A 57,229-nucleotide genomic window follows, 5' to 3' on the forward strand; every position below is an offset into this window, starting at 1 on the left:
CCTCCGACACCAGCCCCCCTTACCGCAGGTCTTAAAGAAGGAGTCTTCTGCCGATAAATGATAAAAGAGAAGACATAAGAAGGAGGCATTCCAATGGATACAGGTACAATCGCTTTCATTTTAGTCATGGGATTTGCTCTCGTCATTACGGGAGGACTGACTTTCCTTGTAGTAAAGCGGAAAGAGTATGGTCTTATTTCTGGTTTTTCCAGTCGTCCAGAGGAAGAAAAGCGTATTTTGATGGAAAATGGGTATGTGAAAGCGGTCGAGCGGCTGTTATTCCTTATTTTCCTTCTGTTTGCAGGTGTCTTTATAATGGGATTGCTTCCGGTTCCATACGGATTGGAGATCAGCCTGGCTGTCTTCCTCCTCGTTGTGCTGGGAGGCGCGGTCCGTGTGCAGATGTATGAAGTGCCCGGGAAGAGGAAAAGAAATCTTTGGCTTACATCGATCCTCGGCCTCCTGGTCATAACAGGCCTGGGTGTTTTAACATATTTCAGTATGATGGAAAACGAGGTCACGGTGACAGAAACACACTTGGAGATTTCAGGGATGTACGGGTTGGAGTGGAAGCTTGGGGATATTGATCAGGTTACGGTTGAAGAAGAACTTCCGGAAGTCATCTTAAAATCCAACGGCTTTGCGGCAGCAGGACAATTGAAGGGGCGGTTCCGACTGGAGAAACCATATGGACCTGCACGTCTTTTCATCCATGACCAAAACGAAGGGCCGTTTCTTTATGTTCAGAAAGGGGAGGAGGACCTTTGGTTAAGTCGGGAAAGAAGAGAAGAGATTGCAGGCCTTTATGAGCAGTTGAATACGGGGAAATAAAAAAGCAGCGGAGACTCCGCTGCCTTTCTGTTTATTCTTTCGTATATACCTCGTCTTTCAATTCTTCTTCTTTCACTTCTGCCTGAGGCAGGAGGATTTTTTCGAAATCGAAGGCGTCCAATTCTCTGCCGTCCTTCACTTTGTTCGGGAGATCCGGATTCGCAAGCGCTCCTGTTCCAATGGAAACGAGGTGGGCCTGATCAGAGGAAAGGATGGTTTCAGCTTTCTCAGGGTCCTGCAGCTGACCATTAGCCACCACTGTAATTCCGCTGAACTCTTTAGCTGCTTCCGCAAGTGTTTTCGTTCCCTCCCCGAAGGACGAAGCAGAAGCATCGCCGTCAGTAACATGGATATAATCGAGACCGGTTTTACCGAGAGCTCCGAAGATTTCCTCCGCTTCTTTTTCGCCACCGGCCCATTTATGGGCTTGATCGGCTACTTTCCCTTGGGAAATCCGAATCCCAACGATAAAATCTTCTCCCACGGCTGCAAGAACTTCATCCACCACTTCAAGGACATAACGAAGTCGGTTTTCTACAGAACCACCATAGGCATCTTCGCGGTGGTTTAAGTAATCGGTTAAGAATTGATCCAGTAAATAGCCATTCGCGCCGTGGATTTCCACACCGTCAAATCCAGCAGCTTTCGCGCGTCTGGCACTGTCGACAAAGCTCATTTTCGTCTCAGTCAGGTCCGGTTCCTCCATCGCTCTAGGCGTTTGGAAAGGACCTGATCCTCCGTAAAAGCCGAGCTGCTCGCCTTTAGGGGCGATGGCAGAGGGCGCGATGGTCTCATCTGTATACGCATTCCCCTGACTTTGCCCGCCTGCGTGCATCAGTTGAGCAATCATGATGGATCCTTCCTCATGAACTGCCTCTACAACAGGTTTCCAGGCATCTGCCTGAATGTCTGTAGCAAGGCCGGGTTGATTGTTATAGCCCTGGCTGAAGCTCTGATCTGTATATATGCCTTCACTGATAATGGCTGCAAACCCGCCTTTAGCGAAGCGGCGGTAATATTTCTTCATCGTATCATTGGCACGGCCGTCTGCTTCGGCACTAATGCGGGTCATCGGTGCCACCACATACCGGTTCTTGAGTGTTCTACTGTCTAAATGGAATGTATTAAAAAGCATATCTTCTGCCACCTTTCCTTCTTTTCAGCACTTTCAGGGTACGTTCTTTTTGTCTCAAATTCAAAACAAATGCTTACACTGCTGTAAGTTAGCATACCCCTGCTTCTATTTTTCATAAGGAAGGAGGAACTTCATGTTCCGATAGTGGAGAGGGAGGTTTTTTCAAAGGTGATAAGAAATCAGCCTTGGTGTCTTAAGCCTTCCTCATGCTGACAGAACGGACAAGGAAAGGGGAGCAAAACATAAAAAAAGACGGGCATAGCGTCCGTCTTTTAGTGGGGAGCATCAGGCAAACTGTTTCAGTGCCTTGTACACTTCTTCTCCTTCATCATTTAATACGTGGCCGCTTCCGTGACAGCGGCTGCATTTGGTTTCATAACTGGTTTCCTCGACCGCAAGCTTCCAGGCTGTTTTCTCGCTGGCATGATTGACGCGGCTGTAATGATCCATAATCATATTGGCCTTGCTGTCATCATATTCCTTATAGGCTCCTGTTCCTTGACATAAGGGGCAGACATGATAGAGGTGACTCACCGTATGTTTATTCAAACCGACCACTTCCTTCGTATTTGATATAGTTAAAGTATGATTGATTTTATGAAATATTCTGACAAAAGGCAATACTTTTTCTTCCCATAAAAAAGAAAAAAAGTCATTTTAGACGAAAGACCTAACCAATAGAATAGAAAAAGCCACCGGAAATCCGATGGCTTTTCTATCGTCTGTTATTTACCGATGAACATTTGTGTCCAGTAGTTTCCTTCTTCTGCGTGACCTACACCGATGTGTGTGAAGTCAGGATTCATAATGTTTTCACGGTGTCCCTGACTGTTCATCCATCCTTCAACAACCTGCTCAGGAGATGTCTGCCCCATAGCAATGTTTTCACCGGCTGTACGGTAGTCAATGCCATATTGATCCATCATATCAAATGGAGATCCGTACGTCGGGCTGTTGTGAGAGAAATAGTCATTATTCTGCATATCAAGAGACTTGTCCTTGGCTGCTCCACTGAGCTCTGTATCCAGCTTCAGTGGTTCAAGCCCCTGTTTTTCACGTTCCTGGTTCGTTAGTTCTACCACTTCTTTTTCAAAAGCGGATACGTCAGAAGAGGTGTTCTCTTCCTGGGTGGATTCCTGCTGCTGTGCTTGTTCTTCGGATGTTGTTGTTTCTTCAGCTTCCGGCTGTGGTGCAGCTTCTTCGGCTGGCTCCTCCTGTGCAGGTTCTTGTTCCTGAACCGGCTGCTCTTCTACTGAGGCTTGTTCAGAGGATTGGGCGTTCCAATTGAATTGTTCAAGCAGAGACTGTACATCCATTTGATCATACTGACCATTTTTCAGTGCCTCTTCATTTTGTTTAATCCAGTCATTTACCTGGCTGGAATCTATTTGAATGGTTTTCGTTTGAACCTGGTAATCTTTCTGGACCTCACCGGTAGATGCAAGGGATGTGGCTGGTGATGCTAGTAGAGACAGCGCCAGTGCGCCTGTCAGAATAAGTGGCTTCTTCATAATCTTAACTTCCTCCTTGATGAGTTGTGTTGTTTGGAACAACTCTATCGTACCATCAAGATCTTGTAATATAGGAGGTTGGATCTGGAAAATGCTGTTCGTAGAGTGATAGAAAAAGAAGAAATCTCTTGAGGAAACCGAACAAACCCAACAGTGGCGTGGACAGAATAATCTCATAATTCATGAGAGTAGAAGTGGAAGGGGAGGAAGAGTTATCCAAAAGGATTATAAATTTCATGAAAGAGAGTCTTGACACCCTTGAAATCGCTGGGGATTTGTTACATATGTAACACAGGTGTTACAAGGTAAACCTTCCATAGTCCTCTCCGGCAAGGTAAGAAAGCGCAATGACCGCAGGCGGGTGATCGGAAAGCCCTTTATGGATTTTTTGGTTGGTGGGATTGGAAAAAGTTATGGTATAGTGGGGATAGAATTAAAGGAGGTTGATTGTATGACGATGATACACCTGTCGATTCCGAAACAGAAACAGCCTTTACGGATAAAAGCGGAACGGGCGGCTTTTTTTGAGCAGACGCAGCTGATTGAAGGATATGATGATGAAAACTGCTGGCTGCTGTTCTTTTTCAAACAAACCTTCCTTACTGCTGTGAAGACGAAAAAGATGAAGCGGACCTCCTACGCTTCCCGTGTATGGAAAGAAGGCCTGGTTTATGAACACCCTCATCCTTTCCTGACCGGTTTGATCGACGCGGAAAAACCTCTGAACAAAATCAACTATCCCCAGTTGAAGAAGAAAGCTGCCCGGCATTTCACAAGACAGGAGCAAAGCCGGATCCTCACTCTTTTCGAATCTTTTATTCCTAAAAAACAACTGCTTGCTGATATAAAAGCGATTTTTTATACGTGTAGACGGGAAGGTAAAATGTTTGAATCGTACACCATTGTAAGGGAAATGGAGCGCCTGGCACCGGAAAGCCGGTTCGTTAAGGAAATCAGCCACGATCTTGCTTTTGCTTCATTCTCAGAGGCGTATCACAAACGGGAGGCCTCCTTATATACACGCGATCGTTTATACGCGGAAGATCATGCTTCCGTGGAAGAGAAGTCACGACACCTGCTTAACGAAAACAGGAAAATGGAGCACCTCGCGCATAGGATCGGCGCTCTCCCTCCAACCTTGTCTGCTGAAGAAGCAGAAACGTTCCTTCATACCGTTAAGGACACATTTCATCCTGTAGACCAAATGTACCTTCTGGAACCCCTGATATCCAGCCGCCCTTCCTATGATCAACTTACGGATTTTCTGCTTAATCTCTATCTTGAACACCGCTGTGTTGAACCGTCCGCGGGAATCGTTCAACGTTTTAACGTCCTTCCACAATCCGACCAGATGGCAGCAGCAGCCGCTGTACTTGATGAAATAGACATGCGTCAATCTCTTGATGCGGCCCACATCCTTTTGGAAAAAATTCTCCCCGTTCTTCCGGAATCGACGGGACACCTCGTTGAAAAATATATTGAAGCTTTATTTTCGGAGATGGAAGTGGCGGAGTTGATCGAAAGAATCCGGCCTTTATCCGAAAAGTCCCCATCCTTTAAGAAAATCGTCCGGATGAAAGAAATTTCGGGAGATCTCGATCATCTTCTCGAGCTTGGGGAGGGATACTACCACTTCCATCAGCTGGATCAGGCTCTGGAATGCTTCCAAATGGAGATGGAACTCCAGCCCGACCGTCCGGAACCGCTTCAATGGCTGGCCAGGGTGTATCAGGATAAACAGATGATGGAAGAGTCTAAAGCGTACCAGAAACTCTGTGTTGACCTTCAAAAACGGAACTGACCTTCAAACCAGGCACGAAAAAGCTGATCCTTCTTGAGGTCAGCTTTTTTTGTGGATATTATTGTCAAACTGAGTGTGATGTAATATACTACATTACAACACTAATGCACCCATTCGGAGAGAAGGTGATCAAGGTGATCCTGGATACAAACGGCATGAAACCGATCTATATACAAATCGCGGAATGGATGGAAAGTGAAATCATGAATGGCGGATTGAACGTGGATGAGAAGGTTTATTCCCAGTATAAGCTGGCTGAAATGTACAACATTAATCCCGCTACAGCAGCAAAGGGTCTTACAAAATTGGCAGAGGAAGGGATTCTTTATGATAAGCGTGGAATCGGTAAATTTGTTGCCGAAGGGGCGAAACAGATGATTATCGAGAAACGGAAAAATCAGACGTTAAAGCAATTGATTGACGATGTCGTGACAGAAGCCGGCTATCTCCAACTGTCAGAAGATGAGGTTATTGAACTGATCCGGAATTCCTGGAAGGGGAGAGCAGAATGAAAGCTGTTCAAACTAAAGAATTAATTAAAAAATATGGCCGGAGAACAGCCCTTAACGGGGTTTCCTTCTCCATTGAGGAGAATACCATTACAGGTCTTGCCGGACGGAACGGGGCGGGGAAAACGACCCTGTTAAAGATTCTCACAGGCCTCTTGAAAGAAAGTGACGGGAAAGTTGAAGTCTATGGGAACCGTCCGTTCAACAATCTGCAGGTATCAGCCAACAGCATCTACATCGATGATCAGATGAATTTTCCAACGTCCTTAACGTTGAAGGAAATTTTAGAGGAGGGACGCCGCTTTTATCATAATTGGGATCATACGCTTGCGATGAACTTATTTGATTATTTCGGTTTTCACCCAAAAGGTCGTCACAACGAGCTGTCAAAAGGGAAAGAAAGCACCTTCAATATGATCATCGGTCTGGCATCCCGTTCGGCACTGACAATTTTTGATGAACCCACTACAGGGATGGATGCTGCCGTGCGGAAGGATTTCTACAGAGCTTTATTGAAAGATTACCTGGCCTATCCGCGGACGATTTTACTATCCACTCATCATCTCGAGGAGGTGGAGGATATTCTGGAGGATATCCTCCTTATGGATAAAGGAAATCTTCTGATGCATACCTCAATGGAAGATATGAAATCCTATGCGGTCGCGGTGTCTGGACGGAAAGAATGGATGCCGGAGTGGATGGAGGATAAACATCTTCTATACAAGGAGGAATCAGGTCCGTACGAGCAAACGGTGATTCTTCAGAATAACTTTACTTCAGAAGAAAAAGAAGAATTGAAGCGGAAGGGCGTCCAGCTTTCACCCGTTTCAGCGAGCGATGCCTTCGTTTATATGACAGGAGAAGCAAATGGGAAAGGGGGCGTGGATGATGTATTCAGCGGACGTATCGACAGCGGGAGTGATTAAAAAACAAATCAGCTATAAATGGCGTGCCTATATCAGTGTGTTTACTTCGTTAGTGGTCATTCAGCTTCTGGGTGTCCTATTCTCCCTGAATGGAACGGGGATGAGCAGCTCAGGAGGAAGGAGCTACAACATTCAGGTGGAATATTACAATGCAGATATCATTATGATATTCACGATTTTCTGGGGATTTATAACCGCCTTGCTTCTGACGACAAAAGCGTACAGAGAAGATGACTTTGCCTTTGTTACGAACCGTATGAGCGGTACACTGTCCACGATTCTGTATTTATGGATCATCTCTTCGATTGCGGGGTTCACGGCTTCACTCTCTGGATACCTCTTGAAAGTGGTGGTCTTCCTGTTCACCTCGCAGGAGATCCTGAACAGCACCGGGGCAGGAGGCGCAGGGGTCTACCTCATGGGCCTTGTATCGCTCATTCTGACTATTTTCATGTTCGCAGGCTTTGGTTATGCGGTTGGTATGATTGTCCAGTGGAATAAGATGTTCGTCATTCTGCTTCCCGTCCTGGTAATTGGCCTCTTGTTTTCACTGGAAAAGGCAGGCTATTCGCTGGATCAATTCTTTTTCCAATTCCTCTTTTCTGAACAGAGCTTCTGGCTGTTTCTCATCAAGAGCACTGCGGTCAGTGCGGCTGCGTATCTCAGTGCCTTTCTCATTTCAAACCGATTGGAAGTGAAACAATGATGGTCCTTCTCCCAATACTTGTCCTTGCTTTTGTCGTCGCCGTCACAGCGTCTGCTTCAGTAGGAACAATGAAGATGCGCCTGGGGCAGGGGAAAACAGGATTATGGATGCTTAAAGGGTATCTCATTCTACTGGGGGTATCGATGATGGTCTCTGTTTTCCTTCCTTCTGAAACCACAGCTTCCATGGATGAGGAAAGAACAAATTCAAAACAACCATCGGAAGCATCCATCCCAATGCTGATTGCAGAGGGGGAGGTGGATGAAGTAAATGGAAATCATCTGGTTAAAGAGTGGTCTTTTGAACTCCCGGATCATGAATTGAGGCTCGAATCCTCTATGGAAATTGGAACGGGTCCCGATATTTTCATAGAAAAAACACCTCAGGTGAAAGGGAAGATTCATGCCTCTTATTACCGCTCGCCGATTTACGTAGACGGTTTAAAAGTACAGGAAGAATTTAAACCGACATTGAACATGAATCAGGATACATTGACGGTGCGTGTACAAAACCCGGTGAATGTCGACTATCAAATGTTCACGTCTGAATTTCCTTTTACCCAGTTTTCCGGGAAACGCGGGGACCGGGGCAGAGGAACTCATATCGATTGGGGCGAGGAGGCTGTCTCGGCTGTCTATATTCAGGTTCCTGCAGGCACGGAGATTAACGGAGAAAATGGGAATTACCACCTTATTGATCCGGCTTCATAAAGAACATACAAAACGTCTAGGTGTCAGACTCCTAGACGTTTTTTTATTCAGCGGCGTTTCCCGCAGCAGCCACCTTTACGCGGCTTTCGGCGTGGAGGTCTCTGTAAAGGCGCAGCGTCCGTTTTCTTAGGTTGATCGTTGTGACTCATCCTTTCCCCTCCCTTCTTTACTATCATAAGCACATGTGTGGAAAGCGAAACGGCGCTTTGGCCCAAACAGGGAAGATCTCATTCGTGCGTAGGAGTGATATTCAGACGGGAAGGTTCATAGGATAGAAAAAAGGATAGATGGACAACTTTTACCTGTGCACGAAACGTATGGATGGAGGAGGCGGAAGAAATGAAAAAAGACGCTGTACAGCTGCAGCAGAAATTGATTTATTACCGCTCAGAGCTGGATAAATATAAGAAAAAAGTACAGGATTATCAGGAAAACTATCACTACTCCATGCTGGAGAGTTTAAAAAATGAAAATGAAAAGTTGAAACAGGAAAGCGGGCGATGGTCGGAGGAAGAAGCGGTTTTGAAAGGGGAACTGGCCAAAAGAAACCAGACATACCAGCTCCAGCTGGAAAAAGCACAGACGCAGGAAGAGCAGTATAAAGCAGAAATCAAAAAGTGGCAGACCCAGGTGGTTGACCTGAGAGAAGCGGAGAAGCAGGAGAAAGCTGAGCGGAAGCAGGTGGAGGCAGAGCTTGGGGAATACCAGCAGCGCTTTTTTCAAGCTCAGCGGGATACGTCCATGCTTCAGAAAAGTTATGCGGAGCTGAAAGTAGAGATCCAGAGAGAGCAGGATAAACAACGGGAGCTGCAGAAGAGAGCAGATGACATAGAAAAGCTGTTCATGGAGGAGGGGGAAAGGACCCGGCGGATGCTGCAGGACCACGCCTTTTTAATGAATAGTTACTTGGACGCCCAGCGCCTGCTTCAAAAAGAAAGGCAGAAGAACGCAGCTTTTGAACAGGAAGCATCCAAACGGAAATCAGAGCTGGAAGAGGTTCAAAAGCAGTTCAAGAATGAACAGGAGCAGGTCCGGCAGTTAAAAGGTGAACTCCAGAAATGGCAGACAGCTGCCGATCAAAGGAAGAAGGAAGAGGAGAAACTTCTTCACCAAATGGAAGATCAGATGGCTTCCTTTTTCGGGGAAGCCATCCGGCCTAAACATATGGCGGGGAATAAAAGTGCATTTATGAAAGTGCTGGAAACGAAAATTGAAGAGCTTACTTCAGAAATCGAGGCCAGCGAGCAGCAGAAAGATAAATAACGTCCTCAACCATAAAAAAGTCCGGCGTTCTGTAAAAGAGAAGGCTGGACTTTTTTTGGTCCCGTTTTTCAGCGATGTCACGAGGAGGAGTCGGTAGTGACGCCAGCGTGAACAGCTGAGGCCGTGCCCGCGGCAGGCATCCACCTATAAGTGGAACGTGGCCGTCCACGAGAAACCTTGGTATGCCCCTGGATGCCAGGGTCTTTTGGATGCCGTCCGGATTCCAGGGCTTTTTTTACTGCTCGGAGGATGGGATGGTTATGTTCAGCTGTCTTCGGTCTGTCCCATCTGTATCGACTGTCCAGTATTCCCGTTGGGGCTCGCGTCCTGCGAAATTCCGATCGATCGTGTACATAATCTGATCAGAAGAACGGAAAAACAGGGGATGACCTGCCTGGACAGAGCTTTTGGTCACCTGCTTGATATGGCCTCCCTCTGGATCCATGGTAAAGATTTCATATTCATATGTCCCGCTGTCATTGGTGGAGGCGACATCGGAAAAGGCGACGGTGTTTCCATCCGGAGATAAGCGCGGGGCGCCCACAACCGGATCCTGAGCTTTTGAATAGGACGGGGATTCCGGCCATATCGTCGTTGTTTCTCCGGTTGTTAAGTGAAGACGCTCAATCGCATGTTTTTCATAATCCAGTTTATAAAGCAGTTCCTCTTCACTGATGACCTGGAGGGAATTGATGGAGACCGAATTCAAGTTCGTGACCTCTTCTATTTCTCCGGATTCGATGGTCAGCTTGTATACATCAAACTCCGACGGCTGGGTGCGTCCATCATCATAAATGTCCTTATATTCCTCATTTTTCAACAGGTATAACTGGGTACCGTCCGGAGAAAAATCCATATCGGAAATGTATTCTTCCTCATCAAGCAGCGGGGTGGTCTTTCCGTCCTCCCATAACATCAGCTGTTGATGTTGATGGACTTCACCTTTCCATTCACGGAGGAAGGCGATTTTACCATCTGAGGAATAAACCGGGCGCGTATCGTTTTTTTCGTTTACCGGTTCCGTCAACCGCTCCGCTTCGCCACCCTCTGAAGAAACGGTATATAAACTTCCCTGTCCGTCCTGATAGTGGGTGAAAACAATGGATTCATCATCATCAGAAAGGTCGGGGGTATGCCCAAGTCCGGTTGGACCGCCGGGAGAATCAGCCAATGTACCCGTCCAGTACAATAAGCCGAACAGGATGGCCATACTGGAAATGAACAGGATGTTCTTCTTTAGTAAAGACATTGTTTTAACTTCCTTTCGCATAATCTTTGGACAGAACATGGGAAACGGCTCCGGAAAGAAGGAAAATCGCTCCGTAGATGCCTATGATTAAATGAAAGAGTAGACCGATCAAAAGGACGACAGCTCCGTATCCGGTCAATGCTTGAGTAGTGAGAAGCAGGGCCTTTCTTTTTTTCAGCCATACCAATGATCCTGCGATGATAAGAAACATGAAGAAAACGGGCCAGGCCAGTGTGATAAGTAGATCAATCATAAAACCCCTCCTTTATATCCATTTCAAAATCGTAACAGGCACGGTCACGATGAGGCCTGAAAACAACAGCCCGGTGAAAATGGCTGTGACGGGTTTTTTTCCAATCAGCCTCATTTGGTATTTGTAGAAAGCCAGCCAGGCCGCTACGGCCGTTAAAGGGAGGAAGACCCTGGCATTCATACCGCCGAAAATCAACGCTCCCCATGTGAAGAACAGACCGGCCCCGGAAATCATCAATCCATAAATAATGTTGACGATGTGGCTGATTTTCGTCACTACCCGCCCTCTTCTATCAGCAGAAGGATGCGTAGTGGCGTAATACGAATTCCGTACGATAAAAACAAGGCAAAGGAGGATCAGGATGGTTATGAAAAGGCTCATTAAAATGACCTGAAGTTGATAAAACCGGGGCACGACCATATAGTTGAACGCATTCCACAAAATTGTCAGGAATACGAGGACATTGACAGACCAGTAGTGCCGTCCTGTCCAGGATATATTAATGGCTGTCAAAACGATGAGCGTCCCCAGCGACATTTGAATGGCGAGCCACTCCGGCCAAGGGTCGCCGAATGAGAAAGCCGCTGTGAGGTGAATGAAGATACCGAGCAGGATGGTCCCGGCGCCTATGATGTAAAGCAGTCCACGTTGAAAGGGATACAGACTTTCCTGTATACCGCCGCCGATCATGCCGGCATCGCCGAAATCCCTGATGGCCAGTTTTTCCGCTTTTTTCTCATTGACTCCCTCATTGAGATACTCTTGTTTGGCACTCGTAAGGTGGGTGGTCAATTCTTCCCGGATTTCCTCCCGTTCTTCCTCCGTGCTCTGCATTTCCTTCAATATGCTGGTGACATGTTTATCAATTTTCTTCATGCCAGGTCCTCCGACGTCTTGGAGATCAGGTCGCTGACGCTTTTCCATTCTTGGAGCTTCTGCTGCAGAATCGTCCGCCCTTCGTCGGTGATGCGGTAGTATTTTCTGCGTCCGCCTGTCGTTTCGGACCAATAAGACGTCAGCCACTGCTTACGCTCCAGCCGCTTCAATGCGGGATAGAGCGTGCCTTCGCTCATGCTGTACAGCTGATCACTCTGCTCTTTCAGATGTTTCACAATCTCATAGCCGTACATATCTCGGTGGTTGACTAAGTTCAGCATAAGGATGTCGATACTGCCTTTCATAATTTCCCGATCCATAGATTCACACCTTTTCCAAATTATTCTAAAACCATTGTATAACGAGGTCCATCGTTTAACAAGGGTGTAAGTGGATACTCACACATCTGGGCATTTGCACATAAAGTATCCATTGAGGTGGTGTAAGATGATACATCGCGCTAAGGAGATCCGCGATGATCCGGTTCAAATGGAACGGCAGGAGTGGAAGGATAGAAGGCGCCGGCAGCGCTTAAAGCAGCTATTAACGGTGTCATCGCCGGTCTTCCTGCTTCTACTCTGGGAATGCTTTTCGCGGATGGGGTGGATGGATGCCCGCTTCTTTCCACCTCCCAGTGCTATTCTCTACACGTTTTGGGAGCTTGGAAAAAGCGGTGAGCTGTTTCATCATATTGGGATTTCGCTGTTCCGCATTGGTGCAGGATTCTTAATGGGAGTCATCCCAGCTGTGGCTGTCGGGTTATTTATGGGGTTGTATTCACCGGCACGTCATGTCCTGTCTCCGTTGATTATGGCGGTTATGCCGATTCCCACCCTGGCGCTGCTGCCGATTATCATTATTTTGTTCGGTGTCGGGGAAGTTTCGAAAATCGTAACGATTGCCGGCAGTGTGTTCTTTCCAGTCGTCATCAATACCGTCGCTGGAGTAACGAATATTGACCGCATTTATTTGGACGTTGCGAAAAATTACGGAGCGGGGTCGAAGCAGTTTTTCTTTAAAATCGCACTGCCGGGCTCTCTGCCTGTTATGCTCGAAGGCATCCAGATGGGGCAGGCGATTGCCCTGTTGACGATTGTCGCCGCTGAAATGATGGGGGCAAATTCAGGAATCGGTTACCTGATCTGGACTTCCTATAAAGCGTTCCTGCTCAAGGAAATGTATGTCGGACTGATCGTTATCTCGTTCTTCGGTTATCTATTCTCGGTTCTGCTGCGTGGGCTGCAGGTGAAACTTCTGCCTTGGAGGTGATGAAATGAGTACAAAGATTCTCATGAAGGATTTAACAAAAGTGTTCTACAAAAAAGAAGCGAAGGTCACAGCACTGGAAAATATCTCGATGACGATCGAGGATGGGGAGTTCGTCTGCCTCCTTGGTCCCAGCGGGTGTGGAAAAACGACACTGCTCCGAATAGTAGCGGAGCTGGAGAAACCGAGTGCGGGGTCCTTTGCTATTATGAGGGAAAAAGCCGGACGCCCGCTTCAGTCCATGGTTTTTCAGGAGCGTGGGGTGATTCCATGGCTGACTGTGGAAGGGAATGTGAGCTTCGGACTGAAAATGAGGCGTACGCCTGAAGCAGTAACGAAGGAGCGGACAGCGTATTACCTCAAAAAGACGGGCTTGGAAAAGTTCGCAGGCTTGTATCCCCGTGAACTGTCAGGAGGGATGAAACAGCGCGTCAGTATCGCACGGGCGTTCGCCAACGATCCGGAAATCCTTCTGATGGATGAACCATTCGCTGCCTTGGATGAGCAGAACAAATTCATCCTGCAGGAAGAACTGCTGACCATCTGGGCTGAAACCAAAAAGACGGTCTTATTTATTACCCACAGCATTGACGAAGCCCTCCTTCTCAGCGATCGGATCCTGCTAATGAGTGCTCAGCCGGGAAGGATTGTGAAGGAAATCCACATCCAGTCCCCAAGACCCCGGACGATGGAGCAGATCCGCTCTGATCCGGAAATGGCCGCTCATTTTGTCAGCGTCTGGAATCATCTGCAGAATGAGGTGCAGCAGTCGCGTTCACATAATTGAAAGGGGTCGGAGCATGATGGTGAAAAAAGTCTGTCATCTGCTTTCGTTTTTATTATTCATTTTTCTCCTGTTCGGCTGTGGGGCTGTTCAGGAAGAGAAACCGACAGAAGGGAACCCTCCATCGGGGGATATGGAGCCGCTTGAAAAGAAAACGACAGTCGTTATCGCTGAGGATGGCGCTGCCTCCGGAGCCGGCTTTTACATTGCCAAGGAAAAGGGGTACTTCGATGACTACAATATCGATATCCGATTCACCAGCTTTGCCAATAGTGATGATATGCTCCCGGCTCTCGCTGCGGGAGAAGTGGATATCGCCGGTGGTGTATCAACAGCTTCCTTCTTCAATGCCATCGCCCAGGGCATTGATGTGAAAATCATCGCCGACAAAGGGCATTATTTTGAAGGGAATTCCTATTTCAGCTTCGTTATCCGCGAAGACCTGCAGGAAGACATCCAGGATTATGCCGACTTGAAAGGAAAGCGGATTGCGGTATCCTCGAGAAATGCCGTTGATGATTACATTTTTCAAAGAATGCTTGAGCACGCCGGTCTGACAGAAGAAGACGTAGAGTTTGTCCTGATGTCTGACTTTGGGAATATGCTTGCAGCTATGGGCAGCAAGTCCATTGACGCCGCGCTGCAGATCGAACCGCTGATTACCCAGGGGGAGGCGCAGGGTCTTCACGTCCGTTTCAAAGATGCCACGGATTATGCTCCCGATGCGCAGATTGCCATGGTGCTCGGATCACCAGATTTCGTTGATAGAGAGGAAGAGGTATCTGTCCGGTTTATGGCCGCCTATTTAAAAGGGATCCGTGATTACAACGACGCCTTTCTGTATGGGGAAGGCCTGAATGAGGTCATTGATATTATGACGAAGCATACCGCCCTTAAAGACCCTGCCATATGGAGGGAGGTAGGGGTCACTGGTCTTGATCCCAATGGACAGATGTTTGTCGAAGATATCCATAAGCAGTTCGAAATGTACAAATCAAACGGGGCTGTCCGTGGGGATGTTGATTTTAATAGAGCTGTTGATACGACATTGACCGACCGGGCATTGGAGGAAATTGGTCCGTATACCCGCTGATTGAAGAGGAGTTCCTGACGCAGGTGGGACTCTCAGCAGGCAGTGGAGTGGTTCGTAACTCGTGTTTCTGTTTGCGTTCTGCTTATCGATGGATGCCTGCCGGCGTGCGCAGCCTCAGCTGACCTGGGCTTGCGCTGATCCCGTCGGCGTCATCGTCGAGTTCTCCGCATACTCTCATCAGACCATAAACAATAAAAAGGAAAATGTTACCCGAAGACCGTTCCCTGACCATGATGTGTCCATGTTGTACTTTATTTACATAGACATCGGTTATTTTCCGATATATTATTTTAAATTGATTCATTGGACGCATGAGGAATGTATGGGAAATTAAGGGTTTTAAAGGCGGTCAGGTCTAAAGTGGTATAGACGACTATATCATAATCCGTTACGCTTTTATTACAACTTGCAAACGCTTTCAATAAATATATACATAACTTGTCTTTTTCCGATCGATTGGTTTTGCAGAAGCGGCTCCGGATACCCGGGGCCCTTTTACAAATAAATAAAGATAAGGAGGAATGGCAGATGAAGAAAGTCGGACAATGGAGTGTCATGGTCGTTCTGGTGCTCGGCCTTGTACTCCCCCCGGGACAAGGGGCTGTACAGGCTGAAGAGGATTCGGAAAGACCGGACCTTATGCTTCTTGAAAATGTTCCCGAAGCGGATGTGAGCGTAAAGGATGGAACGTTTGATTTGACGGCTCTGCATGTATACGGTGATGGATCGTTCAAAAAGGTGGAAGAGGGGCTGTCGTGGGCAGCATCGAATAAGAAAGTGGTCAAAGTAAACGAGGAGGGGCAGCTGACCTTCACAGGAAAACCGGGAAGATCGTGGGTGGCTGTTTCAAACGGCCGGGATAAAGATTGGATCTTCGTCTATGTCAAAGGCGGGAAGAAACAGGCGGATATCCACATTCAGAAGAATAGAGGGGAAAAGTATGACCTTATTCAGCATGCGATGGACGAGATGTCGATGGAAGAAAAAGTCGGTCAGATGCTGATGCCGGATTTCCGGAATTGGGATGGCAGAAATGTTACAAAAATGCTTCCTGAAATTGAAGATCTCGTGAAGGAGTATCACCTGGGCGGAGTGATTTTATTCCGGGAGAATGTGGTAACAACAGAACAGACGACAGAGCTTGTGGCTGACTATCAGAACGCAGCTGAGAAATATGGACTGCTTGTGACGATTGATCAGGAAGGCGGCATTGTGACAAGGCTGCAGTCCGGGACGGATTTCCCGGGGAATATGGCCTTAGGGGCCACTCGTTCGGAAGAGTTAAGCCGGGATGTCGGTCGGGCAATCGGAGAAGAGCTGTCTGCGCTTGGTATCAATATGAACCTTGCTCCCGATATGGATGTGAACAATAATCCGGATAATCCAGTCATCGGGGTCAGGTCCTTCGGGGAGAACCCGGAGCTTGTGGCAGACATGGGACAGGCGTATATGGCGGGGCTTCAGGAAACAGGTGTAGCAGCAACAGCAAAGCATTTTCCGGGGCACGGGGATACAGCTGTCGATTCCCACATCGGCCTCCCGGAAGTTCCGCATGACAAAGAACGTTTGAAGGAAGTGGAATTATACCCATTCCAACAGGCAATGGATGCCGGAATCGATGCTGTCATGACGGCTCATGTAACGTTCCCGGAGATTGATGATACCAAAGTCATTTCCAAAAAGGACGGTGAAGAAATCGCTCTGCCGGCCACTTTGTCAAAAAAGGTGCTGACGGGTCTGATGCGTGAGGAGATGGGCTATGAAGGCCTTGTCATTACGGATGCTTTGAATATGAACGCGATTCAGGAGCATTTTGGATCTGTGGATGCCGTCATCCGTGCCATTAACGCTGGAACAGATATTGTACTTATGCCGGTAGGACTGGAGGAAGTGGCGGGCGGAATTTATGAAGCCGTGGGCACAGGAGAAATCGAAATGAAAACCATCGAGGACTCTGTAGAGCGGATTTTGACAATGAAAATCAGGCGGGGAATCATCAAATCTGAACAGCCGCCTTCCCTTGAAGATCAAGTGGCGAATGCCAAAGAGGTCGTCGGTTCAGAAGAGCATAAACAAGTGGAAAAAGAAGCGGCCGAGAAATCCATTACTCTGGTGAAAAACGATCAGATCCTGCCCATCCAGCCGGAACAAGATGATCAAATTGTGGTTGTCGGTGATTCATTCAGCTCTTCTTTGGCGGAAGCTGTGAAGGACCTCCATGAACAGACCACATTGATTGATCACAACTCCCAGGCATTTACGAGCGAACAGCAGACGGCTCTGCAGGAAGCGGATTATATCATTGCAGGGACATATACGTACAATGTCTGGACAAGATCACCGGACCATCCTCAAATGAAGCGCATGAAGGAAATTCTGGAAATGGCAGAAGGGAAGGTTATCGGTGTGGGGATCAGAAACCCATACGATGTGATGGCTTATCCCGAAGTGGATGCTTATATCGCTCAATATGGATTCAGAAAGGCGAGCTTCACAGCAGCTGCGTCCACCATTTTTGGACAGAATCAGCCCTCTGGAAAACTGCCGGTGACCATACCGGGGGAAAACGGTGTGTTATATGAGTATGGAACGGGTTTGAGTTACTGAATCTTTTATAAAGGGAGCGATTCATTTGAAAAAATGGCTGGCTGCGGCACTTGTGTTAATCATGACATGGACGACGTTCTCGGTTGTAATGGCTGATCACAATGGAAGCAATGGAAAGCATAAAGGGCATTATAAAAATGGAAAAGCCTTTAAGCTTGGTGTGCAAGTCCTTCTTGATGACAAAAAAGATCTGATTGAAGGGAAAAAGGTTGGATTGATTACGAACCCTACTGGTGTGGATAAGGATTTGAACAGTATTGTCGATCTTCTCCATAATGATGAGGATGTAGATTTGACCGCTCTCTATGGACCGGAGCATGGAGTCAGGGGGAGTGCTCAGGCCGGGGAATATGTTGAATTTTACACCGATGAACAAACCGGCCTTCCAGTGTACAGCTTATATGGAGAGACGCGAAAGCCGACACCTGAAATGCTTGAAGGTATTGATGTGCTGATGTTTGATATTCAGGATGTCGGCACACGTTTCTATACGTACATTTACACGATGGCCTATGCGATGGAAGCGGCTCAGGAAAATGACATCCCATTTATTGTCCTGGATCGCCCCAACCCGATCAGCGGGGATAAAGTCGAAGGTCCGGTGCTGGATATGGACTACCAATCGTTTGTGGGGAATTATCCAATTCCTCTCCGTCACGGCATGACGGTCGGTGAACTGGCCAAGCTTTTCAATGAAGCCTATGACATCGGTGCCGACTTGGAAGTGGTCGAAATGAAAGGGTGGAAGCGCACGATGGACTATGACGATACAGGTCTTTCCTTTGTTGCTCCATCTCCGAACATGCCGACTGTGGATACCGCCTATGTCTACCCGGGTGCAGCTTTAATTGAAGGGACCAACGTATCAGAGGGCCGCGGAACGACCCGTCCATTCGAACTGATTGGCGCGCCTTTTATAAACAGTACGGAATTGGCATCGTCCTTAAATGACGCTCATCTGCCTGGTGTACAGTTTAGAGCGGCTTCCTTTACACCTTCTTTTTCTAAACATGCGGGGGAACTGTCGCATGGGGTGCAGATCCATGTGACGGACAGGGATGAATATAAGGCTGTGGAAACAGGTCTGACACTTGTGAAGACCATTCATGATTTATATCCGGACGATTTTGCTTTTCGTGCAGAGAACAGTGCCGGCATTTCCTTTTTCGATTACCTGATCGGGAATGGATGGGTGCGCGAGGCGATTGAGAACGGCAGATCAGTGGAAGATATTCTGGAACAATCGGAAGCTGATCTGGAAGATTTCAAGGATGTGAGAGAGGACTATCTCCTTTATAAATAGTGTTCTGCCCCTGCTTGGAGGTGAAAAGTCCAGGCAGGGGGTTTTTTGGTGTAAGCGTTATTTTTACATGAATTGATCAGATGTGATAAAATTTGTAAATATTCATACATATTTGACAAAAACTGTACATGAAAGAGGGGAAGGTAATGAGTCAATCCGCTTTACTTAAAAATTTTTGGCATCGGATGTGGGAGCTTCATCACGAAGCCAAGAATCTGCTGACATTTGCCTCGGGAGGATCGGGCTCTCCGGAAAGGACGGATGCCTCTACGGCCTCCAGTGGGGAAGATCCTGGGCCGGCTTTTGATACGAGACAGAAAGCCGGACTTATTCTGGGGCCGCTTTTATTTGTACTCACGCTGTTATTTCTTGAGGCGGACGGTTTGTCATCCAGTGCGGTTGCTGTGCTGGCCAGCACCCTTTGGATTGCGACGTGGTGGATTACCGAGGCTGTTCCGATTCCAGCGACATCGCTGCTTCCACTCGTTCTTTTTCCAATCACGGGCGGCCTTGATGGAGGGACGACGGCTTCATCCTATGGAGATAATACGATCTTCCTATTTATGGGCGGCTTCCTCATTGCTTTATCGATGCAGAAATGGAACCTGCATAAACGGATTGCCCTGTTCATCATTAATGCCGTCGGGACGAGTACAGAGCAAATTGTTCTTGGATTTATGGTCGCGACCGGATTGTTGTCCGCCTGGATTTCAAACACGGCGACAGCGATGATGATGGTGCCGATTGGCATGGCTGTTATCTATCAGGCTTCTGAACAACTGAAGGAACAGGGGGAAAGCGTGGATCACAGCAATTTTAACTTCGGCAAAGCCGTTATGCTCGGTGTCGCCTATAGTGCTTCCATCGGTGGATTGGCGACACTGATCGGTACACCCCCGAATACGATTTTCAAAGGGATTGTGGAACAGACTTACAATATTGAAATAAGTTTTGCCGGCTGGATGGCCTTTGGCGCCCCGATTTCCATTATTTTTATCGCTCTGACGTGGTTTTATTTAGTGAAGATTGCGTATCCGATGAAAATCAAGGAACTGCCGGGCGGTCGTAAAGTGATCAACAAGGAAAGGGAAGAGCTGGGGGCCATGTCATCAGAGGAAAAAGTCGTGATGACAATCTTTACGCTGACAGCGGCTGCATGGATTTCGCGTTCCTTTTTTCTTGCTCAAATGAATGAAAACATTAATGATACGATGATTGCTATGACAGCTGCTGTACTGCTGTTCCTCATTCCTTCATCGAATCGGAAAGGCGATTATCTGCTCGACTGGGATACGGCGAAAGGGCTTCCTTGGGGAATTCTCCTTTTGTTCGGGGCCGGGCTTGCCATTGCTTCCGGATTTCAGGAAACCGGTCTGGCCGAGTGGATCGGGACCCAATTGACCGTGCTTGACGGAGTCAACCTATTGGTGATTATTGTGATTGTCACAGCTATGGTCATCTTCCTGACAGAGATTACTTCCAATACAGCGACAGCAACGATGATGTTTCCGATCATGGCTTCCTTGGCCGGGGCGATTTCTGTCCATCCGTACAGTTTAATGATTGCGGCAGGGATGGCTGCCAGCTGTGCGTTTATGCTGCCTGTGGCTACACCGCCCAACGCTGTTGTCTTTGGTTCGGGGTATCTGCGCATTCCTGACATGGCGAAAGCCGGTTTTCTATTGAATATCGCCGCCGTGGTCCTCATCACTCTGGCGATCTATTTCTATCTGCCGCTGGTATGGGATTTAGATTTGACCTCTATTCCGGAACGATTCAATTAAATGAAAGTAGTGGATACTTTGGAAGGGACTGCTGAACACCATCAACCTTATACACCATCGGAAGCGGGTTTCTGGCGAGTGACCATTGCCTTGATGCTTGCTTCTCTGTCTATTTTTTCAACGCTCTATGTCTTTCAGCCGCTGCTGCCTGTTTTTACAACCGAGCTGAATATTACAGCCACCCAATCCAGTTTATTGATGTCGGCCTGTGTCACGGCTATGGTCCTCGGTTTATTTATTCTTGGCTTCGCTGCGGATCGGTACGGGCGGGCACTTGTGATGCGCGGGTCACTCGTTGGGACAGCTCTTAGTTTAATCCTTATTCCTATGACGCCGGATTTTGAATGGATGGTCGTCCTCCGTTTTATACAAGGATTCTTTTTAGCTGGTATACCAGCAGCTGCCATGGGGTATCTGGGCGAGGAAGTGTCGTTCAGGCATATCGGCCTTGCGATGACGCTGTACATTTCCAGTAACGCTCTTGGAGGGATGGGAGGGCGTGTGCTCGGAGGTTACTTAACGGATGTGTTTGACTGGCAGGTGACACTCTGGGCGTTTTCGGTCTTTGGAGTGGTGGCTGCGGTTTTATTTCTCCGGCTGTTCCCGCAAGAGCGTTTCTTTGAAAAGACAGAACAAAATCTTATCGTCGATTTAAAAGGTATGCTGATCCATTTGAAGAGTGTTCCGCTGCTCGTGCTGTTCCTCCTTGGTATTTTGATGCAGACGGTTTTTACAGCGGTATGGACGTACCTGCCCTTCTATCTGGAGGGAGATCCGTTCGACTGGCCTTTGAAATGGATTGCCTTCACCTATTTTGCCTACCTGTTCGGTGTGGTCGCCCCTCCTGTGGCAGGCAGGATTTCGGATCAGATCGGCTTGAAGAAGATGATGTTCACTGGTGTGACGATTTTCCTTACAGGGACAGCTTTAACGGCTGTACGGGAAGGCTGGAGCATCATGATTGGGCTGTCACTCTTATGCATGGGGTTTTTTGTGGCTCATTCGATGGCTTCTGCCCTTGTCAGTAAAACAGCCACCCACCACCGAAGCGGGGCGTCGGGGTTTTATTTGATTAGCTATTATCTCGGAGTCGCTATAGGAAGTACAGCCGTGGGAAGGTTGTGGGAGGAATTCCAATGGTACGGAGTGCTGAGCGTTGTCTTTCTTCTAGTGTTTCTGTATGTGCTTTATCCCTTTTACAAAGATGCCTGATAGGTAGAGTTTCATCTGCGCGTTCTTCACGTGATAAGATAGGGAAAGGGAGAGGATCATATGCATCATGTTCAAGGAACTACAGTTGACGCTCAGACACGCTGTGCGCACTACCACAGCGATATTGATATCATTGCCATTAAGTTTCACTGCTGCAGGACGTACTACGCCTGCTGGTCCTGCCATGAAGAGCAGGCCGGCCACCGGCCCTCGCGCTGGCCTGGGGATCAATGGGATCAGAAGGCGGTCCTCTGCGGAAACTGCAGACATGAGATGTCCATTCATGAGTATATGAATACATCCAATTGTCCGTCCTGCCGCCATAGGTTTAATGAACGGTGCAGCCTTCATTATCCATTATATTTTGACATGGAAAGCCGCCCGGAAAAGTAGGGCGGCTTTTTTGTGCAGTAAAAAAAGCCCCGGAACCTAGGGGGGGACCGGGACTGCCTGCAGCATCATTTGTTCATTTTGAAGTGCGCATTTAACTGACCACGCAGCATTCGTTCCATAACCTTGCCTTTTTTCGTTTTCTGCAGATCCTTCCTGATTTCATAGGTCTGCACACCTTCCTCGCGTTTATCTGCAATTTGTAGAAGAGTTTCTACATCGGAAAATGAATACTTACGCGTCCCGCGTTTTGTACGCTCCGGATAAATAAGTCCTCTTTCTTCATAATAGCGGATCTGTCTCAAGGATAGGCCGGTCAACTCATTGACCGTTCCAATGGAAATAACCTTCTTATGTTTATACGACATGTATTCTCCTCCTTGGCGGCTAAGGACGGTTCAATCGTGCTACAAGGGTTTCCAGTTCAGTCAAGGTGAGGGTATAGAGTATTTCATCAGCCGCCTGATAAATTCCAGCTTCAATCAACTTTTGAATATAGTACTCTTTCATTTGGTCAACGGCCGCTCGCAAGTGGTAGGACATGTTACATCACTCCCGTTCGGAATCCATTTTTTTTTTGAGTTATATTCAGTCTAATAGGAATCGTTCAGCTTGTCACTCTATATGTTAGAAAATCTAACATGAATTTTACAGATGTGAGAAGATGTTCCGTTAATCCCCTTATATCCAAGGTTTTCGAGCTGAAACCTATCATTAAGATGAGGGGGAGCCGGTGGAGGAAAACGTCGTAATGGTGTTGCTGGTCTCCGTACTGGATCCATGACTACTTTCTCTACCTGTTACGTCTGCCTTTTTCTATAGGCTCTGTTAAATTCTGTTGTTGATCTTTTAAACGATTACTAAATCGTCTCCGTCTGGAATCAGGGGGCCGGTCTGTTGTTTACTCAGGGCATGGGACGGCAGGGAAAACCGTCCGCTTTCCGCGGGGAACGATGAGCCTCCTCGAACTTCGTTCTCCGGGGTCTCACCTTGTTCCTTTTTCCCGCAGGAGTCTACCTGTTTTCCCTGCCATCCCTTTCGTAGTAGTTTAACGGACTTCTTTCTGACTACCCTTCTTTGAAGAGGCGGCCTTGGGAATGGCGGGACTCCTGTGGAGTGAAGGTACATCGTGAGACCCCGGAAGGCGCAGCCTGAGGAGGCTCACGGTACCCCACGGAAAGGGAGTCATTCCCAAGACCGCCTCATACAAATCCCATGACAGAAAGGGGTGATAGGAGTTCACATGTTAAATAACAACACCAAACTATAACAGAGCCTTTCTATAAGAATATAGTAACCCCTGTTTACCAAAGAAAGAAAAGGTGAATAGGAAAAGAAAAAAGGAACGTGATACTCATGTGGATCAAACATCCATATTTTAAATATGTGACAGGGGCTGTGCTTTTTCTAATTCTCGTTTATTTTCTTGAGAAGCTGGATTTTCTCTATCCGGTAAAGACCATTTTCGGTACACTCTTTTATCCGATTTTAATTGCCGGCTTTCTTTTTTACATACTCCGGCCTGTTGTAGAGGTTTTAAGCAGGATGCGTTATCTTCCTAAACCGGCGGCGATTCTTCTTGTCTTTGCAGTCATTGGTGGGGCGTTATATGCGGCCGGCCGGGCTTTGTATGAAACCATTCAAAAACAGATCAATAACATATCCCAGCTGCCTGACAAGGTGAAAAAGACAGCCGAGGAAGCCTCCGATACCTTGGAAAAGAATGATATGGGCATGGTTTCCGGAGCGAGTATTCAACAAAGGGTGACGGAGTATTTCGGCGGGCTTACCCAGCAGATCGGCAGTCATATGTCCGAGATCTTCTCCACCATTGCAGGGGCCGCTTCCGTGCTGGTAATTGTCCCTTTCGTCTTATTCTTTCTATTGAAGGACGGAAACCGCCTGCTGCCATTTTTGAAGAAAGGACTCCCTGAGAAGCTGAAGCCCCGGGGAGAAAAGCTGTTGAAAGATGTAGATAAAACTGTTTCTTCCTATATTGTCGGACAGGTAACGGTGGCGGCAATCGATGGGGTGCTCACTTATATCGGGTACGTGATCATCGGTCTTGATTTTGCTCTTATCCTCGGGCTCTTTACAGCGTTTGCCTGCATCGTCCCGTTTGTCGGTCCTGTCATCGGGGCTGTGCCGGCCATCGGTGTAGCTCTGATGCAGGAGCCTTCCATGGCATTTTATGTCGTCATTATATTCGTTGTCGTGCAGCAGCTGGAGGGGAATCTTGTAGCGCCTTATGTTTTTGGTGAGAAATTGAATATTCATCCGCTCACCGTCATTCTGCTGCTTGTCGTTGCTGCGCCTTTATACGGAGTGGTGGGCATGATTATAGCTGTTCCCACTTATACAGTGATTAAAGTCATTTTGAAACACAGCTATCAAACGTATCAATTGTATTATTCGAAATAAGAGAAAGGCCTGGAAGGATCGCTTCCGGGCCTTTTTTATGTGGTTTATACAAAAGATAAAAGAAGAGGGGAGTTTCAGAGATAACAGAAACAGCCTATTGAATTTTTATTCGATAGATTGTATAGTTACTTAATATCAGAAATGTTTATTTATGCAATCATATTTATAAAAATGTCGAAGGAGGAAGAATAATGGAACTACAACAGGCGGAAACAAGAAAGACAACAGGAGCATCTGCTTATACAACAAAGCAGTGGATGAAATTCATCCTTCCTTCTATCATTGGTATTCTATTATTTCTCGTCCCCATTTCCGTAAATGGAAAGGTAACAATCGGCCTCGGTATTCTCGCTGACGGACTTCAAGGGGCTGTTGCTGCATACATCCCGGACTTTATGACGGGGGTTATTGTCCTCTCTACACTAGGGACATTCATTGTAAAAGCTGTACCGGCTGAAAAGAGAAAACCGGAAAAGTTCCTGTTTCAATTATTTGATGTCGGGCCGTTGTGGATGGCCTTCCGAGTTCTGGGATCGGTCTTTGCTGTTTTGACGCTCACACAGACAGGTCCTGCTGTGATTCAGTCGGATTTGACAGGAGGCGTCGTATTAAATGATTTGATCCCTGTATTGATGGTCTGGTTTTTGTTCGCCAGTCTATTTATGCCGCTTCTTTTGGAGTTTGGGTTGATGGACTTTATCGGTACGGTGGTGCGGAAGGTGATGCATCCGTTGTTTAAGCTTCCCGGCCGTTCTTCGGTAGATGCCATGGCTTCCTGGATGGGGAGCGGGACTGTTGGTGTTCTGCTGACGACTCAGCAGTATGAGGGCGGATATTATTCCAAACGTGAAGCGTCTGTGGTGGCTACGAACTTCTCGATCGCCTCCATTGCTTTCAGTTTAGTGATTGCCAAGTTTCTGGCTATCGATCATCGCTTCGTTGCGTTCTATTTTACAGTCGTCGTCTGTGGAGTAATAGCCGCAGTTATTTGTCCACGTATCCCTCCATTGTCCAGAAAAAAGGAAACGTACTACGGACCAGCCGGGAAGCAGATTGATGAAGTGGTACCGGAAGGAGTTTCCTCATTTAAATGGGGGTTGGAAAAGGCCGTGGAAAAAGCCGATCAGGTGAAGAGTCCAGGAACGGTTGTAAAAAAGGGCATCTATAATGTACTGGATATCTGGCTTGGATTGATTCCTCTGGTCATGGCTCTTGGTACTGTTGCACTTATAGCTGCCGAATTCACACCCATCTTTACGTATTTATCCTATCCATTCCTGCCGCTGCTTCACCTGCTCCAGATTCCTGAAGCATCAGCCGCTGCGCCGGCGATGATTGTCGGCTTTGCCGATATGTTCCTTCCCGCTGTTGTGGGCAGCGGCATTGAATCTGAACTGACCCGTTTCATTATCGGGGTCATGTCTCTTACTCAATTGATCTATATGTCTGAGATCGGAATCCTCCTGATCAAATCGAAAATTCCAATCAACTTTGTTGAATTGTTCATTATCTTCCTGCAGCGGACACTCATTACACTGCCTGTTGCAGCCTTGATGGCTCATCTTTTCTTCTTTTAATACCGTTACTCATAAAAAAAGGCGCCGCTGATCATCAGCGGCGCCTTCACGTTTATTTTCAATAGGGGAGGTCATTACATTCATAGGTTTCGCCCTGCGTGTTCATTTTATGGGGGCCTTTAAAGCGTTCCTCCGTCAACGTTATAAAAAAAGATCTTCTACCGGCCGGTCGAATGTTTCTGACGCTTGATATCTACGGCGATGTTAGGGTAGAGTATGAAAGGATTCTAATCTTGAAGAAAGAAGGAGCATGTATGGAAAAAGAAAGTAAAATCAAGGGAAATGGCTTAGCCTTAATTCCTTTTCTCGTCTTTATCGTCCTTTTTATCGGGTCTGGGGTATGGACCGGGGACTTCTACCAAATGCCGGTGCTTGTCGCCATTTTCGCAGCGATTTTAACGGCGCTGTTGATGAATAGAAAAACGGATTTCCAGACCAAGCTGCAGCAGTTTACAGAAGGAGGCGGACATTCCAACATCATTCTGATGGTCGTCATCTTTCTGCTCGCCGGTGCTTTCTCCACCGTCGCCGAAGGAATGGGAGCTGTGGATTCGACGGTTAACCTCGGGTTGGCCGTTCTACCGGGCCAGCTGCTTATTGTAGGTCTGTTCCTTATTGCCTGTTTTATCTCCATTTCCATGGGGACGTCTGTCGGAACGATTGTTGCGCTGGCGCCGATCGGTGTCGGCATTGCTGATCAGACAGGAGCGGCTCTGCCGTTAACGCTGGGAGCGCTTGTCAGTGGGGCGATGTTCGGCGATAACTTATCTATTATCTCGGATACCACCATTGCCGCTGTCCGTACGCAGGGAACAAAAATGAAGGATAAGTTCCGGGCCAACTTCCTTATCGTACTTCCAGCAGCCATTCTCACAGCAGTCATTTATGGTGTGTTGACAGCCGGTGCTTCCGGGAGTGCGCAGGGAGAACAAAGCTTTGAGATCATAAAAGTTCTTCCATATCTCGGGGTGCTTGTATTTGCTGTAATGGGGATCAATGTCATCTTTGTTTTAATGGGAGGCATTATTTCCGCCGGGCTGATCGGCCTTCTTATGGGAGATTTCTCAGGAATGGAACTTATTACTCTCCTTGGGGACGGATTTGCCGGCATGCAGGAGCTTTCTCTGCTTGTTATCCTTCTCGGTGGTCTGGTTGAGCTGATCCGCAGAAATGGTGGGATCGATTTCCTGTTGGAGAAAATCAGCAGTCGTGCCCGCTCCAGCCGCGGCGGTGAATTCAGTATTGCTGGTCTTGTTGCCGCTGTGAACGTGTCGACAGCGAATAATACGATTTCCATTATTACAGCAGGTCCGCTTGCTAAACAGATATCATCAAGATTCGGTATTGATGCGAAGCGGTCAGCCAGTGTCCTTGATATCTTCTCGAGCTCTGTGCAGGGGCTGATTCCTTATGGGGCTCAGGTTTTATCCGCCGCCAGTGTAGCGAGTATTTCACCTGTCAGTATTGTCCCGTTTGCCTTTTATCCTATTCTGCTGGCGTTATCAGGCATCCTGGCCATTCTGTTCCGATTCCCACGCTCTCATGCAAATCAGAAGTAAAGCACTTGAAAAAGCATCAAGCCCCGGCTTGATGCTTTTTAGTTTGTCTGGAGTTTCCCGGCAGCTTTTTTAATGGAGTCCCACGCTGTTTGCTCCCTGTTAATGTAACATTCACATAAAAGGGACGGCTCTACGAAAGAGAAGCCCTTTTTCTAACATTGAAAAAAGGGCTTCTCTTAATGGGCATTGACCATTGGTTGTGTAGAAAACCGGGAATGGGTCCATGCCTTCTCCTATAGAAATGGGGTTCGTCATCCGTTCTGATTGACGGACAACAACGCCTGTTTTAAGTCATTGTATGTTTCAAGCTCCTTAAAGCTGATCTCCGAATCAATGGCAGCCATAGCCATTTCCGTCCGGATACCGGTCATAACGGTCCGTGTGCCGAGGAGTTTGATGGTTTTCGTTAAATTGAACAGGTCATGAATAAATACCTCATCAAACGTGGCAATACCGGAGAAGTCAATAAACAATAAACGCAGGCTGTGTTCTTTGACCTTATGAAGAGTATGGTCTTTAACGATTTCAAAACGGTCCGGTGAGAATTCGCCGACAAGAGGCAGCACGGCCTGGAATTCATCAATCAGCACCACGGGTGTGGATACTTCATTCAAATCTTTCTCGATTTTCTCATGCTCCTGCTCTTTCAGTTTATTATAGTTATCCGTAGTTGCCCTTATCGCCGCATCAAAGGCGGTTACAACTTCTTCTGTGACAAGAAAGCCTTCCTCGACCTTTGCTTCTTTAATCATGTCCGATCTTCTCATATGCTTCATTAAAGAGAGACGGAATACGCAGAGGACATCCACCGTCTGTTTGAGAAGGACGCCCTGGGAGTAGAGGAAATTATTCGTATCATAACCGATTTCAGCGGCATTGGTTTCCTCAGGGTGCTGCAGAAGACTTCTCGCCACACGGTCAAGAAGCAGGGACAGCATATCGAAGTGATAATTCAATTCCTGATCGGTATAGTCGATTTCTAATTGATCCAATGTTGCGGGAAGCAGTTCACTGACGAGTTTTGTCTGATTATCTTCAAAATATTGCGCAAGTCGCTGGTTTAAACTGTCCATGGTTGGTCTCCTTCCAATAAGCAGTATTGTACCTATACCCTTTTTTTACTGCTGTATAACTTACATTTTCCCAGTTAGAGGAATTGATTCAATACATATATTTATGTCACCGGCTGGCCGTAGACGGCAAGATACTGCTGATTTGAAAAAGGGGTGAACTGCTGTCCATTCCAGGAAAGAGGGGTTTGCATGAGACCCAGCCCATCTGCATTATACCGGCCGGTGACCCGTTGGAATGCGAACAACTCATACACCCCATCGCCATTGAAATCGACGGGATATAGTTGATTGAGTCCGGATACGGATCCCTGCAGGGGAGTTAACAATGTTCCATCATCTGTATAAATCTCAGAAAGGTATGCTTTACTCCGGTTACTCAGATCAATAAGAAAAGACAGGGCAGGCGTTTCACTCACCACTTTTACTTTATAGTCATTTTGATAGGTGACGGTATACTTGAATGAAGAATCGAAGCTTTCATAATTAAAAAGTAGAGAAGGCTGGTTATTGAAGAAGCTGTATACATAGTAGTAACCAAATCCGCCGCTTCCACCTGAATCCATGCTGACTAAAATATCGTCTATGCCATTCCCGGTAAAATCACCCAGGAAGAGCCTCGGCTGATAACCTGTGTTTGTCGGGAGGGGGATGCTGTAAAACTGCTGGGTGCGGCCGTCCTGAATAATGAGTGTGATGCCGGTGACGTATGGGCTGTCCGGTGACTGATAACCAGATAAATACACGTAGTCCATAATGGAATCCCCGTTGACGTCCCCTTGAGCAAAAGCGGTGATGACCGCCGTTTCGGAAGGCTGTCTGAAGTATGGATGCATGACGCGTACCTCCTTTTTAACAGCTTATGCCGGCTGAGCAGGGAGAATCAAAAAAAGAGCCCGGAGGGGTCTTTTTTTGGCTGTAGAAAAAGCCTGAGTTACCCAGTTAGAGTTGTCCATTTGTCGTATAAAGGGTCACATTCCGCTTATCGGTGGATGAATACTTCAGGCATCACCACCGAATGCTCTTCGTCCCGACGTTAGAATATATAAGAAAGAGATTGTGTACTAAGCAGGTTCGCAGATTCAAAAAACGGCGGGAGTTGCGCTGTTCCCGATTGCGTGAAAAAGAAAACGGAAAAGAACGGGCGCTGATGACGGCTGCCTGCCGGAATATGAAAAAGAATTCCCAAGGAGCGGAGCCCCTTCCACTCCTGGCGGTAAGAAAGAAAAAAGCTTGTAAAGAAACCGGGGTTTCTCTACAAGCTGAAAAGAGCCCGGAGGGCTCTTTTTTAGAGACGGCTGAATCCTTCCTGTTCCAGGAAAGAGGCAGCTTCCTGGTAGGAGTTGAATGCTCCTTCCAAGGTATCATCGGCATAGACGTTATAGCCGTCTTCTTCTCTTAATAAAATCAATGCCTGATCACGGTCGTTCAGCCATTCTTCCATAACCGGATCTTTTTCAGCCGGGGATAGGGAGAGGGAGTTGATGGCTTCCCGGATCAGATCTCTTAAAGCATCCGCACTGTAATCTTTAATATTGATCATACCGCGCTCATCTGTATCCGCCTCTTCCATTTCACCGGCATAAACAAAGCCGTTGCCGTTTGGATGAAGACGGTAAACGACAATCTTTTTGTCGTAGAGGCTGTCTTCGTAATGGAAGTTCACCCGTCCAAGTGAAATATCCTTTCGGTCTAATTCTGTAAACTCTTCAATAACTGCAACTTTTTCTTCAAATGTGAGCATAACGTCCTCCTGATGTCATTCGTAGGCTTAGTATAGCATAACCGTGGAAGTCATACATCAAGAGTGGACAATCATTTCGCGCCGAAATTCATACGGATATAACGGCCGCGGACGATTTGATAAATGCCGTACAAAATCAGTCCCAATCCTGCGGTACCAAGCAGGATCTGTCCGAATGGCTGCTGGGATATCTCAGAAAGAGCTCCGTCCATTCCTTTGGCCTCATCCGGGTTGGATGTCATGGCCGTCCTGATAAAGAAAAATCCGATTAAGCCGAGAACGATCCCACGGGCGGATAAACCGAAACGGCCGCTCGTTTTAGCTACTTTAAGCCGGTGTTCGTCCATATCTCCAATATTGAAGGATTTCATAAACCCTCCAGAAGCTCCTTTATAGAACTCGTAGGCTGCATAACCGATGATAATAAGGCCGACGATTCCGACGAGCCACTGGCCGAAAGGCTGGGATAACAATTTCGCTGACATGGTTTTCTCTGTGCTTCCACCGCTTGATCCTGCATTCATGGCGATTTTAACCGCGTTATAAGCAATACCGCCATAAATAGCCGCTGCTACGACGTAAGCGATCCGGGTGATGATTCCTTTGGCATCACTGCCTTTATTTCCCGGATCAAGAACAGCTTCGATCAGGCGCCAGATGATGTAGGCGAACAGGCCGACAGCTACGGCCCACAGCAGGATTTCACCAAACGCTACCTGAGCCACCGCACGGAACATGCCTGATGTTCCGGTCGTCTTCCCACCTCCGACACCAATGACCGCCATGAAAGTCAGAAGACCGATCAGCATATATACCGTTCCCTTTGCCATAAAACCGAATCGGGCCAGGCGACGGATCCAGGGTTTTATTTCCTCTTTCGTCTGTTGGGCATCTGAATTGCTTGAAGATGTAAATGTAGAAGCCATGTTCCTGTGTTCACTCCTTCTTAAACTGTTGGTTGCTTAAGAAACTATTTCCCGTTGTGCTGAAAAAAGAAACCGGGTACAGAAAGAAGTCGTGTTAAAATAGATGAAGAAGAAAGGGGGCGGACCATGTATCTGACAATCAAGGAAACCGCTGGGTACCTGGAACTTCCTGAGGATTATATAGAGTATCTCGTTCATCATAATAAAATCAAAACCGTTCATGATGGTGAGCAGCTGCTCATCAATAAGCACCAATTTTCTACACATCTGGAGCAGATGGAAAATTACAGGGAATTGATCCAGGCGTATTTGAACGAACCGATTCCGGAAGATCCGGATGTTAAAGATGAAGATTAAAAAAACAGAGCCGTAAATCAGGCTCTGTTTTCATCTATTTCCGGGCGGCTACAGCTTCAATTTCCACTTTCGCGCCCTTAGGGAGACGGCTGACTTCCACGGCTGCCCGTGCGGGGTAAGGTTCGCTCAAATAGCCGGCATAGGCGTCATTCACGGCAGCGAAATCATCCATGGAAGCGAGATAGATATTCATTTTAGCCACATTGGAGAAATCGAGACCGGCTTCGTTCAGGACAGCTTTCAAGTTTTTCATCACCTGATGGGTCTGCTCAGTTACGTCATCAGATACAAATTCCATTGTTTCTGGAAGGAGAGGAATCTGTCCGGATAGAAAAACGAGATTCCCAAGATCCACAGCCTGGGAGTAGGGTCCGATGGCATCAGGAGCCTGTGTGGTAGAAATGGTTTGGAACATGGTTGTGCCTCCTTTATGTATTTGGCTAAAGTTTACCACGTTTTTATCTATGGACATAGCGTTATCGGCCGTCTTTATGATTGGGACTGCCCCGTTCCTTAATAGGGACAGCCCGCTGTTTTTTGCGGTTTAGCCTTTGGGAAACGGGGAAAATGAATGAAGAAGGAGTTGAGATCATGCCTTATAAAGAAAGACTTGAAAAGCAGATTGAAGAATTAAGAAAACACATGTACGACATATATAACAAAAACCCCGAGGACCCGGAACTGCTTCGTATTTCTCAAGACCTGGATGATTTATTGAACCGGTTTGGAAACGAAGACAGTTATCAATGTTCCAATCAGTAGGATCTCCTGTATGAAAAACGGTTTAATTTGATGCCTCCGGCTGGATGTGGTAGATTATTGGTAATGCCGCCCTGCGATCATTACGACTGCGGGAAACTTAACCATTCCTACAGGGTGGCAGGTTTCTATACATATAACTAGGCCTTCTGCATGCGGCAGAAGGCTTTTTTTGATGCGTTTTTACCTGCAAACGCTTCACTTCAAGAAAAAAAAGAATAAAAAATAAATATTCAGAAAATGGGTTGTTATTCGACAAAGAAGCGGCTAGAATACTTTTTATATTCTTATTTGGAAGGAGGCTCAGCGATGGTCACATTTATCGCATCTATTGCTTTACTTATACTCGGTTATTTTGTTTATGGAAAGGTGGTCGAACGCATTTTTGTCATCAATGACAAAAAGACGACACCGGCCTATGAGCAGAATGACGGATTTGACTACATGCCGATGAGCTGGTGGAAAGCGAGCTTGATCCAGCTGCTCAATATCGCTGGGCTTGGACCGATTTTCGGAGCCGTTATGGGCGCTCTTTACGGGCCCGTTGCATTTATATGGATTGTCATTGGATCAATTTTCGGGGGAGCGGTTCATGATTACTTCTCCGGTATGATGTCTCTGCGGCATAAAGGCGAGCAGTTCCCCGGTCTGGTAGGGAAATACCTTGGAAACCCTGCACGGGTGATCATTAACGTTCTATCCATCGGATTGATGGTGCTGGTCGCAGCAGCTTTCACTGCCGGACCTGCCCAGCTGATGGCGGAAGTGACACCACTTGGATTCTTTACATGTATCCTTCTGATTTTTGCTTACTTTCTGGTAGCTACCGTTCTTCCGATTAACAAAATTATCGGAAAGGTGTATCCGATTTTCGGGGCGGTGCTCATTTTTATGGCCGTCAGTATCGGGATCGGATTGTTCTTCTTTGATAATCCCGTTCCGAATCTGACCGTTGCGAACCTTCACCCTCAGGAACTTCCAATCTGGCCGCTGTTAATGGTTACGGTTTCCTGTGGAGCGATTTCAGGATTTCATAGTACGCAGAGCCCGATTCTTGCGCGAACGTTGAAAAAAGAAAGCGAAGGCAGGAAAGTGTTTTACGGAGCAATGATTGCCGAAGGGATTATCGCCTTGATCTGGGCGGCGGCAGGAATGGCCTTTTTCGGCGGTACAGGGGAGCTTCAAATGGCCCTTGACGCAGGTGGCCCGGCCGGCGTGGTCAACGAAATCAGTACTTCCACTCTTGGAACACTGGGCGGCATTCTTGCTGTACTAGGTGTCATTATCCTTCCGATTACTACAGGGGATACAGCGCTGAGGTCCTCCCGGATGATGCTTGTGGATCTGCTTAAAGGATTTACCAAAAAGGAATGGAACGGGAAATGGGCGACGATCCTTCTGGCTGTACCTGTTGCTGTACCGACCTTCATGCTTACACAGATGGACTACAGCTTCCTGTGGCGTTATGTAGGCTGGTCAAACCAGGTCGTGGCCACCGTCATGCTTTGGACGGGAGCGATGTATTTGATGAAGCAGGCAAAATTCCACTGGATCTGCAGTGTACCGGCGCTGTTTATGACAGCTGTGGTCAGTACCTATATCTTCTATGCACCGGAAGGGTTCGGTCTGTCTTATTCCACATCCATGTTGTTAGGTGCTGTCATCTGGACGGTCGTCTTCACATGGTTCGTGTGGCAGGTCATCAAACATAAAATGCACAAACAGCAGCACGTCGTTACAACGAAAGCAAGCTGATTCCAACACCCTCCGTTTCGGAGGGTGTTTTATTGTCTGGGAACAGGTGTGCTTCGGATTGGACATAAAAAGGGCATTGAATGAGTCATATCCTAGTAACTTTATCGGGATTTTATGATAAAATAAAGAAAACATGGATAAGAGAGGGGTTGCAGCATGAGTAAAATATACGTCCTTCACGAAAACGATGAATGGACCGGCCACTTGACGAAACGATTGGAGGAATTGAACCTTCCTTATGAGTTGTGGCATTTGGATCAAGGGACGCTTGATTTAACCAGTGAGCCGCCGGAAGGCATTTTTTATAACAGGATCAGCGCATCTTCTCATACAAGAAACCACCGTTTTGCACCGGAATATACAGAGGCTGTCCTGGCCTGGCTGGAACGCCACGGACGTACAGTGGTCAACGGGAGCCGGGCGCTTCGTCTGGAAGTGAGTAAAGTAAATCAGTACATGGCCTTGAATCAGGCAGGCATTCAAACGCCTGAAACCATAACGGCTGTGGGCAGGTACAACATTCTGGAAGCAGCCCGCCAGCTTGATCAATCTTCTTTCATCACGAAACACAACCGTGCCGGCAAGGGGCAGGGCGTTCAATTGTTTCATTCGACGGAAGCATTGAGGGAGTATATTGATGGCCCATCCTTTGAGGAACCGGTGGATGGCATAACGTTGATTCAACAGTATATCGAAGCTCCTGAACCTTACATTGTCCGTCATGAATTTGTCGGCGGGAAGTTTGTCTACGGTGTGAAAGTCGATACATCCGAAGGGTTTGAGTTATGTCCGGCAGATGCCTGTACGATTGAAGATCTTTACTGCCCGACAGATCAAAAAGAGGAAGCGCCGAAAGCGAAATTTGAGATTCTGGAGGATTATCGTCCGGCCATTGTTGATCAATACGAGTCGTTTTTGAAAGAGAATAACGTTCAAGTCGCCGGCATCGAAGCGATTCAGGATTCAGAGGGAAACCTCTACACGTATGATGTCAATACAAACACCAATTATAATTCTGACGCTGAGGCTGCTGCCGGCACGTACGGCATGTTGGAACTGGCCCGTTACCTTGGCGGCCTGCTACAGAAATCCTATGTATAAAAAAAGATCGATCACATCCTGTGATCGATCTTTTTTTAATGCCGCTTGCTCAGCCATAAGACTCCTGACTTGGCAAGGCGTGGAAGGACACCGGTCATCGGCTTTTGAAGCATATTGCCGAACCCGTCGTTTTTCCCCAGGGAGCCCAGGGAGCCTTTCAGTTTAACGTCACCCGGGCGTTCCGGCACGCGTTCCTGGAGGACAGCACGGAGTACTTCCGCAACCTTTTCGCCCTGCTGGCCGGCCAGCTGCGCACTTGGAGAGTACTCGGAGGACGCACAGTCTCCGACAACGTAGACGTTTTGATGGGTTGGTACCTGGTAGAAATCGTTGATGATCACTTTTTCCTGATCATCCTTTTCAAATGGAAGCTCACGTACGAGGAAATTCGGACGCACACCGGCGGTCCATACAGTCACATCGTTGATATAACAAAGGCCGTTGTTGCAGACGCCGTCTTTTTCGACGTACTCTACATTGGCATGGTGAATGACCTCGACATCATTGTCGTTAAACCATTTCTCCACGTATTCCTGAATCTTTGAATCGAAGGCTTTCAACACAGACGAGCCCCGGTCAAGCAGACGGATGTTCAAATCCGGACGGCTTTCGCGCACCTCAGAAGCGACCTCGATTCCGCTCAGTCCAGCCCCTACGACGGTAATCTTTCCATAAGCCCCGAGATTATTAATGGCATAACCGGCACTCCGCGCTTTGGAGAACGTTTGGACACTTTCAGTAAATGTCTGTGCCCCTTCAATCCCGTGATAATTATCCTCGCATCCCAGTCCGATCAGAAGATAGTCGTATGGAACAGGCTCCAGACCACCTTTCACCCGGACATGCTCGGCTTCCACATCAATGTTTTCAATTTCATCAAAAACGTAATCGACCTGTTCATGCTCTGGAAAATCCACCCGGGCATGACGATCGGATTCCGTACCTGCAGCAATCGTATAAAACTCCGTCTTTAATGAGTGGTAGGGATTTCGGTCGATGACAGTGATATGTACATCATCCCTGACGCCGTCAAGCAGCCCGTGAAGAGCATTCATGCCGCCGTATCCCCCACCTAAAATGACAACTCTTTTCATCTTTGTTCCACCACCTTCACAATTTCAAGTCCCCTGCGTTCCCTTTTCGTAAACGTTTTCTATGATTTGTTACAATCTTAAGCGTATCAAAAAAAACGTCGGAAAACTATATGAACAGCGCATTTATTCCTGGGTGTGGAAAGATATGGATGACTTTTCTGACGGGCAGAGACATAGTAAAATGAAGCTAATTCAAACAAGAGAGGGTCAGATGATGAAACAGGTATACAGCAGGATGATACAATTTCGAGGCTCGCACTATGATTATGGATATTTCCAGGGGGAACAGCTGAGGAATTCCATGACCATCAAAAATCGGGAAAAACAGTGGAAAGTAAGGGTTCCCCGCTTTACAGTGGAAGAATCTGAAGTGAAAGAAGCCATCACACGTTTTGCCCCCGGCATCTGGGATGAACTCCTTGGGCTGAGGGATGCCCTGGAATGGCCGATGGAAAGGGTCATGATGGAGTTCGGGGGCTATCGTGTGGATTATAAAAGGAGCGGCTGCTCGATCATGACCGGGGATGGTTATTTCATCCGCAATTATGATTACATGCCGAAAACCTATGAAGGACGCTACGCCTTATTTCAGCCGGAAGACCACGGCTACAGCACAATCGGACCCACACAGAGAATCACCGGCAGGATGGACGGCATGAATGAGAAGGGACTTGTCCTCGGCTATAACTTTATGCACAGGAAGCGGCCGGGAGATGGGTTCATCTGCTGTATGATTGGACGGATCATCCTGGAAACCTGTGCGGATGTAGAAGAAGCGGTGGCTGTGTTGAAAGAAATTCCGCATCGTCATTCGTTCAGTTATACGGTATTTGATCCAAGTGGAAGGACCTATATTGTGGAAGCTTCTCCACGTGGAACAGCCGTCAGAGAAGCTGACGTCTGTACCAATCATTTTGAAGTCATGGTAGAGGAAAACCGGAATCATCTGGTTGATTCCAAGCGGCGTATGGAGGCCATCCAGACAGGACGGGAACAGCTCTCCCATGCCTATGACGCTTTCCGACTGATGAATGATACAGATGGGGGTGTGTTTTCGGATCTTTACGACCAATGGGCTGGGACGATACATACAGCCGGCTACCTGCCAAAGGAAGGGAAAGCATGGTTTGCCTTGGGAGGTGATCAGGAGCCGGTGGAATTGGATTTTCACCAATGGCTTTCCGGTATCGATGATCCCCGGACAATGATATACGGAAAAGTGGATACGGAACTGCCTTTTGTACACATGGAAGATGGTGCTTATTGGAATGGAAGAAAACGGAGATAGGAGGTCCATGATGACAGAGCGTGTCGTAGTATCATGGAGCGGTGGGAAGGATTCTGCTCTCGCCCTGTATCAAATGCTGCATAACCCCGACGTCAGTGTGAAAGGGCTGCTTTCCACAGTATCTGCTGCAAGCAGGAGACTTCCGGTCCATGAGGTGAGAACGGAATGGATGAGAAGACAGGCACAAGCGCTCCGGATGCACTTATATGAGGTGGATCTCCCGGATCAAGCCTCGAACATGCAGTATGAACAGGTCCTTCGGAAGCAGGCAGAGAAGCTGAGGGATGCAGACATTTCTGTGATGGTATACGCCGATCTTTTTCTACAGGATATTAAAGATTACCGCCTTCAGCTCATGGATAGAATAGGAATGAAAGGCCTTTTCCCTTTATGGAACCAGCCGACGCAAGAGACAGCCGAGACATTTATTCAGCTGGGCTTTAAAAGTATCGTAACAACGGTGGACACCGGCGTTCTGCCAGAGGAATATGCCGGGCGGGCGTTCAATATGGATTTTCTGAAAGATCTTCCCCAGGGCGTGGATGCGTGCGGGGAGAATGGTGAATTTCATACCTTCGTCTATGATGGTCCCTGTTTCATTCACGCGCTTCCTGTCAAAGCAGGGAGCCGTTTTACCTCTTTTGATGGAAGGTTTGCTCATGTAGAATTGGAGGAGTCCCACGAGTAATTGTGGTAAGATTAATAGTCGAGAAAAGACTCACTGGAGGTAACTATGGAAGATATTTTACAGATGAAAGATAAGAACATTGTCGTTATGGGTGTGGCAAATAAACGAAGCCTGGCCTGGGGTGTGGCAAGGTCCCTCTACAAGGCAGGGGCGAACATCATTTTTACATATAGAAAAGAACGCAGCTATACGAAGCTTCAGAAGCTTCTTGAGGAAGAGGGGATGCAGGCGGAAGCTGTTGTCCAGTGTGATGTGAACAATGATGAAAGCATCCAGGAGGCCTTTGCGAAAATCGGCGAGCAGACAGGGGTCATTCATGGTGTCTGCCATTCGATTGCTTTCGCTCATGCCGAAGATTTAAAGGGTGACTTTATTGAAACGTCCCGCGACGGCTTCGCTTTCGCTCAGGATACGAGCGCGTATTCTCTAGTAGCAGTAGCCAAAGCGAGCCGGCCGTATATGACAGAAGGCGGTTCCATGATCGCAATGAGCTACCTTGGTGCAGAACGTGTGGTGAAAGGGTACAACGTCATGGGTGTGGCGAAAGCTTCGCTTGAAGCCGCTGTCCGTTACCTCGCTGAAGATATGGGGCAGCATCAAGTGCGTGTAAATGCCATTTCTGCCGGAGCTGTCCGTACGCTTGCCGCCAAGGGTGTGCCAAGCTTCAATGAGATTCTCAATAAGATTGAAGAAACTTCTCCGCTGAGAAAAAATGTGACCCAGGAAGAAGTCGGCGATATGACGCTTGCGATGATGAGTCACCTTTCCCGCGGGGTAACTGGTGAAATCGTCTATGTAGATTCCGGGTACAATATTCTAGGATGAAAAGTTTTCACGGTCACGTATTGCTCATCGGCTCGTGCTGTACCACAGGCGTCACCACCGAACGCTCCTCGTGACCTCACTACATGATCATTTGAAAAAGGGAAGCTTTTCGGTTAAACCGAAAAGCTTCCCTTTTTATCCTTCAACATCACAAGGGGAAGAATATGATCTGGTTCGGACGAATGATGGAAAGAGAGTCCTCCGGAGGAGATGGGGGCGTCCGTCCGAGGAAAAGAATGGTCTGATCTCCTGAAAGCATAAAAGACATACAAAGAAACACAGGTTCCCACTGCGAGTTGAGCTCTCTTATTCAGGGAGCCTTTTTTGTATGATTAGGAAACGTTTCACGTGGAAAAATTAGGGTATGGGTAATTTAGTGAGTGAAAATCAGCTTAGGACCTTATCATTAGATCGGAGGCTTTACGTATGCAGAGACAACAATCAATCATCGAAGAGTCACTGAAAGCAGTTATGGAAAATGAAGATTTTCTTCCGGATTTGAAGTACCAGTCCAGGGAGCAGGCGTATAAATCACTGGTGGCCCTGCTGTCCACACCCAATCATGTTCACAAATCATACTTAAGAGTCCCTATGGAGGATGGACAGATCGTCCGTATTCCTGCTTTCCGCATCCAGCACAGTGATACAGTCGGCCCATATAAAGGCGGGGTCCGCTTCCACGAATCGGTTCACGAAGACGAGGTAGCCAATCTTGCAAAACTGATGACCTTGAAAAATGCCCTTCATGAGCTTCCGTTCGGCGGAGGAAAGGGCGGCGTCAGTATTAACCCGAAAGATTACAGCGTGAAGGAACTGAACCTGATCTGTAAAAAATACGTCCAGTATTTTAATGATATCCTTGGGCCTGATAAGGATATTCCAGCTCCTGACGTAGGAACAGGAGAAAGGGAAATGGACTGGATGATGGGTGAGTTCAAGGCCCTCCATCCGGGAGAACCTTACCGGAACAGCTTTACTGGAAAAAGCATTGTGAACGGAGGATCGCTGGGACGCCGGGAAGCCACAGGTAAGGGTGTCTACTTTACGTTCCGTTATATGATGCACGACTTTTTGAACAATAATCGTGACTGGCTCGAGGGGACGGAGAACGTGTTTGCCAAGACCGCTTTGAAACATGCTGACAAAGAATTGAAAATGGCTGTGCAGGGCTTCGGTAACCTCGGTTCTGTCGCTGCGCTTGAATCCGGGAAATGTGATTACTTAAATAACAAAGTCGTCGCCGTAAGTGATGCGAACGTCATGCTTTATAACCGGGAAGGTCTGGATATTGAAGCACTTGTAGAATTCACTCAACAAAACGACGGCGACCTGCCTGCGGAAGAGCAGCAGCTGGAGGAGCATGAAATCCACGCTGAAATCAGAGATCGGGATGAACTGCTCACCATGGATGTGGACGTGCTGTTCCTTGCCGCTCTGGAAGACCAGATCCACGAAGGAAATATGAAGGATATCCAGGCGGAAATCATTGTCGAAGGGGCCAACGGTCCAATTACAGAAGAGGCGGATAAGCATCTGGCGGATCAGGGGGTATTGATTATTCCAGATATCCTCGCTAATGCCGGCGGTGTGATCGTTTCCTTCTATGAGTGGGTGCAGGGCAGAGAAGCCCGCTTCATGAATGAAGATGAAGTGTTTGAACGCCTCTTTGAAAAAATGAAGCATACGATGGATACAATTCTTCCTCAGTTTTTCGGAGATCCATTTCCGCTGCGTCAGAACTGCTACATCCATTCCGTTATGAAATTGTCCAATATCATGTACCGTCAGGGAAGACTTTACTGACGGCAAGACTCAGCCTGAAAAAGGCTGAGTTTTTTTGTGCATTTTTCCGGAGAAGTGGGAAAGTTAAGGAGTGATGAATCTAGAAGGAGGAATAATCGTGTTAGAAGGAAAATCTGCCTTAATTACTGGATCAGGACAGGGTATCGGTTTGGAAATCGCTACGGAATTTGCAAAAGCCGGTGCCAAAGTTATGTTAAACGATATCAATCAGGACACCTTGGACAAATCGGTGGAAGAGCTGCGTTCCCAGGGCTTTACCGTTGAAGGGGTTGTCGCCAACGTGGCGAAAGAGGAAGATGTGAAAAATGCCATTGAAGAGACCGTCAGTAAATTTGGCAGCATTGATATCCTCGTCAATAATGCCGGGATTCAGCACGTGGCTCCAGTGGAAGAGTTCCCATCTGAGAAGTTTGAACTGATTCTTGATATTATGCTCAAGGGACCATTTTTCGGAATCAAACACGCCTTCCCGCACATGAAAAAGCAGGGATATGGTCGTGTCCTGAATATGGCCTCCATCAATGGTTTGATCGGATTCGCCGGAAAAGCAGGCTACAACAGTGCCAAGCACGGCGTTATTGGTCTTACAAAAGTGACGGCTCTTGAAGGAGCGGATGACGGCATTACTGTCAACGCCATCTGTCCCGGCTATGTCGATACACCACTTGTACAGAATCAGCTGGAAGACTTGGCCAACACACGCAACATCGAGAAAGAAAAAGCATTGGAGGAAGTCATCTATCCGCTCGTTCCTCAAAAACGATTGCTGCAGGTACAGGAGGTTGCGGATTACGCAATTTTTCTAGTCAGTGATAAAGCGAAAAGTATTACAGGTCAGGCGGCAGTCATTGACGGTGGTTATACGGTGCAGTAATATCCATAAAAAAACGAAGCTGAGAGTCAGCTTCGTTTTTTTATGTCTTTAGTTGATACCCATCATAGACAGAAGAATAATGGCTATGGTTGCAATCATTGGGATAATCAGACCTACAACAAACACGTCCTTGTAGGAATCCTTATGTGTAAGGCCTGTGACCGTGAACAAGGTAAGCAGTGCCCCGTTATGAGGAAGAATGGAAGCGCCTGAAGCCACAGAGGTAATCCTGTGGAAGGCTTCCAGACTAAGCCCCTGATTCACAGCAATATCATAATACTCCTGACCAAGGGCTTCTAAAGCGATCCCCATACCTCCGGAAGCAGAGCCCGTAATCATAGCTAACAGCTGAACAGCGAAAGCTTCGGAAAAGTACGGGCTGAGCGGAATGCTGAAAATCAGTTCTTTCACTGTGTCAAAGCCGGGGGAGGCGGTGACGACCGTTCCGAACCCGACGGCGGCGCTCGTATTGATCGTCGCCATAACCGATCCGGATGCGCCGCCGTTGATGGCTTTAATAAAGTCTTTGTAATCTTTCCAGTTGAAAATCATGATCAACAGAATCCCGATGAGAAGGGCTGTTAAGATATTCAAATCAAAAAGGTTAAGAGTGGCAACGACAGCAATCAGAGGAATGGTCGATAAGATCCAGTTTGGGAGTTCCTCCTCGTTCACACTTTTTACTTGGTTATCTCCTTCAGGCTCTGTAAACTTCTCATCGTTTTTAGTCAGTCGTCCCTCACGGAATTTCAAATAAAAGTATCCGCCGACGGCCATGATTAACGCAGCGACAATCCCGAGAATCGGGGCTGCCATTGTATCGGTTTCAAATGTGTTGATTGGAATAATGTTCTGAATCTGTGGTGTTCCTGGAAGGGCGGTCATTGTAAAAGTGAAAGCTCCGAGAACGAACGTGGAAGGGATCAGTTTTCTCGAAACATCGGCCTCCCTGAACATCGCTACGGCAAGCGGATAAACGGCAAAAACGACAACGAAAAGACTGACACCGCCATAGGTTAGAATAGCAGCCGATAACAGCATTCCGAGAATCGCACGTTTCTTCCCGATGACACTGGATATTTTGTGCGCCACCGACTGGGCAGCTCCTGTATCTTCCATCAGCTTTCCGAAAATCGCACCGAACAGGAAAATAGGAAAATAATCTTTGGCAAAGTCGACGAATCCCTGCATGTACGTGTCGGTGTAGGCAGGGAGGATGTCCATTCCGCTGAGAACAGCTACGGCACCTGATACAAGCGGGGCAATCCAGATGATGGACCAGCCCAGGTAGGCGAGCAGCATGAGTAAACCAAGTCCTAAAAGGATACTAATCATGATGATTCCCTCACTTTATGTGGTTGATGTCTGTTTTACTATGTCCAATTCAGCGGATTTGATGAGCCACATAAAAAACGGCCGGTACTTGTCCGGCCGTTAAGTTGTAGAAAGTACTTGTCATTTAGTTGATTCGCCTATAGCTCATAGGGGTTATCACGTTCCGCATATCGGTGGATGCTTTCCGCAGGCACGGCCTCAGCTGACTTTGAAAGAAAGCACGCCTGCCCAAGTGGATCTTCGACTCGTGCTGTTCCCGCAGGCTTCATCCCCCAATGCTCCTCGTGATATCAGAAACCAATGAAAAAATAAGCGTTCAAAAGGAGTTGATCATTTAAAAATGGGAGGGTTTCTCTACCAACCAAAAACTGCCGGCCCTTGGCCGGCAGTTCTTTTGATCAACCTGTATTTCGAAGACCGGCAGCAATCCCGCTGATGGTCAACAGTACTTCTGTTAGAATTTCATCGTTTGGATCTTCTTCCTTGCGGAGTTCTTTAATTAACTCCACCTGCAGGAAGTTCAACGGATCGACGTATGGGTTCCGCAGGCGTACGGATTCCTTGATCGTCGGCTGGTGATTCAACAGTTCATCGTCCCCGGTGATTCTAAGGAGGATGTTTTTCGTACGTTCATATTCTTCAACCACTTCATTGAAGATACGCGTGCCCAGTTTTTCGTCCTGAACGAGCTGCGTATATTCACGAGCGGTTTGAATATCCGCTTTCGTCAAGGCCATTTGCAGGTTATTGATGGTTGAACGGAAAAACGGCCAGTTTTCGTACATCTGCTGCAGCTGCTCCAGCTGTTGGCTGCCTTGATCGGCATAATGAGCAAGACCGCTTCCTGCAGCATACCAAGCAGGAAGAAGCTGACGGTTCTGTGTCCAGGCAAAGACCCACGGAATGGCACGGAGGTTCTCAAACTTGGAGCTGTCCTTACGCTTCATTGGTCGGGAACCGATATTCAGGCCGCTGATTTCCTGAAGCGGAGTGGCTTCATTGAAGTATGTTAGAAATTCAGGATCGCCAAAGACAAGATCCTGGTATTTCTTCAGAGACACTTCGGAAATCTCTTCAATCGCCTGTTCCCATGTGTCTTCACGGTGATGCCCCTGCTCGGATTCCTTCGAAACATTCGCAGCTCCTTCTACAAGAGTGGAGGCTGCCTGCTCCAGGCTCCGATAAGCAATATCACGCAGAAGGTAGCGGGAAGACAGCACTTCGCCCTGTTCAGTGATTTTTACGCCTTCACCAAGGGTTTCGGCTGGTTGAGACAACAGACTGCGGTTCAATGGTCCGCCCCCGCGTCCGAGAGAGCCGCCGCGCCCGTGGAAGAACTTGAGACCGATACCATAATCCTCAGCCATTTCACGGATTTCCTGCTGTGCTTTGTATAAGCGCCAGTTGGCCGTAAGTGTTCCTCCATCTTTACTGCCGTCGGAATATCCGAGCATAATTTCCTGGGAGCTGCCGCGCATTTCTAAATGACGGCTGTAGATATCCATATCAAATACTGTTTTTAATATCTCAGGTCCTGCGACCAGATCATCGACGGTTTCCAACAGCGGGGCAACGTTGATGTTGCTTTCCACAGTACCGTCGGCGTGAAGCCTGTAGATTCCAGCCTCTTTAGCAAGCACAAGGACTTCAAGAAGGTCACTGGCTGCCTCTGTATGACTGATCAAGTAGACTTCAATGGAGCGCTTTCCGAACTCCAGGTGAGCATTGCGGATCATTTGGAAAACGGTCAGCATCTGCTGGGTGGATTCCGAATAATCCTCATTCAGCAGGGAAATCGGACGTGGATCTTTCAATACATCCTGAAGGACAGTGAGCTTCTTCTCTTCAGGCAGGGCGGAATAGTCTTCTTCAATTCCGACTTTACGAAGCAGTTCGGTGACGGCAGCTTCATGTTCCCCGCTGTGGTTACGGATGTCGAGGGTAGCGAGGTGGAAGCCGAACATTTCAACCTGACGGATCAGCTTTCTCAATTTTTTCAGTTCCCCGCGGTTCGGCTGGTGGGTCTGAGCGCTGTCCCTTATAAGGTGAAGGTCTTCCAGAAGCTCATCGGCGTCTTTATATCCGATGTCTGACTTTCCTACCTGACGCAGACGTTCCAGGATAATAGCAAATTTCCGGCGGTAGATCTCGCGGTCATCCCGCCATCTTTTTTCTTCAGACAGAAGAGGCTCCTGCTCATCAATGGACTGCTTCAGTTCATCTGTAACAGTCACTTGAGTAGAGGAGTGGCTGAAACGTTTCATCAGCTCAACAAGGACCTGGTCATATTTTTTCAGGGCCAGCTGGCGCTGTTTTTCGAGCGTTTCCCAAGTGATTTCAGGAGTTACGTTCGGGTTTCCGTCACGGTCTCCACCGATCCAGGATCCGAATTTAAGGAAATTCGGCACGTCCCAGTCTTCACCAGGGAAATGATCCTCCAGGCGGTTTTCAAGCTCCTGGTGGATATCTGGAAGCACATCAAATAACGTCTGGTCGAAGTAGTATAATCCATTACGCACTTCGTCCATAACGGTCGGCTTGCGTTCACGCAGTTCATCGGTCTGCCATAGGACCGTCACTTCGTTCTGCAGGCTGTCCTGCAGGCTTTCACGTTCCCCTTTAGTCAGCTGTGGATGATCAAGCTTTTGAAGAATAGCTGCGATTCGTTTCTGGATTTCAAGGACGGTCCGCTTCGTCGCTTCCGTCGGGTGTGCGGTAATGATTAATTCCAGAGAAAGATCATGAAGCACATCCTGGATCAATTCCTTGGAAAAGTTATTATTTTTCAAATTGACGACGGCACTTTCTAATGAAAAAGGCTGGGCACCGTGGTCTTCGCGGAGCTGATATTCTCGTCTTCTGCGGATTCTGTGGTTCTGCTCTGCGATATTTACGAGGTGGAAATAGATAGAAAAGGCGCGGATGACTTGGGAGCGCATCGGCGGCTCGAGACTCTGGATTTCCTGCTTCAGCTGTTTATAAGTCTGCTGATCCGGTGTTTGTCGTAAATCCTTTGTTAATTGGCGGATGGTTTCTACTTTATTCAATAACTCCTCACCGCCGTGATGGACGAGAATGTTTCCAAGCATCTGTCCAAGGGAACGGATATCTCTCCTGAGGGGAGTCGTATGGTCGTTTGTAGTGTTAAGCGTTGTCACAATTTCACCTTCCTGTCAGATCTGTAAAATGGATAGTATTGTGCTTCATAATATTATCAGAATTATTTGTATAGTCAAATGTTCAGCATTGATCAGGGCTTTAAAAAAGGTACAGCCAAAACGTGGTGGTGGTTTACAAAGTGTGCTTGAAACAGTTATGTAAGCGCTCACGTTCAGAGGAGATGAAGCCCACCCATATTTATTTTAAATTTTTTCTCAACAGAAAACAAAGGTAGGAATGATATGGTAACACCTATCAATTTTTCCATTCGCTTTTATGGAGAATCATCTCCAAAGTATTCCATCGATCTCCGCCTGTAATTTCCTTCGTTCGACCCGGTTCTTTTAATGAAAATCCTGTTTTTTCATATAACCGGATCGCCGGGGTGTTGAAAGGGAAGACACCTAAAGTAACCGTCTTCAGATCAAGTTCATCAAAGGCGTACGTGATGGTTTCACGGAGCATCTGCCCGGCTATCTTTTTTCCGCGGTGCTCGGGGGAGGTGATCACCCGGCCGATTCTTCCTGTTGTACAACGTTCGATCCGACCGATGGAAATATGACCGGCAGGACTGTCCTCCCATACGGCTGTGAACGAATGACGGTCTTTCTCATTCAAGTAATCCTCCCACTGTTTTATGCTGAGAGGGTACTTAAACCCGGATCCGCTCCACTGTTTCAATTCCTCCTTTGATCCGATCCATTGGTTCACTGCATCAAAATCATCCAATCGCGCCCACCTTACCTTCACAAGAAAACCTCCTTTATATTCAGAAGCTATCACTGGTTGAATCATGGAGCAAGGATTCAGACGTTTTCCATTAGAATGACTGATCTGCTTTAAAGTGGTAACCGATCGTTTATTTATATTACAGAACAGCAGGTGGTAAACTATATACGGCTAAGTCATTGTTGAGGAGGGAATCAGATGGCAGATCAAGAAGGGAACAACGAAGAAGTCATCGATGAAGCCTTAGGGGAAAAAGAAATCCAGCGACTGGAGTTCCATGGCGGTGTATTTACTGCAACGGTGCCATTGGTGTTCTTTATCGTATGGGCGGTTGTCCTAAGTGTGGCAGGGCTCGTAACAGAGCAGGGTCTTGTTTTAGGGATTGTGATCGGCATCGGACTCGGGCTGTTTTTAACAAAATCCAAGTGGTCGGATTATGCGCAGAGCCTGATTACCGGAATGGCTCAGCCTGTAGGCATCGTATCGATCATCGCCTGGTTCTGGGCTGGTATGTTTGCGAATATGCTGTCAGCTGGAGGGCTGGTGGATGGCCTGATCTGGTTTGGATTCCAAACCGGCCTGGAAGGCGGAGCCTTTGTCGGCATTACGTTTTTGCTTGCCGGTTTATTTTCGACGGCTGTCGGTACCGGCTACGGGACTGTAGCGACGTTCGGCGTACTTATGTATCCGGCCGGTGTGATTTTAGGTGCAGATCCTGTTCTGCTCGTAGCAGCAATTTTAAGTGGAGCGGTCTTCGGGGACAACCTTGCCCCTGTTTCTGATACAACAATCGTTTCTGCTACGACACAGGAAGCGGATGTGCCGGGGGTTGTTCGTTCCCGTTTTAAATACTCGATGGCGGCGGCTGTTCCGGCGCTGATTTTGTTCATCGTCTTCGGAGGAGGCGGCGAACAGGGAAGTCAGCAGGTGATCAATGATCTGCAGAGTCAAGTGTCTCCTGGCGGGCTGTTGATGCTGGTGCCCTTTGTACTAGTCCTTGTATTGGCGCTGACAGGCCAGCATCTTCTGACGTCCTTATCATGGGGAATTCTCGCTTCTGTTGTTTTCATCTATTTGAGTGGAATTTCTCTTAAAGAAGTTCTGTACATTCATTTTAATGAAGCAGGTGATCCTGTCATTGAAGGGGCCCTTATCGATGGGATCAGCGGGTACTTCAATATGGCTGTATTAATTTTATTCATTCTTGCGGCGGCATACATGCTTGAAGTAGGTGGAACGATGGAAGTGATCAAAAACTTCTTTCTCCGGATCATTAATGGCGTCGTCCGCAGAGCAGAACTGGCTGTCTTTGGTATTGTAGCCTTTTTAAATGTTTTCATCACGATTAACACAGCGGCCGAAATTGCAGCGGCTCCCTTTGTAAGAAAAATCGGCGGGGAATTGAATATTCACCCCTACCGTCGTGCGAACTTCCTGGATACAGTGACTTCCTCTCTGGGATATATTTTCCCTTGGAGCGGTGGTGTTCTGCTCGCCTGGGCAACGGTTCAGGGAGCGGCGGATAAGTATGACTTCCTGCCTGTTGTTTCGCCTGGAGAGGTTTTCCCGTTTGTCTTTCAGGGCTGGCTTCTGCTTCTTGTTATGCTGATTGCTGCATGGACAGGCTGGGGCCTCCGTTACACCGGGAAAAATGGGGAAGAATTGAAGCCTGAAAAATAAATCCTGGGATCGTAAACATGGGAAAGGACCAAGTGTTATTCCCACAGATTAAAAAAGGCGCAGAGATTTACCACTGCGCCTTTTCGGCTGTAGAAAAAGCCTGTGTTAACCAGTTAGAGTTGTCCATTTGTCGTGTAAAGAGTCACATTCCGCTTGTGGGTGGATGAATGCCGCGGGCACGCCCTCCGCTGACTTGGCCAGGGAGACCGCCTGCCCAAGTCGATCTTCGGCCCGTGCTGTTCCCGCAGGCATCACCACCGAACGCTCCTCGTGCCGACGTTAGAGTATATAGGAGAGACTGTGCACGAAGCAGGTTCGCAGATTTTAAAGAACGGCATGGGCGCCGCTGGTGCCGCCTGCGTGGAAAAGAAAAAGGGAAAGTACAGGCGCTGATGACGGCAGTCTTTTTCGATTTTAAAGAATCCCCAAGGAGCGGCCGCCCCTTCCACTCCTGCGGAAGAACGAGTGGGCCGGGATCACCGAGCGTGGGTTTTGCGAGGAAGCTCGGGCGCTCGTCCGCGGAAAGGGAAGGGGCTTTCGCTTCTGAGGGTAAGAATGAAAAAAGCTTGTAAAGAAACAGGGGTTTCTCTCCAAGCTGAAAGGCGCAGAGATTTACCTCTGCGCCTTTTTTTCGTGCTTATAAAGCTTCTACAGTTTCTTTCATTTGATCAAGGTGGCGAAGCTCATGCCATCCGATAAACTCTATCCACTGGATCAAGTCCATGTCACCGAATGCCGGGTGTGGAAAGACACGGTTTTTCAATGTTTCTTCATCTTTGTTATGAATCAGGAACAACGTGGCTTCCCGGGTCTTTTCTAAACCATCTTCTGCTTCAGCGATGGTTTGAAAGGCTCCTTTGGGACGAACGGACTCAGGGGCTTCCACCTTGTAGTCTCTCTCTGTTGTCCGGTGGATCGGTTTTTCCGAAGTCTGCTGTGTATCTCCCCGTTTAATCGCCTGCTTGATCTGGTAGACGACAAGCTGTTCCATTAAATACAGATGCTCCAGAATTTCAAGAACCGACCATTTTCCTTCCGCAGGCTTTAACGATGCCTGTTCATCAGAGATCTCCCGGGCGTATTCCAGCAGCTGCTTTCTTTTTTCATCAAGACCATACATGAATAGGTCCTCCTCGTCATCAGGTTATTTAAACATATCAAATAGAATTTTCATTCCCGCGGGGGGAGATGATGAAACCTTTCTCCCTTCGTAAACGTAAAATGATAGACAAAGGTTTCATAAATGGTCTAATTCATTCCAAGGTGTGGTATAGAATTATATCTTACATAAGAGGAGGAAGGTTATATGGCGGACTATTCCATTGAAGAATTTATCAGGCAGACGAAACAGGATGATTCAGAGAATGATTACTTTGAGCTTGAAACCCAGCGTATTCTGGAGGTGAACCTGCTTGATCAGGTATGGGCAAAATCGGGAGCCATGATTTCCTATAACGGGAACATCAAGTTTGAGAGAGAAGGAATTCTGGAGCACGGCGTTGGGAAAATGTTCAAGAAAGCGTTGACCGGAGAAGGCAGTTCACTGATGAAGGCGACCGGGCGCGGCCGTCTGTATCTCGCGGATCAAGGGAAAAAAATTACGATTTTCGACTTGGATAATGAAACGATAACAGTAAACGGCAACGACCTTCTGGCTTTTGAACCGAGCATCGACTGGGATATCAAGCTGATGAAAAAAGTCGCCGGCATGGTTTCCGGAGGTCTGTTTAATGTAACCTTGAACGGCAGCGGCCGTGTCGCCATCACCTCCCACTATGAACCGCTCACCCTGCTCGTCCGTCCAGGGGAACCGGTCATTACAGATCCGCATGCAACGGTTGCCTGGTCCGGGCACTTAGAGCCGAATTTTAAGACGGATGTCAGCTTCAAGACGTTTATTGGTCGAGGCAGCGGGGAATCCATACAGATGCAGTTCGAAGGAGATGGATTTGTCATCGTCCAGCCGTATGAGGAGATTTATACAACCGGCAGTCAGTAAGTCATTTCTTTTGCGTGGACAGACATAGTCATGCTACAGTGTGAATACAATAATGATACAAAAAAAGATCATTATTAATCCTTTACTTCGTTACTGAAACGTAGTAAGATGATAACCAACATTAAATAAATAACGGAAACTTCTTATCCAGAGAGGCGGAGGGACTGGCCCTTTGATGCCCGGCAACCATCGAATCAATCCAAGGATTGACGAGAACGGTGCCAATTCCTGTAGGATGGACACCATCCTAAAAGATGAGAGGATCGTACGGATTGATACGAACCCCTTTTCTTATGTGGATAAGAAAAGGGGTTCTTTGCATATCAGCAACCCCGTTAAGGCTCTCGATAGAAGTTGCGTTAAAGGAAAGGGAAGATGTAGATATGGCAACAGCAATTTTCGGCGCAGGATGTTTTTGGGGAGTAGAAGCATTTTTTGAGAAATTCGAAGGGGTAACGGCAACAACCGTCGGTTACATCGGAGGACATCTCGAAAATCCTTCCTATGAAGAAGTGAAACAGGGAAATACCGGTCATGCGGAAGCCGTCCGCATCGAATACAATCCTGCTGTCATTACGTATGCCAAACTGGTCAATATCTTTTTTGAAGCTCACGACCCGACACAGGTAAACCGGCAGGGTATTGATGTAGGACATCAATACCGTTCAGTGATCTTCTATACAGATGCCAGCCAGAAGTACATTGCAGAAGAGAAAATCAAAGAATGGAGTGCCAAAGGCATCTTCAAGCGTTCGATCGCTACGCAGGTGGAAGAGGCGACATCCTTCTTCGAAGCGGAAGAGCATCACCAGAAATACATTCAAAAGCATGGGTCGGCCGCCTGCTCCATCGGCTGAAAAAAAGCTCCTCATCGAGGGGCTTTTTTTATGGAGAAAAGTTCACTAGAATGAAGGAGGATAAAGGGAGGGGGAGCGTGCATTGAATGATATTATTCTGGTCGTCCTGTGTGCTTTTATGGTTCTTGGGGCTCTCGATTACTACATATTGAATCACCGTCTTGCCTTAGGCTGGCGGTTTTATGAAGCGTTTATGATGATGGGGCCGCTGGCGCTGTCGATGGTCGGGATCATTTCCCTTGCGCCGGTGCTTTCCAGGTGGCTGACGCCTGTGGTCTCCCCCCTGTTCGAGATCCTTGGGGCAGACCCGGCTATGTTTGCTTCGATGCTCCTCGCGATCGACATGGGGGCTTATCCGCTGGCTGAATCGCTGGCTGCAGACAAAGAAGCGGCTGTTTTTTCATGGGCTCTGCTCGGTACGATGATGGGTCCTACGCTTGTCTTTACGATTCCGGTGGCCTTGACTGTTGTAGCAGGAAAAGATCAGCCATTTTTTGCGAAAGGGATTCTTGCAGGACTGGTGACGATTCCCATCGGCTGTTTCATTGGAGGATGGACGGCCGGGTATGAACTGGGCTGGATGTTTCAAAATCTGCTTCCCGCGATCGTTCTATCTCTTGTTATCGCCGCAGGTCTCTGGCTCTTCACAGCTGTGACGATCCGTCTGTTTGCCTATTTTGGCAAAGCAGTCGAAATCATCATCATATCAGGGCTTGCCCTTATCATTATTGAAACGTTGACAGGTATCACCGTTCTTCCCGGTATGGCTCCGTTATCGGAAGGAGTCCTCATTGTCGGTAAGATAACGGTTACCCTCGCGGGGGCCTATCCGCTGGTGGCCTTTATCAGCAGGCGCGGAGAAAAACTGCTTACCCGGGCGGGGAACCGGTTCGGGATGAATGCGGTCTCAATGACAGGGTTTATTGCATCGCTTGCTCATCACTTACCAATGCTGGCGGTTATGAAGGATATGGATGACAGAGGAAAGACAGTCAATGCGGCTTTTGCCGTCAGCGGTGCTTTTGTATTCGGAAGTCACTTCGCTTTTGTGGCGGGCGTCCAGCCGGAGATGATCCTTCCGGTAATTGTGGGTAAATTAAGTGCAGGCATTCTTGCTGTGAGTTTAGCCCTGATTCTAACAAAGCAAGACGTTTCATTTTATGATGAAACAGATTCTACGTATAATAAAGGTTGAAATAAATGATAAAGGAGTTTTTTGAATGACGACAGATATGCGCAGACAGTTTGACCAATACATTGAGAAATTCAAGCAGAATGCTTCTCAGGACGTTCAGGACAAAATGAGTCAGGCGATTGATGAATTGGAAGCCTCTGACCAAGGGAACGGCCTTTCCAAAGGAGAAAAAGCACCCGACTTCACCCTTCCAGATGCAAAGGGCGGTCAGGTTCAACTTTCGGAGCAGTTGAAGCAGGGTCCAGCCATCGTGACCTTCTACCGTGGCGGATGGTGCCCTTACTGCAATATGGAGCTTCGCGCGTATCAGGAAATCATGGAAGACATCCACAATGAAGGGGCTCAGTTGATTGCCATCAGCCCGCAGACACCGGATCAGTCTATGACAACTCAGGAGAAAAATGACCTGCAGTACCATGTACTGAGTGATGTAGGAAACAAAACGGCCCAGCAGTTCAACCTCGTTTATGAGCTTCCGGACTATCTTGTCGACGTGTATAAGGACAAAGGGTTGAACGTGGACAAGCACAACGGAGACGAATCCTGGACTCTTCCAATTTCCGCAACGTACATCATTGATACAGATGGTACGATCGTATATGAATATACAAAATCCGATTATAAAGACCGTGCGGAACCTTCAGAAGTTCTACAGGAACTGAAAAAAGTAACCGCATAAGTCTAACAAAAGGCGTCCTCCAACAGGGGGACGCCTTTTGTTTGTAGAAAACGTACGGATGCTGGAATAAGATCGGGTTTAAGGTGGGGATACGGTCACGATCCGCTTATCATGCGTGCTTTCTGTGATGATCACCACCGTAAGCTCACCGCGTCCTCACCATAGGACGGTCTAAGGGAGATCCTCTGTTCACCAGATGGTCTTCCTTTTATATGCTCAGCCAGCCGCCTTGGTTTCACACGAGGACAAGCACTGTTTTATGATTGGAAAAAACCGAAAAGGTAGAAGGCGGCCGCCAGCATGAGCAGCACACTGACTTGAATACAGATGCCTATAATCGAGCAGATCTTGCCTGCTATGGCAAAATGCCGGCCGTTTTCTTTTTCATCCTCTTCGCTGCTGAGAAAGGCATTGGCCATCACGATGCCGATGATGCCTGTAATCAGTCCGGCAAGAGGGAGGAAGATAGACATTATGCCCAATACGAGGGCGGATACAGCTTTTTGATACATGGAACGCTCCTCTCTTAAAAAACTTTTGTGGTGCTATTTGGTATATCGGTTCGCATAACTGCTGGCAGCGATCGAATCGGGTTTGATTTTCGGTTCCATCCCCAGGGATTCGATCCTGGCCACCATTTCGTTCACATAGACCCTTGTCCGGTTCCGGTCACCGGACCCAATATCAATGTGCCCTTCCATTGTAAAGGTCGCCCCTTTGTAAATGTGGGGAAGCACGATATCGATCAGTTCATTTTTCCGTTCTTCTGTAAAGAGGGAGGCCACCCGTTCGGTTAAAGACGTTTCATAGGAAATCCGTTCATGGAGGGTGGTCATTTCTCTGGGGATGACTTCCTTTCGATAACAGGCCCAGGCGCCCTTTCCAACGCGTTGAATGACGACACCGGTAATAAATAACGTCCGGGAAGGATGAACTTGTGAATCCGTTCCTACCATCAGCCGGTAATTACCGACAGGCTCCCGTTTCATAAACGTTAAAATATGTGAGAACACTTCTGAAAATCCCATTTTCTTGTGAGTGAGGTTTTGAAACAAATCGGGCTGGTGCACATTTGCCATCTCCTTTTTTATTTCTGGGCAGTGGATTGTGGGAGGGGATAACAATATTCCCCTTTTCCGACCACGATAATCCAAAACTTTCCTGCCGTGAAACAGTTGTCCATCCAAGCAGCTGTGACCATTCTGTTATTAGGATATTCATAGACCTGCTTGAAAGATAACATGTTTTTAAATAGAGTATGTGTGCAAGTCAGGCCGTTTATGTAAAAAATAGTAAATGATGGAGGGGGAACATTGGTATCACTGAGTAAACAGGTACATTTTCACCAGCAAATAAGGTTGGCGGCAGGGATGGACCGATTAAGCGGGCCAGGGGGCACAAAAGGAGTTGTCAGCCATGGAACAGTCGGAGAGAGGCCAATGGGCTTGTCATCAAAACGAATAAGCGAAGAGGATGTCTACGGTGTTGGGCAGAAATAGATGATTAAAAAACAGTGACACCGGAGAGGGGGGGGCCGGTTGCTTGAACAGGCCCTAAAAGATAAAAATCCAGACAAGAATAACGGTGATCACGAAGGTAACAGCATAAATGGCGGAAAGCAGCGGGATACTTCCTTGATCATTCTTATCGGATTTCAGGTGCTGCAGGTCCTCTTCCGGAGACAGCTGGTTTTCTGACTTGTCCATGTTTTTGGCGATGACAATCGTGCTGATCAAAGCGATGACAGACAAAACAATGATGATAGCATAGTATAAAGGATACATGGAACATCCGCTCCCTGATTAAAGACTTAGCTTCATTATAATATGAACTGGACGGATGTTGGAAATGATCCTGTTTTACATATGTTCCGGTGCGGCCATTCCAAGCAGACGCAGCCCTTCCTTCATCACAACAGTAAAGGCATAAACGAGCGTGAGATTTTCCTGCTGGGTGGGAGAACCGATGATTTTTGACTTGGCATAATATTGGTTGAAAGATCTTCCAAGATCCAGCAGGTAACGCGCCGCTTTGGACGGGTCATTGGTACTGCAGGCGCTCGCTGTCACTTCAGGAAACGCACGCATCATCTTTACTAAGGACCAGGATTCTGGGTCTCCACCTGCCGTTTTTGAGTCTTCCGGTGAAAACCCGCCTTTACGTAACAGCGAGCAGGCACGTGCATGGGTGTACTGGAGATAAGGACCGGTATTTCCTTCAAAGGTGAGCATGTCCTCGAGAGAAAATTCAATGTCATGGCGGCGGTCCTGTTTTAAATCGTGAAAGATGACAGCTCCAACCCCGACCTGGCGCGCGGTTTCTTCAGGATTCATGAGGTCCGGGTTTTTCTCTTTGATATTCATGAGTGCCTGATCTACGGCTTCCTCCAGAACTTCTTCCAACAAGACGGTTTTTCCTTTTCTCGTAGACATCTTTTGTCCATCCTGGAGGATCATTCCGAACGAGACGTGCTCCATCCGGTCTGCCCATTCAAACCCGGCCTTTTTCAAAACCTGTTTGATCTGGTTGAAGTGGAGGGTCTGCTCATTTCCAACGACATATAAACTTTTTTCAAAGGGGTAGGACTGGTAACGGTCGATGGCGGCAGCGAGATCGCGTGTAGCATACGTCGTCGTTCCGTTGCTCTTCCGGATGAGGCACGGGGGCATGGACTCGTCCAGCTGAACAACATCAGCTCCCTCGGATTTCTCCAGCAATCCCTTGTCCTCCAGCTGCTGGATGACCGGTTCCATTTTGTCCGTGTAATAAGCCTCTCCCCGTGTTAAATCAAAATCCACGCCAAGCATTTCATATAATGTATCAAACTCCTGAAGGGAGGCCTCTCGGAACCAGTTCCAGAGAAGGAGCGCTTCAGGGTCCTGAGCTTCCAGTTTTTTAAACCATTCTCTTCCTTCTTCAATCAGAGCAGGTTCCTCTTCCGCCTCTTCGTGGAAAGTCACATATAACTTGGTCAGTTCCTTAATAGGGTCTTCTTCGACGACTTTTGGATCTCCCCATCGTGTATAGGCAGCCAGCAGCTTGCCAAACTGGGTTCCATAATCACCGATATAGTTCACTTTCACAGCTTGGTAGCCGCACTTTTCCACAAGGTTGGCCAGGGCGTTTCCGATGACGGTGGAGCGGAGGTGGCCCATGGAAAAAGGCTTGGCAATATTCGGGGAGGACATATCAAAAACAGCGTTTTTTCCCTCACCGAAAGTATGGCTCCCATAAGCTCCCGGGTCCTCGAGCACCTGGTTTAAGGTATGTTCTGTAATAAAGGCTCGATCAAAAAAGATGTTGATGTACCCGCTCTGGACCTCTACGCTGTCAAAAACAGGGTGCTTCAGCCGTGCGGCAATCTCCCCGGCGATGACTGCCGGGCTCTTCCGCATCGACTTGGCTAAAGCAAAACAGGGGAAGGCTGCATCGCCGAACTTTTCTTTTTTCGGTATTTCAATCAAAGACTCCACCCACCCGCGGGGGTAGTCCTCTCCAAGAATGTGGGAAATCTGCAGGGCTGTGATTTGTTTTTCCATTAAAAAT

At 47.6% G+C, this 57,229-nt stretch carries 57 protein-coding genes and 1 riboswitch; of the genes, 32 read left to right on the top strand and 25 right to left on the bottom strand.

Annotated elements, in window-relative coordinates; genetic code table 11:
• Nucleotides 1-93 precede the first annotated feature (93 nt).
• Nucleotides 94-831, top strand: a complete 738-nt coding sequence (locus tag GLV97_RS09945) for a DUF3784 domain-containing protein (RefSeq protein WP_160889592.1) — start codon at nt 94-96, stop codon at nt 829-831.
• 31 nt (nt 832-862) lie between these two features.
• Here GLV97_RS09945 and GLV97_RS09950 read toward each other — a convergent pair whose 3' ends face one another.
• The 3 genes from GLV97_RS09950 to GLV97_RS09960 form a co-directional block, all read right to left on the bottom strand.
• Nucleotides 863-1,966, bottom strand: coding sequence for a tRNA-dihydrouridine synthase (locus GLV97_RS09950; protein ID WP_160889593.1), 1,104 nt, complete (start codon nt 1,964-1,966; stop codon nt 863-865).
• A gap of 285 nt (nt 1,967-2,251) precedes the next feature.
• Complete coding sequence (locus GLV97_RS09955) at nt 2,252-2,515, bottom strand: hypothetical protein (RefSeq protein WP_160839048.1); 264 nt, start codon at nt 2,513-2,515, stop codon at nt 2,252-2,254.
• Between the two features lie 176 nt (nt 2,516-2,691).
• Nucleotides 2,692-3,477, bottom strand: a complete 786-nt coding sequence (locus GLV97_RS09960; protein ID WP_160841383.1) for a CAP domain-containing protein — start codon at nt 3,475-3,477, stop codon at nt 2,692-2,694.
• A 451-nt stretch (nt 3,478-3,928) separates the two neighbouring features.
• Between GLV97_RS09960 and GLV97_RS09965 the strand changes: the two genes are divergently transcribed.
• The 6 genes from GLV97_RS09965 to GLV97_RS09990 all read left to right on the top strand — a co-directional run bounded on the left by GLV97_RS09965 (nt 3,929) and on the right by GLV97_RS09990 (nt 9,392).
• Nucleotides 3,929-5,278 (top strand): hypothetical protein, encoded by a 1,350-nt coding sequence (locus GLV97_RS09965; RefSeq protein WP_160889594.1) that lies wholly within the window; start codon nt 3,929-3,931, stop codon nt 5,276-5,278.
• 125 nt (nt 5,279-5,403) lie between these two features.
• Nucleotides 5,404-5,790, top strand: coding sequence for a GntR family transcriptional regulator (locus GLV97_RS09970; protein WP_423784967.1), 387 nt, complete (start codon nt 5,404-5,406; stop codon nt 5,788-5,790).
• The gene (locus GLV97_RS09975; protein ID WP_160839042.1) at nt 5,787-6,713 is read left to right on the top strand and encodes an ATP-binding cassette domain-containing protein; all 927 of its coding nucleotides are present in this window, start codon (nt 5,787-5,789) and stop codon (nt 6,711-6,713) included. Before GLV97_RS09970 ends, GLV97_RS09975 begins: the two co-directional genes overlap by 4 nt.
• Complete coding sequence (locus GLV97_RS09980) at nt 6,673-7,419, top strand: hypothetical protein (RefSeq protein WP_160889595.1); 747 nt, start codon at nt 6,673-6,675, stop codon at nt 7,417-7,419. Before GLV97_RS09975 ends, GLV97_RS09980 begins: the two co-directional genes overlap by 41 nt.
• Nucleotides 7,416-8,129, top strand: a complete 714-nt coding sequence (locus GLV97_RS09985; RefSeq protein ID WP_160889596.1) for a hypothetical protein — start codon at nt 7,416-7,418, stop codon at nt 8,127-8,129. Before GLV97_RS09980 ends, GLV97_RS09985 begins: the two co-directional genes overlap by 4 nt.
• Before the next feature lie 339 nt (nt 8,130-8,468).
• Nucleotides 8,469-9,392: a hypothetical protein gene (locus GLV97_RS09990; RefSeq protein WP_160889597.1), complete on the top strand. Its 924-nt coding sequence runs from the start codon at nt 8,469-8,471 to the stop codon at nt 9,390-9,392.
• A gap of 235 nt (nt 9,393-9,627) precedes the next feature.
• Here GLV97_RS09990 and GLV97_RS09995 read toward each other — a convergent pair whose 3' ends face one another.
• The 4 genes from GLV97_RS09995 to GLV97_RS10010 are packed head-to-tail and all read right to left on the bottom strand — an operon-like array spanning nt 9,628 to nt 12,090.
• Nucleotides 9,628-10,641 carry a PD40 domain-containing protein gene (locus tag GLV97_RS09995; RefSeq protein ID WP_160889598.1) on the bottom strand — a complete coding sequence of 338 codons (1,014 nt, stop codon included), beginning with the start codon at nt 10,639-10,641 and terminating at the stop codon, nt 9,628-9,630.
• Nucleotides 10,642-10,645: 4 nt separating this feature from the next.
• Nucleotides 10,646-10,894, bottom strand: a complete 249-nt coding sequence (locus GLV97_RS10000) for a hypothetical protein (protein WP_160889599.1) — start codon at nt 10,892-10,894, stop codon at nt 10,646-10,648.
• A 12-nt stretch (nt 10,895-10,906) separates the two neighbouring features.
• The gene (locus tag GLV97_RS10005; RefSeq protein WP_160889600.1) at nt 10,907-11,770 is read right to left on the bottom strand and encodes a permease prefix domain 1-containing protein; all 864 of its coding nucleotides are present in this window, start codon (nt 11,768-11,770) and stop codon (nt 10,907-10,909) included.
• The gene (locus tag GLV97_RS10010) at nt 11,767-12,090 is read right to left on the bottom strand and encodes a PadR family transcriptional regulator (protein WP_160841391.1); all 324 of its coding nucleotides are present in this window, start codon (nt 12,088-12,090) and stop codon (nt 11,767-11,769) included. The genes GLV97_RS10005 and GLV97_RS10010 overlap by 4 nt, the downstream gene beginning before the upstream one ends.
• A 127-nt stretch (nt 12,091-12,217) precedes the next feature.
• On the opposite strand from GLV97_RS10010, the gene GLV97_RS10015 reads away from it, so the two are divergent.
• From GLV97_RS10015 to GLV97_RS10050, 8 genes are all read left to right on the top strand, one after another.
• Complete coding sequence (locus GLV97_RS10015) at nt 12,218-13,039, top strand: ABC transporter permease (protein WP_160839026.1); 822 nt, start codon at nt 12,218-12,220, stop codon at nt 13,037-13,039.
• Nucleotides 13,040-13,043: 4 nt separating this feature from the next.
• Entirely contained in the window at nt 13,044-13,823 is a 780-nt protein-coding gene (locus GLV97_RS10020; protein ID WP_160839024.1) for an ABC transporter ATP-binding protein, read from the top strand.
• A 16-nt stretch (nt 13,824-13,839) separates the two neighbouring features.
• A complete protein-coding gene (locus tag GLV97_RS10025) occupies nt 13,840-14,913 on the top strand; it encodes an ABC transporter substrate-binding protein (RefSeq protein ID WP_160839023.1) in 1,074 nt (357 codons plus the stop codon).
• Nucleotides 14,914-15,441: 528 nt separating this feature from the next.
• Nucleotides 15,442-17,520: a glycoside hydrolase family 3 protein gene (locus tag GLV97_RS10030; protein WP_160889601.1), complete on the top strand. Its 2,079-nt coding sequence runs from the start codon at nt 15,442-15,444 to the stop codon at nt 17,518-17,520.
• Nucleotides 17,521-17,545: 25 nt separating this feature from the next.
• On the top strand, nt 17,546-18,823 hold the full coding sequence (locus tag GLV97_RS10035; protein WP_237418605.1) for an exo-beta-N-acetylmuramidase NamZ family protein: 1,278 nt from the start codon (nt 17,546-17,548) through the stop codon (nt 18,821-18,823).
• 146 nt (nt 18,824-18,969) lie between these two features.
• Nucleotides 18,970-20,607, top strand: a complete 1,638-nt coding sequence (locus GLV97_RS10040) for an SLC13 family permease (protein WP_160889602.1) — start codon at nt 18,970-18,972, stop codon at nt 20,605-20,607.
• Nucleotides 20,608-21,819 carry an MFS transporter gene (locus tag GLV97_RS10045; protein WP_160889603.1) on the top strand — a complete coding sequence of 404 codons (1,212 nt, stop codon included), beginning with the start codon at nt 20,608-20,610 and terminating at the stop codon, nt 21,817-21,819.
• A gap of 60 nt (nt 21,820-21,879) precedes the next feature.
• Nucleotides 21,880-22,212 carry a CHY zinc finger protein gene (locus GLV97_RS10050; RefSeq protein WP_160839015.1) on the top strand — a complete coding sequence of 111 codons (333 nt, stop codon included), beginning with the start codon at nt 21,880-21,882 and terminating at the stop codon, nt 22,210-22,212.
• 65 nt (nt 22,213-22,277) lie between these two features.
• Here GLV97_RS10050 and GLV97_RS10055 read toward each other — a convergent pair whose 3' ends face one another.
• The gene (locus GLV97_RS10055; RefSeq protein ID WP_160839013.1) at nt 22,278-22,577 is read right to left on the bottom strand and encodes a MerR family transcriptional regulator; all 300 of its coding nucleotides are present in this window, start codon (nt 22,575-22,577) and stop codon (nt 22,278-22,280) included.
• 19 nt (nt 22,578-22,596) lie between these two features.
• Complete coding sequence (gene fbpA / locus GLV97_RS10060; protein ID WP_160839011.1) at nt 22,597-22,752, bottom strand: Fur-regulated basic protein FbpA; 156 nt, start codon at nt 22,750-22,752, stop codon at nt 22,597-22,599.
• 813 nt (nt 22,753-23,565) lie between these two features.
• Between fbpA and GLV97_RS10065 the strand changes: the two genes are divergently transcribed.
• The 3 genes from GLV97_RS10065 to GLV97_RS10075 all read left to right on the top strand — a co-directional run bounded on the left by GLV97_RS10065 (nt 23,566) and on the right by GLV97_RS10075 (nt 27,766).
• Nucleotides 23,566-24,630: an AI-2E family transporter gene (locus GLV97_RS10065; protein WP_160841396.1), complete on the top strand. Its 1,065-nt coding sequence runs from the start codon at nt 23,566-23,568 to the stop codon at nt 24,628-24,630.
• Between the two features lie 191 nt (nt 24,631-24,821).
• Nucleotides 24,822-26,207 carry a YjiH family protein gene (locus tag GLV97_RS10070; RefSeq protein ID WP_160889604.1) on the top strand — a complete coding sequence of 462 codons (1,386 nt, stop codon included), beginning with the start codon at nt 24,822-24,824 and terminating at the stop codon, nt 26,205-26,207.
• Between the two features lie 254 nt (nt 26,208-26,461).
• Nucleotides 26,462-27,766, top strand: coding sequence for a Na+/H+ antiporter NhaC family protein (locus GLV97_RS10075; RefSeq protein ID WP_160839005.1), 1,305 nt, complete (start codon nt 26,462-26,464; stop codon nt 27,764-27,766).
• 251 nt (nt 27,767-28,017) lie between these two features.
• Here GLV97_RS10075 and GLV97_RS10080 read toward each other — a convergent pair whose 3' ends face one another.
• The 4 genes from GLV97_RS10080 to GLV97_RS10095 all read right to left on the bottom strand — a co-directional run bounded on the left by GLV97_RS10080 (nt 28,018) and on the right by GLV97_RS10095 (nt 31,506).
• Nucleotides 28,018-28,839: an STAS domain-containing protein gene (locus GLV97_RS10080; RefSeq protein ID WP_160839003.1), complete on the bottom strand. Its 822-nt coding sequence runs from the start codon at nt 28,837-28,839 to the stop codon at nt 28,018-28,020.
• A gap of 101 nt (nt 28,840-28,940) precedes the next feature.
• Nucleotides 28,941-29,672, bottom strand: coding sequence for an FG-GAP-like repeat-containing protein (locus tag GLV97_RS10085; RefSeq protein ID WP_160839001.1), 732 nt, complete (start codon nt 29,670-29,672; stop codon nt 28,941-28,943).
• Between the two features lie 452 nt (nt 29,673-30,124).
• Nucleotides 30,125-30,580, bottom strand: a complete 456-nt coding sequence (locus GLV97_RS10090) for a hypothetical protein (RefSeq protein ID WP_160838999.1) — start codon at nt 30,578-30,580, stop codon at nt 30,125-30,127.
• A 71-nt stretch (nt 30,581-30,651) separates the two neighbouring features.
• Entirely contained in the window at nt 30,652-31,506 is an 855-nt protein-coding gene (locus GLV97_RS10095; RefSeq protein WP_160838997.1) for a DUF1206 domain-containing protein, read from the bottom strand.
• Between the two features lie 126 nt (nt 31,507-31,632).
• On the opposite strand from GLV97_RS10095, the gene GLV97_RS10100 reads away from it, so the two are divergent.
• Nucleotides 31,633-31,863: an excisionase family DNA-binding protein gene (locus GLV97_RS10100; RefSeq protein ID WP_160838995.1), complete on the top strand. Its 231-nt coding sequence runs from the start codon at nt 31,633-31,635 to the stop codon at nt 31,861-31,863.
• A gap of 34 nt (nt 31,864-31,897) precedes the next feature.
• Here GLV97_RS10100 and GLV97_RS10105 read toward each other — a convergent pair whose 3' ends face one another.
• The gene (locus GLV97_RS10105) at nt 31,898-32,278 is read right to left on the bottom strand and encodes a RidA family protein (RefSeq protein WP_160889605.1); all 381 of its coding nucleotides are present in this window, start codon (nt 32,276-32,278) and stop codon (nt 31,898-31,900) included.
• A 176-nt stretch (nt 32,279-32,454) separates the two neighbouring features.
• On the opposite strand from GLV97_RS10105, the gene GLV97_RS10110 reads away from it, so the two are divergent.
• From GLV97_RS10110 to GLV97_RS10120, 3 genes are all read left to right on the top strand, one after another.
• Entirely contained in the window at nt 32,455-32,625 is a 171-nt protein-coding gene (locus GLV97_RS10110) for an aspartyl-phosphate phosphatase Spo0E family protein (protein ID WP_160838991.1), read from the top strand.
• 306 nt (nt 32,626-32,931) lie between these two features.
• Nucleotides 32,932-34,377 carry a carbon starvation CstA family protein gene (locus GLV97_RS10115; protein WP_160889606.1) on the top strand — a complete coding sequence of 482 codons (1,446 nt, stop codon included), beginning with the start codon at nt 32,932-32,934 and terminating at the stop codon, nt 34,375-34,377.
• Between the two features lie 156 nt (nt 34,378-34,533).
• Nucleotides 34,534-35,478, top strand: coding sequence for an ATP-grasp domain-containing protein (locus tag GLV97_RS10120; RefSeq protein ID WP_160838987.1), 945 nt, complete (start codon nt 34,534-34,536; stop codon nt 35,476-35,478).
• A gap of 35 nt (nt 35,479-35,513) precedes the next feature.
• Here GLV97_RS10120 and GLV97_RS10125 read toward each other — a convergent pair whose 3' ends face one another.
• Nucleotides 35,514-36,572, bottom strand: coding sequence for an NAD(P)/FAD-dependent oxidoreductase (locus GLV97_RS10125; protein ID WP_160889607.1), 1,059 nt, complete (start codon nt 36,570-36,572; stop codon nt 35,514-35,516).
• 214 nt (nt 36,573-36,786) lie between these two features.
• Here GLV97_RS10125 and GLV97_RS10130 point away from each other — a divergent pair, with 214 nt between their 5' ends.
• The 5 genes from GLV97_RS10130 to GLV97_RS10150 all read left to right on the top strand — a co-directional run bounded on the left by GLV97_RS10130 (nt 36,787) and on the right by GLV97_RS10150 (nt 42,050).
• Nucleotides 36,787-37,860 (top strand): C45 family autoproteolytic acyltransferase/hydolase, encoded by a 1,074-nt coding sequence (locus GLV97_RS10130; protein ID WP_160839180.1) that lies wholly within the window; start codon nt 36,787-36,789, stop codon nt 37,858-37,860.
• Nucleotides 37,861-37,870: 10 nt separating this feature from the next.
• Nucleotides 37,871-38,548, top strand: coding sequence for an ATP-binding protein (locus tag GLV97_RS10135; RefSeq protein WP_160838983.1), 678 nt, complete (start codon nt 37,871-37,873; stop codon nt 38,546-38,548).
• Between the two features lie 45 nt (nt 38,549-38,593).
• Nucleotides 38,594-39,373 (top strand): enoyl-ACP reductase FabI, encoded by a 780-nt coding sequence (fabI, locus tag GLV97_RS10140; protein ID WP_160841405.1) that lies wholly within the window; start codon nt 38,594-38,596, stop codon nt 39,371-39,373.
• 426 nt (nt 39,374-39,799) lie between these two features.
• Complete coding sequence (locus tag GLV97_RS10145) at nt 39,800-41,176, top strand: Glu/Leu/Phe/Val family dehydrogenase (protein ID WP_160889608.1); 1,377 nt, start codon at nt 39,800-39,802, stop codon at nt 41,174-41,176.
• 73 nt (nt 41,177-41,249) lie between these two features.
• Complete coding sequence (locus tag GLV97_RS10150) at nt 41,250-42,050, top strand: 3-hydroxybutyrate dehydrogenase (RefSeq protein ID WP_202409784.1); 801 nt, start codon at nt 41,250-41,252, stop codon at nt 42,048-42,050.
• Nucleotides 42,051-42,098: 48 nt separating this feature from the next.
• Here GLV97_RS10150 and GLV97_RS10155 read toward each other — a convergent pair whose 3' ends face one another.
• The 4 genes from GLV97_RS10155 to GLV97_RS10165 form a co-directional block, all read right to left on the bottom strand.
• Nucleotides 42,099-43,385 (bottom strand): GntP family permease, encoded by a 1,287-nt coding sequence (locus GLV97_RS10155; RefSeq protein WP_202410623.1) that lies wholly within the window; start codon nt 43,383-43,385, stop codon nt 42,099-42,101.
• A gap of 137 nt (nt 43,386-43,522) precedes the next feature.
• The gene (locus tag GLV97_RS20140; protein WP_272917342.1) at nt 43,523-43,654 is read right to left on the bottom strand and encodes a hypothetical protein; all 132 of its coding nucleotides are present in this window, start codon (nt 43,652-43,654) and stop codon (nt 43,523-43,525) included.
• A 129-nt stretch (nt 43,655-43,783) separates the two neighbouring features.
• Complete coding sequence (ppc, locus tag GLV97_RS10160; protein ID WP_160889609.1) at nt 43,784-46,543, bottom strand: phosphoenolpyruvate carboxylase; 2,760 nt, start codon at nt 46,541-46,543, stop codon at nt 43,784-43,786.
• Between the two features lie 256 nt (nt 46,544-46,799).
• Nucleotides 46,800-47,294 (bottom strand): GNAT family N-acetyltransferase, encoded by a 495-nt coding sequence (locus tag GLV97_RS10165; RefSeq protein ID WP_160889610.1) that lies wholly within the window; start codon nt 47,292-47,294, stop codon nt 46,800-46,802.
• A gap of 177 nt (nt 47,295-47,471) precedes the next feature.
• On the opposite strand from GLV97_RS10165, the gene GLV97_RS10170 reads away from it, so the two are divergent.
• On the top strand, nt 47,472-48,953 hold the full coding sequence (locus tag GLV97_RS10170; RefSeq protein ID WP_160889611.1) for a Na+/H+ antiporter NhaC family protein: 1,482 nt from the start codon (nt 47,472-47,474) through the stop codon (nt 48,951-48,953).
• A 105-nt stretch (nt 48,954-49,058) separates the two neighbouring features.
• On the opposite strand, the gene GLV97_RS10175 is transcribed toward GLV97_RS10170, so the two are convergent.
• Both GLV97_RS10175 and GLV97_RS10180 read right to left on the bottom strand, forming a co-directional pair.
• A complete protein-coding gene (locus GLV97_RS10175; protein ID WP_160838969.1) occupies nt 49,059-49,211 on the bottom strand; it encodes a hypothetical protein in 153 nt (50 codons plus the stop codon).
• 379 nt (nt 49,212-49,590) lie between these two features.
• Nucleotides 49,591-50,073: a DinB family protein gene (locus GLV97_RS10180; RefSeq protein ID WP_160838967.1), complete on the bottom strand. Its 483-nt coding sequence runs from the start codon at nt 50,071-50,073 to the stop codon at nt 49,591-49,593.
• 186 nt (nt 50,074-50,259) lie between these two features.
• Between GLV97_RS10180 and GLV97_RS10185 the strand changes: the two genes are divergently transcribed.
• The 4 genes from GLV97_RS10185 to GLV97_RS10200 all read left to right on the top strand — a co-directional run bounded on the left by GLV97_RS10185 (nt 50,260) and on the right by GLV97_RS10200 (nt 53,683).
• Nucleotides 50,260-50,952, top strand: a complete 693-nt coding sequence (locus GLV97_RS10185; RefSeq protein ID WP_160838965.1) for an AIM24 family protein — start codon at nt 50,260-50,262, stop codon at nt 50,950-50,952.
• A gap of 140 nt (nt 50,953-51,092) precedes the next feature.
• Nucleotides 51,093-51,213, top strand: a riboswitch (SAM riboswitch).
• 122 nt (nt 51,214-51,335) lie between these two features.
• Nucleotides 51,336-51,809: a peptide-methionine (S)-S-oxide reductase MsrA gene (gene msrA, locus GLV97_RS10190; RefSeq protein WP_160838963.1), complete on the top strand. Its 474-nt coding sequence runs from the start codon at nt 51,336-51,338 to the stop codon at nt 51,807-51,809.
• A 118-nt stretch (nt 51,810-51,927) separates the two neighbouring features.
• Nucleotides 51,928-53,004: an ethanolamine utilization protein EutH gene (eutH, locus tag GLV97_RS10195; protein ID WP_160889679.1), complete on the top strand. Its 1,077-nt coding sequence runs from the start codon at nt 51,928-51,930 to the stop codon at nt 53,002-53,004.
• A gap of 25 nt (nt 53,005-53,029) precedes the next feature.
• Complete coding sequence (locus GLV97_RS10200) at nt 53,030-53,683, top strand: peroxiredoxin-like family protein (protein ID WP_160838961.1); 654 nt, start codon at nt 53,030-53,032, stop codon at nt 53,681-53,683.
• A gap of 257 nt (nt 53,684-53,940) precedes the next feature.
• Here GLV97_RS10200 and GLV97_RS10205 read toward each other — a convergent pair whose 3' ends face one another.
• The 4 genes from GLV97_RS10205 to argS form a co-directional block, all read right to left on the bottom strand.
• Nucleotides 53,941-54,195 carry a DUF4190 domain-containing protein gene (locus GLV97_RS10205; protein ID WP_160889612.1) on the bottom strand — a complete coding sequence of 85 codons (255 nt, stop codon included), beginning with the start codon at nt 54,193-54,195 and terminating at the stop codon, nt 53,941-53,943.
• Nucleotides 54,196-54,228: 33 nt separating this feature from the next.
• A complete protein-coding gene (locus GLV97_RS10210; RefSeq protein ID WP_224871480.1) occupies nt 54,229-54,711 on the bottom strand; it encodes a ribonuclease H-like YkuK family protein in 483 nt (160 codons plus the stop codon).
• Nucleotides 54,712-55,236: 525 nt separating this feature from the next.
• Complete coding sequence (locus GLV97_RS10215; protein WP_160838957.1) at nt 55,237-55,467, bottom strand: hypothetical protein; 231 nt, start codon at nt 55,465-55,467, stop codon at nt 55,237-55,239.
• Between the two features lie 75 nt (nt 55,468-55,542).
• A complete protein-coding gene (argS, locus tag GLV97_RS10220; protein WP_160889613.1) occupies nt 55,543-57,222 on the bottom strand; it encodes an arginine--tRNA ligase in 1,680 nt (559 codons plus the stop codon).
• Nucleotides 57,223-57,229: the final 7 nt, after the last annotated feature.

Origin of the sequence: Halobacillus litoralis, assembly GCF_009856355.1 — a bacterium.
Classification (GTDB): Bacteria; Bacillota; Bacilli; order Bacillales; family Halobacillaceae; genus Halobacillus; species Halobacillus litoralis_B.

Bases quoted from the DNA above. Each gene is read 5' to 3' on its own strand.
- GLV97_RS09945 (WP_160889592.1), top strand. From the start codon at position 94: ATGGATACAGGTACAATCGCTTTCATTTTAGTCATGGGATTTGCTCTC.
- GLV97_RS09950 (WP_160889593.1), bottom strand. From the start codon at position 1,966: ATGCTTTTTAATACATTCCATTTAGACAGTAGAACACTCAAGAACCGG.
- GLV97_RS09960 (WP_160841383.1), bottom strand. From the start codon at position 3,477: ATGAAGAAGCCACTTATTCTGACAGGCGCACTGGCGCTGTCTCTACTA.
- GLV97_RS09965 (WP_160889594.1), top strand. From the start codon at position 3,929: ATGACGATGATACACCTGTCGATTCCGAAACAGAAACAGCCTTTACGG.
- GLV97_RS09975 (WP_160839042.1), top strand. From the start codon at position 5,787: ATGAAAGCTGTTCAAACTAAAGAATTAATTAAAAAATATGGCCGGAGA.
- GLV97_RS09980 (WP_160889595.1), top strand. From the start codon at position 6,673: ATGATGTATTCAGCGGACGTATCGACAGCGGGAGTGATTAAAAAACAA.
- GLV97_RS09985 (WP_160889596.1), top strand. From the start codon at position 7,416: ATGATGGTCCTTCTCCCAATACTTGTCCTTGCTTTTGTCGTCGCCGTC.
- GLV97_RS09990 (WP_160889597.1), top strand. From the start codon at position 8,469: ATGAAAAAAGACGCTGTACAGCTGCAGCAGAAATTGATTTATTACCGC.
- GLV97_RS09995 (WP_160889598.1), bottom strand. From the start codon at position 10,641: ATGTCTTTACTAAAGAAGAACATCCTGTTCATTTCCAGTATGGCCATC.
- GLV97_RS10000 (WP_160889599.1), bottom strand. From the start codon at position 10,894: ATGATTGATCTACTTATCACACTGGCCTGGCCCGTTTTCTTCATGTTT.
- GLV97_RS10005 (WP_160889600.1), bottom strand. From the start codon at position 11,770: ATGAAGAAAATTGATAAACATGTCACCAGCATATTGAAGGAAATGCAG.
- GLV97_RS10010 (WP_160841391.1), bottom strand. From the start codon at position 12,090: ATGGATCGGGAAATTATGAAAGGCAGTATCGACATCCTTATGCTGAAC.
- GLV97_RS10015 (WP_160839026.1), top strand. From the start codon at position 12,218: ATGATACATCGCGCTAAGGAGATCCGCGATGATCCGGTTCAAATGGAA.
- GLV97_RS10020 (WP_160839024.1), top strand. From the start codon at position 13,044: ATGAGTACAAAGATTCTCATGAAGGATTTAACAAAAGTGTTCTACAAA.
- GLV97_RS10025 (WP_160839023.1), top strand. From the start codon at position 13,840: ATGGTGAAAAAAGTCTGTCATCTGCTTTCGTTTTTATTATTCATTTTT.
- GLV97_RS10030 (WP_160889601.1), top strand. From the start codon at position 15,442: ATGAAGAAAGTCGGACAATGGAGTGTCATGGTCGTTCTGGTGCTCGGC.
- GLV97_RS10040 (WP_160889602.1), top strand. From the start codon at position 18,970: ATGAGTCAATCCGCTTTACTTAAAAATTTTTGGCATCGGATGTGGGAG.
- GLV97_RS10045 (WP_160889603.1), top strand. From the start codon at position 20,608: ATGAAAGTAGTGGATACTTTGGAAGGGACTGCTGAACACCATCAACCT.
- GLV97_RS10050 (WP_160839015.1), top strand. From the start codon at position 21,880: ATGCATCATGTTCAAGGAACTACAGTTGACGCTCAGACACGCTGTGCG.
- GLV97_RS10055 (WP_160839013.1), bottom strand. From the start codon at position 22,577: ATGTCGTATAAACATAAGAAGGTTATTTCCATTGGAACGGTCAATGAG.
- fbpA (WP_160839011.1), bottom strand. From the start codon at position 22,752: ATGTCCTACCACTTGCGAGCGGCCGTTGACCAAATGAAAGAGTACTAT.
- GLV97_RS10065 (WP_160841396.1), top strand. From the start codon at position 23,566: ATGTGGATCAAACATCCATATTTTAAATATGTGACAGGGGCTGTGCTT.
- GLV97_RS10070 (WP_160889604.1), top strand. From the start codon at position 24,822: ATGGAACTACAACAGGCGGAAACAAGAAAGACAACAGGAGCATCTGCT.
- GLV97_RS10075 (WP_160839005.1), top strand. From the start codon at position 26,462: ATGGAAAAAGAAAGTAAAATCAAGGGAAATGGCTTAGCCTTAATTCCT.
- GLV97_RS10080 (WP_160839003.1), bottom strand. From the start codon at position 28,839: ATGGACAGTTTAAACCAGCGACTTGCGCAATATTTTGAAGATAATCAG.
- GLV97_RS10085 (WP_160839001.1), bottom strand. From the start codon at position 29,672: ATGCATCCATACTTCAGACAGCCTTCCGAAACGGCGGTCATCACCGCT.
- GLV97_RS10090 (WP_160838999.1), bottom strand. From the start codon at position 30,580: ATGCTCACATTTGAAGAAAAAGTTGCAGTTATTGAAGAGTTTACAGAA.
- GLV97_RS10095 (WP_160838997.1), bottom strand. From the start codon at position 31,506: ATGGCTTCTACATTTACATCTTCAAGCAATTCAGATGCCCAACAGACG.
- GLV97_RS10100 (WP_160838995.1), top strand. From the start codon at position 31,633: ATGTATCTGACAATCAAGGAAACCGCTGGGTACCTGGAACTTCCTGAG.
- GLV97_RS10105 (WP_160889605.1), bottom strand. From the start codon at position 32,278: ATGTTCCAAACCATTTCTACCACACAGGCTCCTGATGCCATCGGACCC.
- GLV97_RS10110 (WP_160838991.1), top strand. From the start codon at position 32,455: ATGCCTTATAAAGAAAGACTTGAAAAGCAGATTGAAGAATTAAGAAAA.
- GLV97_RS10115 (WP_160889606.1), top strand. From the start codon at position 32,932: ATGGTCACATTTATCGCATCTATTGCTTTACTTATACTCGGTTATTTT.
- GLV97_RS10120 (WP_160838987.1), top strand. From the start codon at position 34,534: ATGAGTAAAATATACGTCCTTCACGAAAACGATGAATGGACCGGCCAC.
- GLV97_RS10125 (WP_160889607.1), bottom strand. From the start codon at position 36,572: ATGAAAAGAGTTGTCATTTTAGGTGGGGGATACGGCGGCATGAATGCT.
- GLV97_RS10130 (WP_160839180.1), top strand. From the start codon at position 36,787: ATGAAACAGGTATACAGCAGGATGATACAATTTCGAGGCTCGCACTAT.
- GLV97_RS10135 (WP_160838983.1), top strand. From the start codon at position 37,871: ATGACAGAGCGTGTCGTAGTATCATGGAGCGGTGGGAAGGATTCTGCT.
- fabI (WP_160841405.1), top strand. From the start codon at position 38,594: ATGGAAGATATTTTACAGATGAAAGATAAGAACATTGTCGTTATGGGT.
- GLV97_RS10145 (WP_160889608.1), top strand. From the start codon at position 39,800: ATGCAGAGACAACAATCAATCATCGAAGAGTCACTGAAAGCAGTTATG.
- GLV97_RS10150 (WP_202409784.1), top strand. From the start codon at position 41,250: ATGAATCTAGAAGGAGGAATAATCGTGTTAGAAGGAAAATCTGCCTTA.
- GLV97_RS10155 (WP_202410623.1), bottom strand. From the start codon at position 43,385: ATGATTAGTATCCTTTTAGGACTTGGTTTACTCATGCTGCTCGCCTAC.
- GLV97_RS20140 (WP_272917342.1), bottom strand. From the start codon at position 43,654: ATGAAGCCTGCGGGAACAGCACGAGTCGAAGATCCACTTGGGCAGGCG.
- GLV97_RS10170 (WP_160889611.1), top strand. From the start codon at position 47,472: ATGGCAGATCAAGAAGGGAACAACGAAGAAGTCATCGATGAAGCCTTA.
- GLV97_RS10180 (WP_160838967.1), bottom strand. From the start codon at position 50,073: ATGTATGGTCTTGATGAAAAAAGAAAGCAGCTGCTGGAATACGCCCGG.
- GLV97_RS10185 (WP_160838965.1), top strand. From the start codon at position 50,260: ATGGCGGACTATTCCATTGAAGAATTTATCAGGCAGACGAAACAGGAT.
- msrA (WP_160838963.1), top strand. From the start codon at position 51,336: ATGGCAACAGCAATTTTCGGCGCAGGATGTTTTTGGGGAGTAGAAGCA.
- eutH (WP_160889679.1), top strand. From the start codon at position 51,928: ATGGTTCTTGGGGCTCTCGATTACTACATATTGAATCACCGTCTTGCC.
- GLV97_RS10200 (WP_160838961.1), top strand. From the start codon at position 53,030: ATGACGACAGATATGCGCAGACAGTTTGACCAATACATTGAGAAATTC.
- GLV97_RS10205 (WP_160889612.1), bottom strand. From the start codon at position 54,195: ATGTATCAAAAAGCTGTATCCGCCCTCGTATTGGGCATAATGTCTATC.
- GLV97_RS10210 (WP_224871480.1), bottom strand. From the start codon at position 54,711: ATGGGATTTTCAGAAGTGTTCTCACATATTTTAACGTTTATGAAACGG.
- GLV97_RS10215 (WP_160838957.1), bottom strand. From the start codon at position 55,467: ATGTATCCTTTATACTATGCTATCATCATTGTTTTGTCTGTCATCGCT.
- argS (WP_160889613.1), bottom strand. From the start codon at position 57,222: ATGGAAAAACAAATCACAGCCCTGCAGATTTCCCACATTCTTGGAGAG.